Source organism: Reichenbachiella sp., assembly GCF_039941815.1.
Lineage (GTDB): Bacteria > Bacteroidota > Bacteroidia > Cytophagales > Cyclobacteriaceae > Reichenbachiella.
The window spans coordinates 57,672-115,342 of sequence record NZ_JBDVDW010000020.1; the positions used below are offsets into that span (position 1 = coordinate 57,672).

49 protein-coding genes (2 of these 49 cut by a window edge) are annotated in these 57,671 nt (G+C 41.7%); 31 read left to right on the forward strand and 18 right to left on the reverse strand.

The genetic code is table 11. The annotated features are described in order from the left end of the window. Positions 1-851: the 5' portion of a PAS domain S-box protein gene (locus ABJF11_RS03050; RefSeq protein ID WP_348117980.1), read on the reverse strand. Its footprint begins 763 nt before the window's first position; only the first 851 of its 1,614 coding nucleotides appear in the window; it begins with the start codon at positions 849-851; its stop codon lies beyond the left edge, outside the window. A 218-nt stretch (positions 852-1,069) separates the two neighbouring features. Between ABJF11_RS03050 and ABJF11_RS03055 the strand changes: the two genes are divergently transcribed. Next, the gene (locus tag ABJF11_RS03055; RefSeq protein ID WP_348117981.1) at positions 1,070-1,954 is read left to right on the forward strand and encodes a DMT family transporter; all 885 of its coding nucleotides are present in this window, start codon (positions 1,070-1,072) and stop codon (positions 1,952-1,954) included. A gap of 216 nt (positions 1,955-2,170) precedes the next feature. Then, positions 2,171-5,299, forward strand: coding sequence for a cytochrome c biogenesis protein CcsA (gene ccsA, locus ABJF11_RS03060; RefSeq protein WP_348117982.1), 3,129 nt, complete (start codon positions 2,171-2,173; stop codon positions 5,297-5,299). A gap of 149 nt (positions 5,300-5,448) precedes the next feature. Here the strand turns inward: ccsA and ABJF11_RS03065 are convergent, their stop codons facing one another. Then, positions 5,449-5,724, reverse strand: coding sequence for a hypothetical protein (locus ABJF11_RS03065; RefSeq protein ID WP_348117984.1), 276 nt, complete (start codon positions 5,722-5,724; stop codon positions 5,449-5,451). Between the two features lie 265 nt (positions 5,725-5,989). Between ABJF11_RS03065 and ABJF11_RS03070 the strand changes: the two genes are divergently transcribed. The 5 genes from ABJF11_RS03070 (at position 5,990) to ABJF11_RS03090 (ending at position 12,806) form a co-directional block, all read left to right on the forward strand. Next, positions 5,990-6,379, forward strand: coding sequence for a DoxX family protein (locus ABJF11_RS03070; protein ID WP_348117985.1), 390 nt, complete (start codon positions 5,990-5,992; stop codon positions 6,377-6,379). A gap of 85 nt (positions 6,380-6,464) precedes the next feature. Then, entirely contained in the window at positions 6,465-7,487 is a 1,023-nt protein-coding gene (gene holA, locus ABJF11_RS03075) for a DNA polymerase III subunit delta (RefSeq protein ID WP_348117986.1), read from the forward strand. An 81-nt stretch (positions 7,488-7,568) separates the two neighbouring features. Further along, positions 7,569-10,532, forward strand: coding sequence for a tetratricopeptide repeat protein (locus ABJF11_RS03080; protein WP_348117987.1), 2,964 nt, complete (start codon positions 7,569-7,571; stop codon positions 10,530-10,532). A gap of 7 nt (positions 10,533-10,539) precedes the next feature. Beyond that, positions 10,540-12,192 carry a hypothetical protein gene (locus tag ABJF11_RS03085; RefSeq protein ID WP_348117988.1) on the forward strand — a complete coding sequence of 551 codons (1,653 nt, stop codon included), beginning with the start codon at positions 10,540-10,542 and terminating at the stop codon, positions 12,190-12,192. A 71-nt stretch (positions 12,193-12,263) separates the two neighbouring features. Next, the gene (locus ABJF11_RS03090; protein ID WP_348117989.1) at positions 12,264-12,806 is read left to right on the forward strand and encodes a hypothetical protein; all 543 of its coding nucleotides are present in this window, start codon (positions 12,264-12,266) and stop codon (positions 12,804-12,806) included. A 1-nt stretch (position 12,807) separates the two neighbouring features. On the opposite strand, the gene ABJF11_RS03095 is transcribed toward ABJF11_RS03090, so the two are convergent. The 5 genes from ABJF11_RS03095 to ABJF11_RS03115 all read right to left on the reverse strand — a co-directional run bounded on the left by ABJF11_RS03095 (position 12,808) and on the right by ABJF11_RS03115 (position 18,055). Next, entirely contained in the window at positions 12,808-14,544 is a 1,737-nt protein-coding gene (locus ABJF11_RS03095; RefSeq protein WP_348117990.1) for an ABC transporter ATP-binding protein, read from the reverse strand. A gap of 124 nt (positions 14,545-14,668) precedes the next feature. After that, entirely contained in the window at positions 14,669-15,544 is an 876-nt protein-coding gene (locus ABJF11_RS03100; protein WP_348117992.1) for a hypothetical protein, read from the reverse strand. Positions 15,545-15,580: 36 nt separating this feature from the next. After that, entirely contained in the window at positions 15,581-16,489 is a 909-nt protein-coding gene (locus ABJF11_RS03105; protein ID WP_348117993.1) for a DMT family transporter, read from the reverse strand. 27 nt (positions 16,490-16,516) lie between these two features. Next, a complete protein-coding gene (locus ABJF11_RS03110; protein ID WP_348117995.1) occupies positions 16,517-17,467 on the reverse strand; it encodes a bifunctional helix-turn-helix transcriptional regulator/GNAT family N-acetyltransferase in 951 nt (316 codons plus the stop codon). Positions 17,468-17,545: 78 nt separating this feature from the next. Next, on the reverse strand, positions 17,546-18,055 hold the full coding sequence (locus ABJF11_RS03115; RefSeq protein ID WP_348117996.1) for a GNAT family N-acetyltransferase: 510 nt from the start codon (positions 18,053-18,055) through the stop codon (positions 17,546-17,548). 46 nt (positions 18,056-18,101) lie between these two features. Here ABJF11_RS03115 and ABJF11_RS03120 point away from each other — a divergent pair, with 46 nt between their 5' ends. Next, positions 18,102-18,497, forward strand: coding sequence for a rhodanese-like domain-containing protein (locus ABJF11_RS03120; protein ID WP_348117997.1), 396 nt, complete (start codon positions 18,102-18,104; stop codon positions 18,495-18,497). A gap of 10 nt (positions 18,498-18,507) precedes the next feature. On the opposite strand, the gene ABJF11_RS03125 is transcribed toward ABJF11_RS03120, so the two are convergent. Next, positions 18,508-19,683 carry a DUF1343 domain-containing protein gene (locus ABJF11_RS03125; protein ID WP_348117998.1) on the reverse strand — a complete coding sequence of 392 codons (1,176 nt, stop codon included), beginning with the start codon at positions 19,681-19,683 and terminating at the stop codon, positions 18,508-18,510. 63 nt (positions 19,684-19,746) lie between these two features. Here ABJF11_RS03125 and ABJF11_RS03130 point away from each other — a divergent pair, with 63 nt between their 5' ends. Further along, a complete protein-coding gene (locus tag ABJF11_RS03130) occupies positions 19,747-20,964 on the forward strand; it encodes an FtsX-like permease family protein (RefSeq protein WP_348117999.1) in 1,218 nt (405 codons plus the stop codon). A 15-nt stretch (positions 20,965-20,979) separates the two neighbouring features. Here ABJF11_RS03130 and ABJF11_RS03135 read toward each other — a convergent pair whose 3' ends face one another. Next, positions 20,980-21,936 carry a hypothetical protein gene (locus tag ABJF11_RS03135; RefSeq protein WP_348118000.1) on the reverse strand — a complete coding sequence of 319 codons (957 nt, stop codon included), beginning with the start codon at positions 21,934-21,936 and terminating at the stop codon, positions 20,980-20,982. A 347-nt stretch (positions 21,937-22,283) separates the two neighbouring features. Between ABJF11_RS03135 and ABJF11_RS03140 the strand changes: the two genes are divergently transcribed. The 4 genes from ABJF11_RS03140 to ABJF11_RS03155 all read left to right on the forward strand — a co-directional run bounded on the left by ABJF11_RS03140 (position 22,284) and on the right by ABJF11_RS03155 (position 26,164). Beyond that, positions 22,284-22,802 carry an NAD(P)H-dependent oxidoreductase gene (locus tag ABJF11_RS03140; RefSeq protein WP_348118001.1) on the forward strand — a complete coding sequence of 173 codons (519 nt, stop codon included), beginning with the start codon at positions 22,284-22,286 and terminating at the stop codon, positions 22,800-22,802. Positions 22,803-22,820: 18 nt separating this feature from the next. Beyond that, positions 22,821-23,735, forward strand: coding sequence for a glutaminase (locus ABJF11_RS03145; protein ID WP_348118002.1), 915 nt, complete (start codon positions 22,821-22,823; stop codon positions 23,733-23,735). A 561-nt stretch (positions 23,736-24,296) separates the two neighbouring features. Beyond that, positions 24,297-25,208 (forward strand): hypothetical protein, encoded by a 912-nt coding sequence (locus ABJF11_RS03150; protein ID WP_348118003.1) that lies wholly within the window; start codon positions 24,297-24,299, stop codon positions 25,206-25,208. 5 nt (positions 25,209-25,213) lie between these two features. Next, positions 25,214-26,164, forward strand: coding sequence for a hypothetical protein (locus ABJF11_RS03155; RefSeq protein WP_348118005.1), 951 nt, complete (start codon positions 25,214-25,216; stop codon positions 26,162-26,164). A gap of 8 nt (positions 26,165-26,172) precedes the next feature. Here ABJF11_RS03155 and ABJF11_RS03160 read toward each other — a convergent pair whose 3' ends face one another. From ABJF11_RS03160 to ABJF11_RS03185, 6 genes are all read right to left on the reverse strand, one after another. After that, positions 26,173-27,294 (reverse strand): C1 family peptidase, encoded by a 1,122-nt coding sequence (locus tag ABJF11_RS03160; RefSeq protein WP_348118006.1) that lies wholly within the window; start codon positions 27,292-27,294, stop codon positions 26,173-26,175. 81 nt (positions 27,295-27,375) lie between these two features. Then, positions 27,376-28,053, reverse strand: coding sequence for a uracil-DNA glycosylase family protein (locus ABJF11_RS03165; RefSeq protein ID WP_348118007.1), 678 nt, complete (start codon positions 28,051-28,053; stop codon positions 27,376-27,378). Between the two features lie 28 nt (positions 28,054-28,081). After that, complete coding sequence (locus tag ABJF11_RS03170) at positions 28,082-28,678, reverse strand: bifunctional nuclease family protein (protein ID WP_348118008.1); 597 nt, start codon at positions 28,676-28,678, stop codon at positions 28,082-28,084. Between the two features lie 6 nt (positions 28,679-28,684). After that, a complete protein-coding gene (locus ABJF11_RS03175) occupies positions 28,685-29,641 on the reverse strand; it encodes an electron transfer flavoprotein subunit alpha/FixB family protein (RefSeq protein ID WP_348118009.1) in 957 nt (318 codons plus the stop codon). 45 nt (positions 29,642-29,686) lie between these two features. Further along, positions 29,687-30,424 (reverse strand): electron transfer flavoprotein subunit beta/FixA family protein, encoded by a 738-nt coding sequence (locus ABJF11_RS03180; protein ID WP_348118011.1) that lies wholly within the window; start codon positions 30,422-30,424, stop codon positions 29,687-29,689. A gap of 271 nt (positions 30,425-30,695) precedes the next feature. Then, the gene (locus ABJF11_RS03185; protein WP_348118012.1) at positions 30,696-31,232 is read right to left on the reverse strand and encodes a DUF3347 domain-containing protein; all 537 of its coding nucleotides are present in this window, start codon (positions 31,230-31,232) and stop codon (positions 30,696-30,698) included. Positions 31,233-31,341: 109 nt separating this feature from the next. Between ABJF11_RS03185 and ABJF11_RS03190 the strand changes: the two genes are divergently transcribed. The 16 genes from ABJF11_RS03190 to ABJF11_RS03265 all read left to right on the forward strand — a co-directional run bounded on the left by ABJF11_RS03190 (position 31,342) and on the right by ABJF11_RS03265 (position 51,271). Beyond that, entirely contained in the window at positions 31,342-31,584 is a 243-nt protein-coding gene (locus ABJF11_RS03190; RefSeq protein ID WP_348118013.1) for a hypothetical protein, read from the forward strand. A 111-nt stretch (positions 31,585-31,695) separates the two neighbouring features. Beyond that, positions 31,696-32,433: a hypothetical protein gene (locus tag ABJF11_RS03195; RefSeq protein ID WP_348118014.1), complete on the forward strand. Its 738-nt coding sequence runs from the start codon at positions 31,696-31,698 to the stop codon at positions 32,431-32,433. A gap of 413 nt (positions 32,434-32,846) precedes the next feature. Then, positions 32,847-33,416, forward strand: coding sequence for a DUF4255 domain-containing protein (locus ABJF11_RS03200; RefSeq protein WP_348118015.1), 570 nt, complete (start codon positions 32,847-32,849; stop codon positions 33,414-33,416). A gap of 5 nt (positions 33,417-33,421) precedes the next feature. Beyond that, positions 33,422-34,345, forward strand: a complete 924-nt coding sequence (locus ABJF11_RS03205) for a hypothetical protein (protein WP_348118017.1) — start codon at positions 33,422-33,424, stop codon at positions 34,343-34,345. 18 nt (positions 34,346-34,363) lie between these two features. Further along, positions 34,364-36,004, forward strand: coding sequence for a phage tail sheath C-terminal domain-containing protein (locus tag ABJF11_RS03210; protein WP_348118018.1), 1,641 nt, complete (start codon positions 34,364-34,366; stop codon positions 36,002-36,004). 62 nt (positions 36,005-36,066) lie between these two features. Next, positions 36,067-36,552, forward strand: coding sequence for a phage tail protein (locus tag ABJF11_RS03215; protein ID WP_348118019.1), 486 nt, complete (start codon positions 36,067-36,069; stop codon positions 36,550-36,552). Positions 36,553-36,558: 6 nt separating this feature from the next. Further along, positions 36,559-37,056: a phage tail protein gene (locus tag ABJF11_RS03220; RefSeq protein WP_348118020.1), complete on the forward strand. Its 498-nt coding sequence runs from the start codon at positions 36,559-36,561 to the stop codon at positions 37,054-37,056. A 2-nt stretch (positions 37,057-37,058) separates the two neighbouring features. Continuing rightward, positions 37,059-37,214 (forward strand): DUF5908 family protein, encoded by a 156-nt coding sequence (locus ABJF11_RS03225; protein ID WP_348118021.1) that lies wholly within the window; start codon positions 37,059-37,061, stop codon positions 37,212-37,214. Beyond that, positions 37,214-37,888, forward strand: coding sequence for a LysM peptidoglycan-binding domain-containing protein (locus tag ABJF11_RS03230; RefSeq protein ID WP_348118022.1), 675 nt, complete (start codon positions 37,214-37,216; stop codon positions 37,886-37,888). Before ABJF11_RS03225 ends, ABJF11_RS03230 begins: the two co-directional genes overlap by 1 nt. A gap of 14 nt (positions 37,889-37,902) precedes the next feature. After that, the gene (vgrG, locus tag ABJF11_RS03235; RefSeq protein WP_348118023.1) at positions 37,903-39,672 is read left to right on the forward strand and encodes a type VI secretion system tip protein VgrG; all 1,770 of its coding nucleotides are present in this window, start codon (positions 37,903-37,905) and stop codon (positions 39,670-39,672) included. 6 nt (positions 39,673-39,678) lie between these two features. Beyond that, complete coding sequence (locus ABJF11_RS03240) at positions 39,679-39,978, forward strand: PAAR domain-containing protein (protein ID WP_348118025.1); 300 nt, start codon at positions 39,679-39,681, stop codon at positions 39,976-39,978. Between the two features lies 1 nt (position 39,979). Further along, positions 39,980-40,402, forward strand: coding sequence for a GPW/gp25 family protein (locus ABJF11_RS03245; RefSeq protein ID WP_348118026.1), 423 nt, complete (start codon positions 39,980-39,982; stop codon positions 40,400-40,402). After that, entirely contained in the window at positions 40,403-44,323 is a 3,921-nt protein-coding gene (locus ABJF11_RS03250; protein ID WP_348118027.1) for a baseplate J/gp47 family protein, read from the forward strand. Next, positions 44,323-45,120 (forward strand): hypothetical protein, encoded by a 798-nt coding sequence (locus ABJF11_RS03255; protein WP_348118028.1) that lies wholly within the window; start codon positions 44,323-44,325, stop codon positions 45,118-45,120. Before ABJF11_RS03250 ends, ABJF11_RS03255 begins: the two co-directional genes overlap by 1 nt. Positions 45,121-45,122: 2 nt before the next feature. Beyond that, positions 45,123-47,741: a hypothetical protein gene (locus tag ABJF11_RS03260; RefSeq protein WP_348118029.1), complete on the forward strand. Its 2,619-nt coding sequence runs from the start codon at positions 45,123-45,125 to the stop codon at positions 47,739-47,741. Continuing rightward, positions 47,738-51,271 (forward strand): contractile injection system tape measure protein, encoded by a 3,534-nt coding sequence (locus tag ABJF11_RS03265; RefSeq protein WP_348118030.1) that lies wholly within the window; start codon positions 47,738-47,740, stop codon positions 51,269-51,271. The genes ABJF11_RS03260 and ABJF11_RS03265 overlap by 4 nt, the downstream gene beginning before the upstream one ends. Before the next feature lie 14 nt (positions 51,272-51,285). Here the strand turns inward: ABJF11_RS03265 and ABJF11_RS03270 are convergent, their stop codons facing one another. Further along, positions 51,286-51,951 carry a hypothetical protein gene (locus ABJF11_RS03270; protein WP_348118031.1) on the reverse strand — a complete coding sequence of 222 codons (666 nt, stop codon included), beginning with the start codon at positions 51,949-51,951 and terminating at the stop codon, positions 51,286-51,288. A gap of 163 nt (positions 51,952-52,114) precedes the next feature. On the opposite strand from ABJF11_RS03270, the gene ABJF11_RS03275 reads away from it, so the two are divergent. Next, the gene (locus tag ABJF11_RS03275; protein WP_348118033.1) at positions 52,115-53,458 is read left to right on the forward strand and encodes an ATP-binding protein; all 1,344 of its coding nucleotides are present in this window, start codon (positions 52,115-52,117) and stop codon (positions 53,456-53,458) included. Between the two features lie 17 nt (positions 53,459-53,475). On the opposite strand, the gene ABJF11_RS03280 is transcribed toward ABJF11_RS03275, so the two are convergent. Next, positions 53,476-53,808 carry a hypothetical protein gene (locus tag ABJF11_RS03280; protein ID WP_348118035.1) on the reverse strand — a complete coding sequence of 111 codons (333 nt, stop codon included), beginning with the start codon at positions 53,806-53,808 and terminating at the stop codon, positions 53,476-53,478. Positions 53,809-53,830: 22 nt separating this feature from the next. Continuing rightward, positions 53,831-54,205: a hypothetical protein gene (locus ABJF11_RS03285; protein ID WP_348118036.1), complete on the reverse strand. Its 375-nt coding sequence runs from the start codon at positions 54,203-54,205 to the stop codon at positions 53,831-53,833. A 499-nt stretch (positions 54,206-54,704) separates the two neighbouring features. Between ABJF11_RS03285 and ABJF11_RS03290 the strand changes: the two genes are divergently transcribed. Then, positions 54,705-57,671: the 5' portion of an RHS repeat domain-containing protein gene (locus ABJF11_RS03290; protein WP_348118037.1), read on the forward strand. The gene runs 693 nt beyond the window's last position; 2,967 of the gene's 3,660 nt are visible here — the first part of the coding sequence; it begins with the start codon at positions 54,705-54,707; its stop codon lies off the right edge, out of view.

Consider the following 57,671-nt stretch of genomic DNA (forward strand, 5'->3'; position numbering starts at 1 on the left):
TCTATCAAAGAGTTTTGCTCTCCTATAAAAGTACTTCCATTTCTTCGCTGGAAGAAGGTCTGGTAATCTGTCAACTTCCCACTATCATCCAACTCATCCAACAGGTTTTCTCGATCCTTTGGATTAGCATATAGCGCGAAGCAGTTTTGCTGCAGCAGCTCTTCTTCCGACTCGAATCCAAACATGTCCACCATCGCTTGGTTTACAAACAATAGTTCTCCCTTTACATTGGATCGAAAGATGGCAACCGGTAGACTATCGGCGAGTAGATGATATTTTTTCTTTTCTTGAAATAGCGACTTAGATATCTCTTTTTGTGTGGTGATATCTTGTGCAGTTCCAAACAGGCTGAATGGTTTTTTGTTTTTATCGAAAATAGCTCGCCCAGTCGCAGCTATATATTTCATATTACCGGCTTGTGTTCGTATTCTATATTCCATTCTACGCTGCACTCTCCCGTTGAGGTGGTCACGCATAGATTGATCGAACATGGCACGATCCTCTTTCAATATCAATAGTCTAAGGCTATCTATATCTGGGCCATTTTCTGGAGGTAATTCGAATATGGTGTACATCTCATCCGACCAATAGATTTCATTAGTCCTGGTGTTCCATTCCCAACTTCCAATTTTTACTTCCTGCTGTGCTTGCCGAAGCATGAACTTCAGGTTTTTGTTTTCCTGAAGTAGTTTTTTGTTAGATGGTATTCGCTGCCTGATTCGGCGGTTCCACGCGCCTTGATAAATTGAGTATATACCGCTTCCGAGTATAAGCATACCCAATAGCGTACTCACAGTACTTTGTATTTCCATAAATGCTACTCTGCGAAACTGGTACAGGTGGATGTACATTTCGCATTTACTTTAATCCGATTTCTTTCTCAAGCCTAATCTATATCAAAAGCTTTTTACAGCCAAGTATTCGAAATAAAGATTAAAAGAAACTTGAATTAATTATTGTTAAGTACTTGATAATCAAATATTAATGAAATAAAATATTTTTCAATACTTGAATAGATACTTTAATTAATAAAAATCCTAGATTCGCCACCTGAAGAGATTCATTTCATATGAGTAAGAATCGAATGCTTGGAGTCGTGTTGGCTCTTTTAGGAGTAGTGCTATTCTCTGCAAAGGCAGTCATGGTCAAAATGGCTTATCGCCTTGAAATCGACGCGCTCTCATTGTTGCTACTTCGTATGCTATTTGCCTTGCCTGTATATCTTCTGATTGCTTTGATCAAAAAACCAAAGCAAGGTCAACCGATCAGCTTGAGAATATATCTTTGGATTATAGGACTTGGTATTGTGGGCTATTATTTGGCCAGCCTCTTCGACTTTTTAGGGCTGCAATATATCAAAGCCAGCCTGGAGAGAATTATTCTGTTCGTATATCCCACAATAGTAGTGTTGATCTTCTGGCTTTTATTTAAGCATAAGATTACCCGAAGGCAACTGCTAGCCATGTTGTTGACCTACTTTGGAATAGTACTGGCCTTTTCATTAGAATTGTCCCTACAAGGTGCTGATGCCCTCCTCGGTGCTGGTTTGGTTTTCTTGAGTGCTATTACCTATGCCTCATATATTGCTGGTAGCGGGTGGTTGATTCCAAAAATTGGCGCAAGTGTTTTTACGTCATATGCCATGATAATCTCCTGTCTATGCGTCATCCTGCATTACGCAATTGTTGGAAATTTCGACCTCATGAACTACTCTACAGAAGTCTACCTTCTGGGGTTGGCCATGGCGATATTGTCAACGGTGATTCCGTCCTATCTGGTGTCCTGGTCTATCAAGATAATAGGCGCGCCCAGCTTTGCTATAGTAGCCAGTTTTGGTCCTATATCTACAATTTTGATGGCTAGTTATTTTCTAGGTGAATCCATCCATGCATTACAATGGCTAGGTACTGTCTTGGTGCTAATTGGTGTATTTTTTGTATCTAGAAAAGATTAGTCAACAAAAAATGATTTCAATCATAAGCTACCTAAATATCTCTTAGTACGTTTGCACTTAATATTATTTAGGAACCAATGTTGAGATGAATTATGATTCGCAAATAGTGTTATCAGAATTCATTTTGATGAGGTATATGTAGACTAAGGCTTTTTTAAATGACAGCTGACGGTTTGACTAAAGAAACAACGTGGAGAGGAATCTTATAAAATGATAATGAAATTTTTAAAACCACTGTTTTCAAATAAACTGACAACAGTACTCTTGGTGTTATATGCCTTTACCATGGCATATGCTACTTTTCTGGAAAATGATTTTGGCACACAAGCTGTGCTCTCCATTATATACAAAGCTTGGTGGTTTGAAGCCATCATGATTCTATTGGCACTCAATTTTGCCGGCAATATCTGGCGGTATAAACTCTATCGAAAAGAGAAGCTTTCAGTGCTTACTTTTCATGTGGCCTTTATCATTATTCTGATTGGAGCCTTTGTGACACGATATGCCAGCTTTGAAGGGCTTATGCATATTAGAGAAGGGGACTCAGCCAACAAGATCGTATCTCAGGATAGATACCTCATGGTGGATGTTAAGAAAGGTGATGAAGTAGAGCATTTCGAGAAGAAGCTCAACCTTTCTGTTTTCAAGCAACCTGATTTGAGCATTGAAATGGGTCAAGCTGATGAAATTCTAATCGAACCAAAGGCCTTTGTGCCTCAGGCAGAACAGCAAGTTATTGAATCAGAGACGGGATCAACCGTATTGAAAATAGTAACGACTTCTCAGCAAGGAAGAGAAAATTTGTACCTGGCGTCCGGCGGAGCTATACTCATCAATAATTATCCTGTCACCTTTGATCGCCCGGTGGATGGAGCAATCAATATCTTTAGTAAAGGGGAGGAGTTGTATATTCAGTCCCCATTTGAGATGAATTTTATGGTCATGGCCACTCAGACTGGTGGGGAGCTTCCCGCTGATACACTCATGCCATTAAGGACTCGTGCACTATATCGAAGCGAGAATACACAATTTGTAGTACCAGAGGTATATCAAAAAAGCGCCATTGTATATCTACCTGCCAAGGATCAGGAGAAAGGAAAATTATTAGAGGATTTGTTGTTTGTGAAAATTGATTCTGATGAAAGACAACAAGAGATCCTGCTTAGCGCATTTGATGGCAATTTTAGCGAAAAGCAACACTTGGAAATAGGTGATTATCATGTAGATATTAGCTACGGGCCCAAACCGATTGAGCTTCCATTCTCGATTGAGTTAAGAGATTTTCAGTTGGATCGATATCCAGGATCCACAAGCCCTTCATCATTTGCTAGTGAGGTGACTGTCATAGATGAAGACAGTTCGTTTCCATATCGCATCTATATGAACAACGTGCTGGACCATAGAGGCTATCGCTTTTTTCAAGCCTCATATGACAGTGACGCATTAGGTACCATTCTTTCTGTGAATCAGGATTTCTGGGGTACGAACATTTCGTATCTGGGATATAGTCTTATGACTTTGGGAATGCTTCTGACACTATTCGGTAAATATTCCAGATTTCAGACGATCAATAGTAAACTCAACCAATTGAAAACAAAGAAACTGGCAACCCTTCTGCTGTTCTTGTTTAGCTGGGGATTTACTCAGGCACAGGAAAGTCAAAGTAAATTCAATTATGCACAGTCCTTATTGAGAAATGAGATAGACAAGGAGCATGCTGCCGAATTTGGTAAGCTACTTGTGCAGGATATGGACGGTAGAATCAAACCGATTAATACGCTAGCCTCTGAGTTTTTACGTAAGGTACATGGCCGATCGAGCTTTACTGTAAGTGCAGACGGGTATACCGCAAAGCTATCCAGTGATCAAGTGTTTCTAATGCTCCACGTCAATCCTTTGACCTGGCAGCAGGTGCCTATAATCAAAGTAGACCCAGATGGTGGCAAGGAAATCATGGAGGTGATTGGCAAGAATGAAGATAAGTATTACTCTTTTATTGATTTTTTAGATAGAGAGGGAAATTATTTATTAGCAGAGCAGGTAGAACAAGCCAGCCGAAAAAAACCCGCAGTACAAAACGCCTTTGATAAAGAGTTAATAAAAGTAGATGAGCGCTTCAATGTGTTCTTCCAAGGTCTGGTCGGATATTATCTCAAGGTCTTTCCCAAAGAAGGAGACCCAGCCAATACCTGGTATGATTCAAATTTTGAGGAGCCGGTATTTAGCGGACAGGATTCTATTTTCGTGAGAAAAATTCTGACGATGTATTATCAGAGCATCATGCATTCGATTCGCGAAAACGATTGGAACCAAGCCGACTCTACTTTGGGATTTGTAAAACTATATCAGGTGAAAAGGGGGAGTGCAGTTCGACCTGATGAAAATATCATTCAAGCTGAATTGCTCTATAACAAACTCAAACTATTTAATCACCTATTTTCCTTTTTATGGATGACAGGTTTGTCCTTGCTGGTGGTGGCCATATTGAAAATATTTAAATCCGAGTCAACGATTATTCAAGTGACCAACAAAATATTAACGGCTTTAGTTTTTATAGGATTCCTTGCGCTGACATTCAATTTGGGGCTGAGATGGTACGCCTCCGGTCATGCCCCCTGGAGTAATGGATATGAGATGATCATCCTTGTAGGCTGGGGATTACTCTTCTTCGCTTTCATTTTTTATAAAAAATCAGATTTTGTTGTTCCGTTAGGAGCACTGTTCGCAGGCACACTTCTGTTTGTTGCATTTCTGGATTGGCTCAATCCTGAGATCACAAATCTGGTACCCGTCCTCAAATCGTATTGGCTAAAAATCCATGTAGCGATCATAGTGAGTAGTTACGCCCCTTTAGGCCTCTCGGCTCTACTTGGCTTGTTGACCCTGATATTCATGATTTTTGATAGAAGCAAAAATCCAAAAATCGATATCAGTATCAAGGAGATGACTTATATCAATGAGATGTCCATGACCATTGGACTGTTTTTGTTGACCATTGGTACATTCCTTGGAGGAGTTTGGGCGAATGAATCATGGGGACGCTATTGGGGCTGGGACCCGAAGGAGACCTGGGCTCTGATTTCTGTAATAGTATATGCAGTTGTATTGCATTTGAGATTGGTACCCAAGATGAACGATCGATATATCTTCAATGTAGCCAGCGTGATCGCCTTCTTCTCGATAATCATGACATCATTTGGAGTGAACTACTATCTGTCAGGTTTGCATTCCTATGCAAAAGGAGACCCGCTACCTATTCCGACGTTTGTCTATTGGACAGTAGCAGTCATATTGGCAATTTGCACATCGGCCTATTTTGCCCAGCGAAGGTATAAAGTGTCTTAAGACAATTTTATGATCCTCCAAAAGCTGTCGGATTAACTACAAGTGAATTTTGGGGGAGGACAAGTGCTTTAAGATTGCTATTTCAACAACAAAATAATTGGTCACTGCAGATTTTGACTTGGATAAACGAATCTAAGTCAATTCGAACTTCAATTGTTCCTGACCAAATAATCCAGCGCTTCACTCTTGGAATCAGACATTTGGATCCCTTCACCCTTAATCAGTACATTATATCCCTTTAGCAAAATCTTTTTTATTCCTGTTATGCTTAAGGTAGCTCCTTTTGCAGTTTTGGTTTTGTCTAATTTTTCTCTTTCTTCTTTTGCGAACTTCATGAAGTCAGAACTCAGGTAGGCATCAGTGTAGTCAAACAGTATTAACAAGTGCGGTTCTGCTTTGGCAAGCGAGTCATCCGAAACCGCCATCAACAAATCTCTAATTCGGGTGATGAATGACGCAATTTGCACCAATTAATGGCTATCTATTTACATAGACCGTTGCAAGGAAGCCCCTTGATTTCCCAAATTATTCTTCCTGCAAATTGAACTATCTGTTATCCATTTTTTGTTTAACTAATTGATAAAAATCAATCAGATGAAATACGCGTGGTTACCTGGTCATATCAATCTTAATTATTGAATTGACCACGCAATATCTAAAGTTGAATCTGTCAACTTCAAATTACTACAAATGAAAAGAAATATAATAGCTTGGGTTTTTCAAATTTTGATGGGTGCACTCTATGTGATTGAGAGCACGGGTAAAGTAACCTCACAACCAGAAGTAATAGCCATGTTTGATCATTGGGGATACCCTTATGGTTTTTATTTGATTATAGGTGGGTTGGAATTGCTTGGAGGCATTTTATTGTTTTATCCAAAAACCTCTGGTTATGCGTCGATTATTTTGATCGCCGTGATGATAGGTGCGACCATTACCCATATTGTTCATGATGAAGGTCTCATTGTATTGCGCCCTTTAGCTTATATGGCTGGTCTTATTATTGTTTTTTATATTAGGTTTATTCAAGATATGAAAAACGATGATACGGAATATTTCCCATTGAACGAAGGCGCCTGATTTTTGTAAAGTGTTCGCTCATTTAACCCATTTTCTCTGATTAATTTCATTTATTTGCCATCTCAGACTTTTACAAAAAACAAGAGTGGCCGTTACTTACCAAGATGTAATAAGTGATCTTAAAAACAATAAATATGCACCCGTGTATTTTCTTCAGGGTGAGGAGTCTTTTTTTATTGATGAGGTCACTCAATATATAGAGAAAAACGCGATGGATGAAGGCATGAGAAGCTTCAATCAGGTCGTGTTGTATGGGAAGGATGCAGACATTCCTTCTATTCTCAATCATGCCAAGGGGTTCCCTATGATGGCCGAGCGCAAAGTCGTCATCGTCAAAGAAGCGCAAGAAATCGCTGGTTTTTTAAAAGAGGAGAATGAGAAGATGCTGATCCACTACCTCGAAAATCCACAGCCATCAACCGTTCTTGTTTTTGGGTACAAATATAAGACCCTGGACAAGCGTAAAAAATTAGGAAAGATCATCGATCAAAAGGCCGTCATGATCACAGCGGCCAAGTTCTACGACAATCAGATCCCAGCGTGGCTAGAGTCTTTTGTGAAATCACGCAGTAAGACCATTGATCAAAAAGCTTTGCAATTGATCGTCGAGAACATAGGTAACAACCTCACTAGAATTGCCAATGAGGTAGACAAAATGCTAATTAATATAGGCGAAGAGTCAAAGATCACTAGCGATCACGTCTATAAATACATTGGAATTAGTAAAGAGTACAATGTCTTCGAATTGCAAAAAGCACTCTCGTTTAAGAATGTAATGAAGGCCAACGAGATCATTACTTATTTCAAATCTGATCCTAAGTCTAACCCGATCATTCCGATTATTGCCAACCTGTTTTCTTTCTATAACAAGCTCCTGCTGCTGCATCACTCAAAAGACAAGTCCGATAAGCATTTGGCATCTTTATTGGGAGTGCATCCATTTTTCGTCAAAGAATATATTATGGCAGCTAAAAACTATCCTATAGGAAAAGTAGTAACTAATATTAGACACATAAAGATCGCCGATATGAAATCAAAAGGTATTGACTACCCTAGTCAGCCCGAAGGAGAGATATTGAAAGAGCTGATCTTCAATTTGATTCATTAATTTTTCTTTGAATAATTTAATAGTCCTTCAAAACCTTCGTTATAGCATAATCGATTGCGAAAAGAACAAAATCTATCGGCCTTGAAAATCATCAAATCATCCTCGACATTTATTCTATTATTTTTAATGATTTTGATCAGTCGTGGTGGTTATACACAGCCTACTGTCGATTTGTCGGATCGATTTGACTATGCAAAAACTTTGTATGATGGAGGTGTTTTTGATGGTGCCAGAGTAGCGTTTTCTCAAATTAATCAAGAGCCGTTTAGGGCAGCTTCGGTCTATTATATGGCAGTGAGTGCTATCAAGGCAGGACATTCGGATGGTGAAAGTCTGATGCAGGCATTTATAAAAAAATATCCTTATCACCTTTATTCACAAGAAGCTTATCTCGTAATAGCGGAGTTCTATTTCATTAAAGGCCGGTACACTGAAGCCCTCGAAAACTATAATCGATCTGTTGGAGACCTTACGCATCAGCAATTGTTTAATAAAGGATTCTGTGAATTCATGTCCAATCTCAACGAGGAAGCACTTGTTACCTTCAATAAACTTGAGGGGACCTTTTCGACATACGAATATGATGCAGCATACTTTCAAGGAGTGATATATTATAAAGGAGGTGCCATGGAAGATGCCTACGCAGCGTTGAGTACTGCACTCCAATCAGAGAAGTATCGAAGTCCCGCAAGTGAGCTCTATGTTGGTGCTCTATTTCAGGGTAAACGCTATCAAGAACTTATTGGGTTCGTGGAAAAAGAACTCTCCCCAACAGAAAACGGACTCGTGCTCAATCGGCTGGCAGACACTCAATTTGCTCTTGAGAAATACCGATCAGCAGCGATCAGCTATGCTGAGCTGCTAGACAATCAAAATGGGCACCGAACTGTGGACAACTACTTTAGAGCCGGTTTTAGCCAGCTAAAAATAGAAAACCAAGAGAAGGCCGAGGCTTATTTGAAAAAATCAGCCGTATCAGATGATACCGTGGGAGCTTACGCGTCTTACTATCTGGGTATAATTTATGAGAATCAGAAAAATCTCCAATTTGCGATCAGCTCCTTCGAAAATACGGCTAAGTCCAGCACTGGTTTGTCCGAAGATGCACTTTACCATCAGTCTAGATGTCTCATGGAAGTGCCTAACTATCAGGAAGCCATCAATAGTCTAAATGACTACAAGGCCAGATTTCCAGAAGGTAGATATGAGGGTACTGTTGATGAAATGCTGGGTACGGCATACGCCAATACGAATAATTATGATCAGGCCATAGCTTATATTGAGAGACTGGAACGCCTCTCTCCGCAACTCAAGCGTACGTACCAGCGAGTATCATTTTTGAAAGGGGTGACGCTATTCAACGACAAAAAATTTGAGGAGGCAAAAGAGGTTTTTCAAGGCGCCTTACTTCATGACGAGAATAATGCGATTACGCAGCAAAGCTATTTCTGGATGGGTGAGACTCTTTCTCTATTAAATGAGCTTGATGACGCAATATTTTATTATAGAAGTGTACAACATGCGCCGGATCAGTTGGTCTACCTCAAGGCTCAGTATAGTAAAGCATATGTGTATTTCAACGAAAAAGATTACGCCAGTGCTTTTGACACCTTTTCGAAATTTATTTCTGAGGAGAATAAAGCCTTGGATCAAAGATATCGAACGGATGCCTTACTCAGAATGGGGGACTGTCAGTATGCGATGAAAGGGTACACAAGAGCAATTGATTTTTACAAGAAGGCACAACAAACTGGTAATAAAAATCTAGATCATATCTACTTTCAAATTGGTCTCTTGAATAGGTATTTGGAAAACCATAGGGCAGCTAAACAATATTTTAGCCTGTTGATCAAAGAGTTGCCTAATTCCCCAAAGGTGGACCACGCCTACTTTCAGATAGCACAGATTGAATTTGAAAAGGGCAGTCAGAAAGAAGCTATTAGAGGCTTTGACACTTTTCTTGCTCGCCATCCGTCTAGCGAATTCGTGCCATTTGCCTTATTGAATCAGGCGGTCGCTTATGATAATGAAGCTCAGTACGATAGGAGTATTTCTAACTACAAGGAAATTCTCGATCGATTTCCTAAGCACAAGACAGCCAACAGCGCACTACTAGGATTACAGAGTCATAATGCAGCAAGTAGATTTGATGAATTTGATACCTATCTAAAACTATTCAAAGAAGCAAACCCAACCAGTGGAGCACTTGAGAACGTTGAATTTGAGTCGTCTAGAGCCAACTATTACAATCAACAGTATGCAGCTGCTATAAAAGGCCTGCGTTCATTTGTCTCAGCGTACCCGAATAGTTCATTTGTACTGGAAGCGAAGTACTTGATTGGAGATGCGTATTATAGATCTGAGCAGTTAAATGAAGCACTGGTATCCTTCAAGCAATTGGAAAACACGCACGATTATGCCAAATACTCAAAGGTGCTCAACCGTATTGCCACTATTTATAAAAATACTGGTGAAGCTAAGACGAGCAACGAATACTATTATAAAATGGGAAGCCTTTCGCTTTCGGCCAAAGATGTTATTCATGTAAATAACGGTCTAATGGAAAATTACTTTGCATTAGGCATTTATGATTCAGCCAAATACTATGGCAATCAATTGCTGGTCAACCCAAGAGTAAGTGCAATGGACGGCGCGCAGGCCGGTCTAATCATTGGCAAGTCAGAATATTTTAGTGGCAATTTGGAACTGGCACTCCAGAGTTTTTTACCGCTTGTGGCTAATGCCCCTGATGAGAGAGGAGCGGAAGCATATTACTATATCAGCAAAATTTATTTTGATCAGGCCAAATATGATCTTGCGCTAGAGAGCTTGTTTATTCTCACCAATAATTTTCAGGCCTATGAGCGATGGCTTGGTGAAGCCTACCTACTGATGGCCACGATATACATTGAGACCAATGAACTTTTTCAAGCCAAAGCAACGCTCAATTCCCTCATAACACATGTTGCACTTAAGGATATCAAGCTTAGAGCGCAGGAGAAACTGGAAGACATTGAAGATTCGATCGATTCAAATGAAGAATAAAGAAATCATGAATAAAGTAATCAAACACTTATTCTTACAAAGCATTTTCACTTTTCCTATGTTGGTGGCGTCAGCACAAACAGAGAGCGAAGTGTCGGGGGAAGTTCAGGATGCAGAGGTGGTCATCGAAAAGGAAAGAAAGATCGAATTGCCGCAAGAAACAAAAGTCTACGAATTTATCAAATGGAGCCCTGAAGTTGAGCAAGCAGAAGGTATACCAGCAGAGTACAGGTGGTTTGACTATCCTATGAGAACTGTTCTGGTTGATTCTATCTCAGCTAATGTCGTATCAGAGGAGAGCCTGATAGATTATCAGAATTTTGGTAGGGCAGGTATAGGTAATTATGGTTCGCCCTTGTTCGACTTGAGCTTGACTAATGCTTTTGACGCAAATACGATTGTAGGTGCCAATGTCAAGCACAAATCATTTTCAAAGGGCGAAGTGGATGAAGAAAACAGTGCAAGTGCGTCTTCAGAAGTTAGTATTTGGGGCGCGCTCATGAACGATCAGTTCAGCATTAACTCTGCCTTGGGGTATCAGTCAGAAAGGAGTTATTACTATGGCTATCCAGAAGGTACCATAGTTAGTAATTCAGAGATTAAGCATAGCTCTAATTTCGTAAATTTTGATATTCAACTGGATGACAGTTTCCTGAAAGATGATTGGGGATATTATGCCAATACTGGGTTCAGGCATTATTCTGATAATTTTGAGGCCAGTGAAAATACCCTGCTTATTCAGGGAGGGCTGGACTATTTAGAAAAATTCTTTCTTGACACTGATATGGCCTTCTCGAGTTACAGTGATATAGGGATAGACGTGACACGCTCCTTCGTCCGACTCAATCCATACTACAGAATAGTGCTTTCGGATTTGACATTGGATGTTGGACTTTCAGCCAGTCTTCAGAATGATGATGTTCCGGATTTAGCGGGAAGTAGATTTTTACCGTATTTAAATGCAAAATATCAGCTTAATGACAGCTACTATGCCTTTGCCAAATTGGATGGAGGGTTTACATTCAACTCCTTATATGAGACTGCAAAGGATATCAACATGCTCAATCAATCTACAGTCATTGTCAATTCAGATCGTTTGATAGATCTGTCCGCTGGTATTGCAGGAAGGCCGATAGATCAACTTAGTTTCAAATTGACCACCGGATACAAGGTCGTGAATTATTTACCTGTATTGATCAATAATGTTACAGATCAGTCTAGGATTGATGTTTTTTATGCGTCAGAGAACACCGATATTTTATGGGCAGAAGGGGAAGCACTGTACAAAATCAATGAAGCGCACGAATTTGCCGTTAGGCTTGGCGCTTACAATTATTCGTCCAGCAGCTTCGATCAAATATATCACCGTCCAACTACCTCGATATCGTTGTCCGGTAGTCATGATGTATTTCCCAAATTCAATGCCAGTTGGTACTTTTCCTATCTTGGTGGCCTCAAGGCCGATGGAAGGTTAACTACCGATGCTGACATCAGCTTAGATCCAATTACTCAATTGGAATTGAGATTACACTATCAGCTAAAGGAGCAGTGGGGTGCATTTTTATCTGGCGAGAACCTCTTTGGACAGCAATTCGAACGGTACTTGTATTACACCCAGCGAGGAGTTCAAATCAAGGGTGGAATTACCTTTAAATTTTGATTTTGAGGTATTGGCTTGACTTTTTCTCTAAATTTTGCTTTATTGTACCATCAGCATCATTAGGGAAAGTTATGAAAAAGGGCTTATTCATTATATTGAATTGTCTACTTGGATTTACACTTTTTGCCCAAGACATTACTGACAATGGACCAGCGAATCTCCAATCTCTTTGCACTGCAGAGTCTTGTGTCTACATTACCTTCTCTTCCACCATCTATTTCCCATTTCCTGAGGATAAAGAGTGGGAGATTAGAAATATGGAGATAGCCACCAAGAACAGCGGTGATTTCTTGGCAACAGGAGATCTGTATGTTCACGGCATTGACACGGCAGCAATATTAAATTTAGAACTTGTTTTTATTTCAAGTGAAGACAAGGAGCTATTTCGGTATACAATTCCAGAATTTGAGTTTTACAATGAACCCACAACGGCAGAGCCCATTGTGATTTCGGGAAAGATGGATGCCGGATTGGCTTTGGCCGTGAGCTATGTAGACGTCGACATCAACAATAGCCGTAGATTGCCATACTATGAGATCTCGTCCGACTGCTATCTTGCTTGCAAGGAGCATAAGCTCAAAGAAGCCATGAAGGCTTTTAAGAAGGCGAAGTAAGCTATATTCTGGCTTGATAGGTATACAAATCATAGTATCGCCCCTCTTTGGCGATCAACTCATCGTGTGTGCCAGATTCAGCCACTTTTCCTTGTTCTATGACCAAAATCTGATCTGCCTGCTTGATTGTGCTCAGTCTATGCGCAATTACGAAGGTTGTCCTTCCTTGCATGAGTGTTTTTAGACTTTCCTGAATGAACGATTCACTTTCCGTATCTAGGTTTGATGTTGCCTCATCCAGTATCAAGATCCTTGGATCTGCTAATACAGCTCTTGCGATAGCTATTCTTTGTCGTTGGCCACCGGATAGTTTTACACCACGTTCGCCAATCACCGTGTCTAGTCCATCTTCGAATCGATCGGTAAATTCTTGAACATGCGCTGCTTTCACAGCTTCCAATAGCTGTTCTTCTGTAGCATCAGGACGAGGAAAAAGAATATTTTCTCTAATCGTACCTTCAAAGAGGAAGTCATCCTGCAGTACCACACCCAATTGTTTTCTATAGCTATTCAGAGTGACTGTTGATAAATCCGTGCCATCAAGAAAAATTTGACCCTCTTGCGGGCTGATAAACGAAGCCACCAAACCTGCTATAGTCGATTTCCCAGAACCCGAGGTGCCGACCAAGGCCGTAACAGAGCCTGGTTTGGCACAAAAACTGACCTTATTGATCACATGCTTTTCTTCTTCGTAGGCAAAACTTACATCCTCAAACCTGACCTCACCATTTACACGACCTAAGTCTACAGTCCGTGCTGGATTTTCATCTTCAGTAGCCATAGACATGATTTCCTCTGTCCGGTCCAGACCTGCAAAAGCCTCAGTGATTTGGCTGCCGATGTTGCTCATCTGCACAATAGGAGCAATCATAAATCCTAAGTATAGTGTAAAGGAGATGAACTCTCCGTAGGTCAGATCATCATTGATAATCATATACCCACCGATACCCATAATACCAGCGGTAGCCAGCCCAAGCAGGAAAGTAGCAGAGCTAGTGACCAATGCGGTAGAGGTGAGGCTCTTTTTTACATTTTCATACAACCTCAGTGCACCAGTTTCAAAGGTCTTAATTTCTTGTTCCTCTGCGTTAAATCCTTTTATTACCCGGATGCCATTGAGCGTTTCAGTTAGTCGCCCTGTCACTTCGGCATTGATTTTTCCTCGATTTCTAAAAATGGGACGAATGTAGCTGAATGCTTTCAGAGAAATGACGCCAAAAATGACAACCGGTACCAGTACATATACAGTCATCATTGGGCTGATTCGAATCAATAAAATAAGCGACAGGATAGCCGCCAGCGAACCCCCAAAAAGTTGTACCAGGCCAGTGCCAACCAGATTTCGGACGCCTTCGACATCACTCATGATTCGAGAGACCAGAGCGCCACTCTTATTTTCATCAAAAAAGTTGATAGGAAGCTGTACAATTTGCTTTTGTACTTTCACCCGTAGCTGAGCGATTAGATGTTGTGCCTCGACACTCAAGAGCCGTGTCAATGCAAAACTGGTTGCCGACTGGACAACGATAGCTCCAACTACAATGACAAGCAGAGTCTTAAGCATGTCATAGTCCTTATTGCTAATGACGTTGTCTATCAAGTACTGACTAGCACCTGGTAAAACTAGTCCTGCGACCCGACTGATGATAATCAGCACTAGTCCAAGGAGTAGTAAATTTTTTCTGGGTAATACAATGGTTTTGAAGACATGTCCGAGGGACGCTTTCTGATTGCTCATACGAATGGTTAAAAATTCTTTGTTCTATTACGACAAATAGAACTAATAGATTAGAATATCGAGCCTATTCATTAAAAAAGTATGGGAATTAAATATAGCCTAAGAGGTAATTTGAGGATTCAGACTATTCTTCATCTATGACCACAGCCATCCATTTCCGATCAGGGCTTACGGCGAGGCGAGAGGCCACCGATAGTTGGAAAGTGTCCATATTGGCAATCAGTACCCAAGATTGATCAGTTTCTGGATTGAATTTGTATATTTTCTTATTGTTACTCAAGAATGCCGTGCCATCAGAGGCCCAAACCATATCTTCTGCACCTTTAATACACTCGGTGATATAAGTGACCTTATCGGTAAATGGATCATAGCTATTGAGATACCAGATATCATCCGATTCCTTGTGAATAAAGCTAACAGCCTTCTGATTTGGGATTCTACTCAACGATCTGCCAGGATTCATCATGATGATCTTAAACTGCGAACTCTTAGTATTCCATTCTTGCAGTGATGGGGGAGATCCCAAAACGAATGAAAAGACAGTTTTGCGATCAAACCAGCAGTAGTATCCAATTTTTTGTTCAGAAGGAATGATTTTTGGCTCACCGCCCTTCAAGGGATATTTGGCAAGTACCTGAGTGCCATCTTTGGATAGTATTATAGAGGAGATGTATTTCCCATCAGGTGTAGGTTTAGGAGAATATTCACTACCAGGTGTATTTGTTAGTCTGGTTTTCTCTTTGGTATTGAAATTCAGTTTTACAATATCAGTTTGATCATCGAAGGTAGCGGCGTACACTATTTCCTCATTATTCAAAAACATGGGCTGATTGTCGTAGCCAGCATTATTGGTGAGGTTGGTTGGCTTGGCAAGCCGATAAGTTCCTTCGGTTTCGGTTAGCTCAAATAAGAATACTTCAGTGGATGGTTGCGATTCTCCCACTGAAAATTTGGCCAAAAGTACTAATGCAATCAGTACGGTGGTAATAATTCGACTCATAGAATAAAAGTACAAATATTATTTTGTTTTCAAAGGCTATTTAGACTTAACTGCCAGAATTGCTCCGCCTATGACAGCTAAAGCACTAACAAATCCCATTGCTGAGAGTTCGTCTGAGGCAATCCAGCTTACTTCCAAATAGGACAATGCGGTCATTACAAAAATCGTAATAAGTGGGTTCAACGTAATGATAATTCCCACTTTGTTGGCATCGGCATACTTAAAGGCTTCACCTAAAAAGCTATACGCTAACAGCGTATTCAGTCCTAAAAACAACATCAGAAACCACATCCCTATACTCATTTGAAAAATACTTTGATAATCGACGAGAGGAGCCAAAGCCACCGTGGAGAATATGAAAAGAATAGAATTAATAATTCTGACTGGATATGTGCGTACAAGTATCTTCTGACAAACAGCATATATGACCCAACATAGCGCAGCCAGTAATACGTAGAGCGACCCACTGTTGTAGACCGACCGTTCAGCTTCATGGGTGTTGTCGAGTTGGGTGAGATAGAAAAAGTAGAATCCTGCTGCTGCTATTACGATCCCTGTCAGCTGACGTCGAGAAATCTGCTCCTTGAAAAAGACGATTCCAATGACGCCAAGCACCAGCGGAGCAGATTGAATGATGATTTGAGCATTGTTAGGCGAGGTGAGCTGGATGCCAGAGATATAGCCTACATAGTTGAGACATAGCCCTGCTGCAGCTACTAGCGCTAGCCACGGAAATTTCTTTAACGCCGCAAATTCTCCTGGTTTCTTTACTTGAATAAAGACCAGGATGAGCACGGAGGCAATCGAGAAGCGAAACCAAGAGACCGTTATTGGGTCAAGGACTGCTACTGAGACTTTTAGTGCAATGGCAAGAAATCCCCACAGGAGTGCGGTTAATAAGGCGAATATCAAACCTCTTCGCTGCTGATTAGAATGATCGGTCATATTGTAAATTATGCTGCGAAGATACGCTTATATCAGTATTTCCATTTCGATATCACATCTTTCATATACTGATTTATCGCCAAAGTGCTGTCCGGACTTAAAGCCTAATGATTTGTATAGGTTAATAGCGGGAGTGAGTTTTTTATTTGATTCTAAAATGACCTTCTCGGCGTGGAGTGATTTAGCCTTTTCCAGTACAGACAAGCCTAGTTTCTTGCCGATTTGTAGACCCTGGCACTTCTCTGTGACAGCCATTTTAGCCAATTCAAAAACCTGATCGCTGAGTTTGATTAGTGCACAAGTACCAACTATCTCGTCCTTATATCTGGCGAGTTTGATAGCTCCTCCAGGCTCAATGATGTACTTATCAGGATCCTCAAGTGTTTTTTTGTCTTCATCTTCCAGTTTGAAGTATTTTTCTATCCACTCCACATTCAATCTCATGAAGTCCTTTGCAAATTGCGGTTGATAGTCTATGATTTCAATCTGACCCATCAATCGGGCCTTACGATGGCTTTGCACTCTTTCGTACATAGGTGTTTGCTCAAAGTCGTCTTCACACTGCTCTATCGCACATAAAATGTTGTGGGTATGTTTACTGATCATCTCGTTGAGTGCATTGGATATGTCCGACCAAATAGACTCAATACCGGGTAGGAGATCTCGGCCTTTTTTTGAGAGTACGAGATTTCTTTTCCGCGCATCCGTGCTGCTCAATGTGCTTTCGATCAAGCCATTCTTCTCTAGCTCCTTTACCAGTTGACTCACAGATGGATGTTTGAAGCCTACAGCTTCGGCAATTTCTGTTACTGTCATTTGTTTGGATTGTGAGATCGCATGATAGACTGGAAACCATTTGGGTTCGAAATCAATTTTATTATCAGTGTAGATCTTTTTTCCGTCCTTCATGATCTCTTCACTCAATCGCTTGAGCCTGCTTCCAAGAGCTAGTTCGCCTAATTGCTTTACAGTATCCATATATAAAAGTAAATAAAAACGTAGTTAACTACGTAAATATGTTTATTAAAATTGAAAATCAATAAGAAATAGTAGAAATTATTGTTTTAATTCAAAAAAGGCGACCTCTGTATTATAACAGAATGAGTCGGCTACATATTCAAACCCGCATTTTCGAAGTACGTTTTTGGAAGCTTCATTTTCGAGTGCAGTGATAGCCACCAGCTCGTTGATTCCAAGTTGGTGCCTGGCATATTCGATGACGGCCAAAGTAATTTCTGTGGCTAGACCTTGCCCCCAAAAGTCCTTGTGAAGTCTATAGCCGACTTCAATTTTCGGCGTATTCTCCAGATGCTTAATTCCAGCCCATCCGATGAATTCATTGTTGCAATTGAGGTAGGCGGGCATAAGTCCGTACCCATTTTTCTGATATTCCCTCAGCTTGGTTTCCAACCATTGTTTGGATTGATCCCCGGTTTTGGGTTTCCCATCAGTAATGAATCGCATGATATCGGGATCAATATCCAGCATCCTGACTTGCTCTATTGTCAGCTTATCCGGCGATTGTAAATAAGTTCTATCAGTAGTGATCAGAGGTGTAGCAGTCATGCTTCAGATTGATTATCTTAGTATTCAAAATTAAACATATTCGAAAATGAAAAACTCCATTTTTGCTTCAATTTTAGTTCTGGTTGGGTTTTGTATGATGTTGTCTAGCTGTACGGCTCAAATCAACGAAAGACTTTCGGCTGAAGAATTCAAGGAGATGATAGAAAATGAATCGGATGACTTTGTGATCATGGATGTGCGAACTGATGAGGAAATTGCGCTCGGCAAGTTGATTGGTGCTCAGCAAGTGAACTTTCGTGATGAAGACTTCGAAGAACAGCTAAAACAGCTGGACAAAGAGTTGACCTATTATGTATACTGTGCGGCTGGCGGACGAAGTGGAAAAGCAGCTGCTAAAATGAGTGAATTAGGTTTTGCCAAGGTCTATGACCTGAAAGGTGGAATCAATGCCTGGAGAGAACAGGGCTATGATCTGCAATAAATAAGCAGGTCTAATATAATAGGTACTTTAGTCTCAATTCTTTGTAAGCAGTTAGATCATCTTGCCAGCTCGCCTTGATTTCGTCTTCTGTCAGGCCATCTTCGATCTGGCGTCTTAGCCTTTTTGTACCCGCCAGATTCGTGAAGAATGAATTGAAAAACTCTTCCTTAGCACTGGACTTTTGATAAAACGTCAGCAGATAATTCAAGTCAATTCCGGATGAAGCCTTAATGGCTCTAAGATCTTGTCCAAAGCAGACCCTGTCTTCATGCTTAGGGTACTTCGAGGCCTCGGGAATACTCCTAGGTATAAATTCGAAATTTCCAAAAGTAGAGTCAGGAAAACCTATTACTTGAAATGGAAATGGAGTTCCTCTACCCATGCTCACATTTGTACCCTCAAACAGGCCCAAGGTTGGATAGAGTGCAATAGACTGCTCATTGGGTAAATTTGGAGAAGGCTTAATGGGAAGCGAATAGGGTGTCTGGTGTGTCCAGTTTTTTAGCGGTATGATTTTCAATTTCAGCTGATCGGCAGTATCGATCCAGCCTTCACCTTTTATCATCCTTGCCAGCTCCGCCAACGTAGTACCGTACACAATCGGGATGGGATGAAGTCCTACAAAAGATGTATACTGCGGTTCCATCACTGGCCCATCGATATAGTGGGCGTTTGGATTGGGTCGATCCAAAATCATAAATTCGATGTTCTGTTCGGCGCATGCCTCCATCATGTAGTGCATAGAGCTGATATAGGTATAAAATCGCACGCCTGCATCCTGAATATCAAATACTACAATGTCGATTCCTTCCAATTGTTTTGCAGTGGGCTTTACTTTTTTACCATATAGAGAGACTATAGGTAGTCCTGTCACCTGATCCGTCTCATCGAAGACCTTTTCTCCATTAGCCAAATCTCCTCTAAAACCGTGTTCAGGAGCAAAGACAGTTTTGATAGAAACATTATGAGAAAGGAGTGTGTCCAATAGGTGAGTTTGCCCAATCATAGAGGTATGATTCACCAGGAGAGCAACAGATTTACCATTCAGCACAGGTAAGATTTGATCCAATTGTTCAGCACCAGTGATGATCTTCGGTTGATCACTAGACTGAGCCAGGCAACCAAACTGAATCAGAAAGACCAAGGCGACAATTATGCGATTAAAGTATTTGATTATCCTCAACAATTTTGACCCGATTTATTTATTTTACAGCTTTTACTGACTACTCAACGAATGTAATTGTAAAAATTGAATTTTCCCTATTTCATATCCAAACGTATTACATCAGAGGCCAATTCTTCGTTTGCTTCGATCATCTCTAAACTTGCGGTCATTAGCATTAGCGTTGGACTTGCGGCTATGATTTTGGCCTTTTTTATACTCGGCGGCTTTCAGCAAACCATTAAGGATAAGATCTATAATTTCAAGGGGCATCTGGAGATTACCAAGTACAATATGGGTAACTCGCTGGATGAAAAGTCTATCAGCTTCAAATCGGACTTTTATGTAGAAAAGGATCAATTCGAATTCATCGACCATGTACAGGCCTTTGCCTTCAAAGCTGGACTCATTAAAACAAAAGAGGAAGTTGAGGGAGTGATTTTCAAAGGAGTAGATCGTCAATTTGATACCCTCAGGTTTAGCACCAACATGAGATCTGGCAGATTTATCAAACATACCGAATCCGGATATTCAACGGAAGTGGTACTCAGTACTCATATCGCTAACAAGCTTAGGTTGCGAATCGGAGATCAGTTTATGATCCATTTTGTACAAAACCCGCCGAGGTTCAGGAGGTTGAAGCTGGTTGGGCTTTATGAAACCGGATTAGAAGAGTTTGACAAAAGCATCATTCTCGGAGATTTGGGAATGATCCAGCGACTCAACGAATGGAATGAAGATCAGGTGGGCGGGTTTGAGATTTTTGTAAAAGATAAAAAGCAGATCGACAAGGCCGAAAATGTACTTTTCAACGCCATAGATGCTGACCTATATGTTGATAAAGTCAGCGATAAGTACAATCAAATCTTTGATTGGTTGGGACTACTCAATCAGAACGTCACAGTCTTTCTTGGGTTGATATTGATAGTTGCGTGTTTTAATATGATCTCAATATTGCTGATTCTGATCTTGGAGCGTACTTATATGATAGGAGTATTGCAGGCCTTGGGTGCGAGCAAGAGACAAGTCAAGCGAATCTTTTTACTCAAAGGGATGCTGCTGGTATCAAAGGGATTACTCTATGGAAATCTGGCCGGGTTGCTTATAGCATTGATACAGGATCAGTTTCAGATCGTACCTTTGGACGCAGCCAATTACTATATGTACTATGTGCCAATTGCCTGGGATTATGAATCTTTGATAGCCCTCAACGCACTTACCTTTCTGGTAGTGTCTCTGGCACTTGGTATCCCAATGGCCGTGGTATCAAGGGTGAAACCGATCACCGCCATACGGTTTAATTGACCCATATTCTGCCACCTAATGCTTGTCGCTTGTATGCTTTCTGAAAAAAGCAAGGATTTCGTTTTGTATGCCATCAGAAAGTTCATGGCCCTTGCTAGGGTAAGTCAAAATATCAGCATTTATTTTCTGACCGTCATATATGAGCTTACATTTGGTCCATCGATCCGGCAGCATTTTTTTACCCAGTAGTCGATAGATGAGCTCCCTTTCCTGGTCGTCATAAGCATCACTATAGGATGCGGCGTCATTATCGTCTTCTGCACCCATGTACAGCATCTGGGGCGTTTCCCTGAACCCTATTGAGTCAAAGGTCTTACCTGTAAGCTCTTTGATGTCAGCAGTGCCAAGTGGATAGTTGAGCGGTGTATCTTCCAGAGAGTCAGTCGGTAGCATTAGGATTCCATTGATTCCACCTGCCGCTACTGCTCTTACTTTGTCAGCGTGCAGCGCTGTGAATCGATTTGCGAAGGTGCCCGAAGCAGAAAAACCGGTCATAAGAATGTTGGGGCGTATAATGATATCGGAGCCCCTCAACAATGAGTCTCGTGCCTCCTCTATCATGGCTAGCAACTGCAAATCTAAGCGACGCAGCGTGCCTTCCTTTTCCAACATTACATCTCTGTCTAACGCATGCGTATAAGTCCGCCAGTTGGTCTCAGATCGTGGAAAAACCGGAACTAATAGCGGAGTACGTAATTTCCTGGCCAGCATGTTTCCAAGATTGCCACTGTTGTTGATTAGATTTTCAGCACCTTCACGATGGTCTTCAAAGTCATTACTTACATAACCTGTGTTGTTTGGTTCGACTAAAATGTAAGTGGTCGTGTCCTGTAAGCCATCAGGTACAAAAAGAAAGTAGGGATGTTCGAAACCACTATCCCTATTGGCTGGATGATAGGTGACGGTTCCAGAAGGAGTAGAGCACCCTATAGAGGTCAAGGCGAGAATGATGAGTACGAGTTTATTTAACATGAGTTTTTGACTTTAACCTGAAATATGCATTAGATAATCTATTCCAATCATAAAACACTTTGAAATAGACACTTACACATATATTTATTGAATCACCATAGCGGTGCTATGCCTCTTCAATATAAGTGCTTCTTTCTTTGCGCTTTATAGCTTTCATCACGATTCCTAATGCATAATCCAGGTTTAACTTCAATTTAGCAACAGATAACGAATCAACAAACACATGACTGACAGTTTGATAATTGCTGGCCTCTATTGGGCCATTGATTCTAATGATCAAATCTTTGATCAAATTACCGAGTTGGACCCGTTACTTGCTACAACTTAAAACTCAAAATAAGTATAATATGAAACAACAGAACTCTTCGATAATGACGGTCATGGGAAGTGCCAGAAGTGACGGAAACACCCGACTGGTAGCCAATCGATTTTCAAAAATCAGTGGTAGTTTTATGGTAGATCTTAATCAAAAAGAAATCAGCTACTATGACTATGAGCACCTAAATAAAGATGACGATTTCTTAACGCTAATTCGCAACTTCGTTGCCGACTATGACACTCTTGTACTGATCACGCCTATTTATTGGTACACCATGAGCGCTCAACTCAAAAATTTTCTGGATCGCACCTCTGATCTGCTAACGATCGAAAAGGATCTTGGTAGACAACTCAGAGGCAAATCGCTGGCACTGATTAGCCAGACTGAAGGGGATCATTTTGAGCCTTGGTTTGCCGAGCCTATTAGAATGACGGCCGAGTATCTTGGGATGAATTATTTAGGACATAAACATGTCTCCATCGAAAACAACAAGATCTCACCTGAGATGGAGAAAAGATTAGCCGAACTATTTCATACTATCGAATAATCCATTCATTTTTGATGAATGAATTATCAGCAAATACTTCAGGAAATTTCAAATGAGGTGTCCACGTTTCCAAATACAGGAGAAGTGGCTAATTATATTCCTGAATTGGCCAAAGTAGATCCGAAGAAATTTGGAATTCACCTGACTACGGTCAATAATGAGCATTTTGCCATCGGAGACTCTGAGGATAGATTTTCTATACAGAGTATATCCAAAGTGTTTACAGTGGCTATGGCCTTTTCACTACTTGGTGATCAATTATGGAAGCGGGTAGGAGTAGAACCATCCGGTAACCCTTTTAACTCTATAGTGCAGCTGGAATATGAAAATGGAATCCCCAGAAATCCATTTGTGAATGCAGGAGCTTTGGTGGTAGTGGATGTACTATTGTCAGAACTGAAAGATGCTGAACGTGATTTGTTTGCTTTCGTGCAATCGCTCACCGGAGTCTCTGATATTACCTACAATCCTATAGTTGCACAATCAGAAAAGGAAACAGGCTATCTCAACGTGGCATTTGTGAATATGATGAAAGCCAAGGGTAATATTGAGAATGATGCCGACGAAATTCTAGATTTTTACTACAAACAGTGTTCTATAGAAATGAATTGTCGTGAACTGGCCTGTGCATTTTTGCACTTCGGAGAAAACGGGAAGGCATACGATCATGCGGGATTTAGACTCACAAAAAGCCAAGTCAAGAGAATCAATGCTTTGATGTTATCGTGTGGGTTTTACGATGAGTCTGGTCATTTTGCATTTAAGGTTGGGTTGGCAGGTAAGAGTGGAGTAGGGGGAGGTATTGCTGCTCTATATCCCGAAGAATTTGCTGTGGCAGTTTGGAGCCCTAAACTAAACAAAAAGGGCAATTCTGTGCGAGGTTTTAATAGCCTTGAATTGCTAACCACCAAAACCGGGGCGTCACTTTTCTGATTTCTACTTTCTATAGCTAATTAAGAAAAGATCTGTGACTGGCGACGCCAGTTTTTCGGGTTTAAACAAATATAAGATACAAGGCCAAAGGAATCGCTTTCATCAATACTGTAAGAATGATAATTGATTTTCTGACTAGATTCATGATTGTTTGTTTTAGAGTTCTTTTACAAATATGCAGTTTTGATTGTATAATAGTAATCCGTAGATACACCTAAAAAAATTATTAGGTAATTTTCCTAAATTGTATAATTCTTATAAAATATAGAATATAAGTAAATTAGATTGAATTAATCCAATATTGCGCCTATTGAATTTAGCTTTATTATTTGCATAATTTCCAGGGTATGTTTGTACTATTTCGCGTTTGGGTATAATGCTAATAAGTAATTGTACTATTTCTCTAAATAGGTTATGTTCATAGATTGGAGCTAGATTACCATTACCCATTTGACCGTTAATACCTCTGGTTTGTATATAGCAAGTGGTTGATTATCAAAAAGGACTGAATAGGTAAATTGAATTTTCGTAATTATTTAAAACTCAAATTATAAAGGCCCTATGACTAAAGTATTAGCCATTCTATTGCTCTTCTTTTCAAATCTATCATATGCTCAGTTGACCGTGCTCAAACATCCAAATACTATTTATGGCCTGTCTGTCTCTCGTGATGGGACCAGAATTGTTGCGGCTGGCAAAGATTCGGCTGTCTATGTATATACGACCAAGGGATCGCAGTTGGGTAAGTTCGAAGGCTTTCGACACTCTATCGCTGATGTTGCCTTCGGTCTGGACAGCTTGGAGGTGGTCGCAGTAGATTATTCCGGGTTTGGTTATAGGATAAATTTAGAAAGTCGAATCATCGATGAAAAAAAGGTCCACACCGCCTCAGCGCTTAGTGTCAACGTGCTATACGATCAGAATCTTACGATTACTACAGGTAGGGACCAAATCGTGGTGGTCTGGAAAGATGGTTGGAATCAGAACGTCAAACTGTTTGGTCACGAAGGCCATACACGACAAACAATGTACCATGATAGTCTGGGTTTGATCTCAATTGCAGATGACAAAAAGATCAAAATTTGGGATTTAGCCGGAGCAGAAAAACAGTCAATAGACACGGAACATCCTGAGCCGATTTGGCAAATAGCCATGAATGACAAGAACCAATTCATTACCGGCGACCGTGGAGGGAATATTTTCCTTTGGACGGATGATTGGGTGCTGAAATCCCAATGGAAAGGACACGAAGGCCCGATCTCAGGAATCGTAGCAATGGATGATTACATCATTACCTCTGGTTTTGATAGTAAAATCAAAATTTGGAAAGGTGATAAAGTGATCAAAATATTCAAAGCCCATGATAAATATTGCTCTGGGATTGCACTTGCCGAAAACAACACACTGCTCATCAGCTCAGGTGGGGATGGCAAAGTCATTATCTGGAGTATCCATAACCTAATGAATGATTGAAAAAAATGAAACATTTTGTATTTGCTTTTTGCTTCAACTTATGCGCTGGAAACATGTTTCTTTTTGCGCAAAACCCAAAGTATCCTTGCCAGTATGAAGGAAATCAAATCTTAGAGGAGCTTTTAGGATCATGGAAAGTAGAAACTAAGGACCGAGTTTCTCCGGGTCAGTACGAGATCAATGTTGGTATCTCTACTATTACCACTGGTATTCAAGGATGTAGTATCAAGGAGAATTATAAAGGAATTTACAAAAGCAAGGTCTACGCTGTCGAGTCTACACTGCTGATGGTTGATTCAATGAAACTTCAACGCGTCTATTTTGATTCAGAACATGCAAGCACCATGGTTTTTAATGGAGAAACAGATGGCAACGATATCAAAATGCTTTGGCTGCGCAATAATGAAAAGAAAAGGATGCGAGTCAAGTTTGAATTGACTCGTCATAGCGCGGACGCTTTCGAATGGTCTACTCACCTTTCTACAGACTATGGAGAATCGTGGCAATTGACGCATTTATGGAAATACAATCGTGTGACAGGCATGGATGTCAAGGACATCGAGCACAAGGAGATTAAACAGGCCATAGACTCATATCATCTTGGATTGTCTTCTGGTCAAGTCAAACTTGTGACAGACGCAATTTCAGATCAGTTTATAATGTTCAACGGCAACTATTCTGGTGAGCCATTGAACTGGCAGGCGCACATGTTTCTATCCGGCAAAGACCTAAATAATTGGCCCAGTCAGTTCATTGCAGAGGCCGGTCCCTATCAAAATCAGTACGAAATCATTTCTATACACATTCGCGCCAACGCCGCTGTGGTCATTACCAGAGATACTGGTAGCAATAAGTTTAGAGCATGGAAAAACGAACGAACGACCTGGTTGTTGGGTAAAAAAGATCAAAAATGGCAAATCACGGGCTACTACCTACGCGACATGGTCAATCCGTAGTTTTATATCTATTGCAGCCCGAGCTTCTTACGAATTGTATCAGGAATAGCATCTTTGTGGACAGTGATGCTTATCGTTTTCAGTCGCATATATGATTCACTCATATGGAGAAACCCATCCTGGGCAATTTCATTGGAAAGATTACCCCAGCTGTTTTTGATCAGATAATATTTGGTGTCGTTTTGATCTTTTAGCAGGCCTGTGATGTGCATCAAATGATCATCAGTAGTCGTATAGTTTTCAAATTCCTCCTGTCGATATTGCTGACTAATTTTTAGCTCAGGATATACGGAAGTCAAGGCCGCCATATTATTTGCAGCATCTTCTGGAATTACAGCCAGGCCGTGACGGGCAGAAAATGTCGGCTCGCTCATATCACAATCAAACTCTACGGTATAGCCATTAGCCAGAGAATGATCCAGTGTGGCAATGAATTCATCTAACGGTAGGTTATAAAAACTGCCATTACTGAAGTTGTCCGGTATGTTGAGAACAAAGGGTTTGTAAAACTCGGAATGGCTAAACGATGTCAACGACACATAGTGGTCTGGATCTATGCCAGTCATCTCCAGAAAGGTTTGAGGGTTGTAGGTTTTCCCTTCATAGGCAAACTCCTCTGGAACTGCTCCTAAATATACGTCCAGTACTGCGTTGATAGCAGGCTTCCATTTCTTGCTCAGTTTCTTGCCGGGATTCTCAATATAAGTATCCAACATGGCTTCGAGAACTGCGGACATTTCAGCATGAGTGTGATAGTTTTTGTCCGGGTCTAAGCCGTCGTAGATCTCCTGCGGTACCAGTCCATTAGCCTTGATAGATTTCAGGACATCGTGGGCCAGTCCGCCTTCGCTAAACTGTGCTTTTCCTTGCCTCATCACATAGTTTTCAGCCTTAGCCATGTAGGTCTGACGTACCGTGTACATTTCTGAGATGTCGATTGCCTTGCCAGATTGTCGTAAGATTTCTGATTCTACGAATGATGAAGCAGAGAAACTCCAGCAAGTGCCTGTATTGCCCTGGCTGATCACGGGAGTGGTTTCAAGATCGATGACACGCTTAAACTTATATGGAGTCTGTGCGAGAAGCATCATCGGAACGACGAGTAGTATAATTGTAAAAATGTTGCGCATATGTGGTGATTTAATCATCGAAGATATTAAATATCGTTTTATCTACCGACTTTCAAGGGTCCAGTTTGATGAGCGGCCGGCTTAGCCCAGTTTTTCAAGATATTCAGCGATAAATTCTGCTTTGCGTTTGAGCCTGTATTGCATGACCCATCTAGGATGGGGCAGTGGAACGATTTCGTCGAAAAACCCATGTTCGTCATTGAGGCGATTCAAAAATTTTAGATTTTGACCTTGTCCGATGCTATAGGCCACCGAGGTGTCAATGTTAAATTTGAGTTGAGCCTTAACCCATGCTGTCATGTCCTTCTCAAATATTTTCTGCCAGTCAGCAAGATCATAGTAGTTGAGGTTTTTACCATCTTGTACAAAGCCTAATGGAGACATTCCGGTAATATAGAACTTGTTATAAAATTCTTCTGGCCCGCCATAGCTGGCAATCATCTCGTAAATAAACCTTGAGCTCAGCTCAGCTCTTTTATTGAAGGAGTTTTCGATATCACATACCGTTTCCAGTAGCAGAGGGTCGGTGAACGGTACGCCGGTAATACCACCACCAAATCGACCTGGATTGATGCCAAACAACATCCTTCTCGAACGCTTATCTGTATAGTATTTGTGATAAAATCGGGAGGTAGTATCCCACCCCTCGTCGGTTTGATAAGGATTCAGGGTTTCTACGGACTTTGGCAATTTGGCAGGAGCGGATAAAGTCTGATAAAATTCTAAGATTCTTGTTGAAATGTTTTCAGGCTCTGCCATCTAATCTTAAAATCAGAATATCAATAAATCAGTTGCGCTTATTCAGTTCATCTCGGAGCTGAGCAGCCTTCTCATAGTCCTCTTCGGCCAGGGCTTTTTCAAGTAGTCTGTTGAGCTCTTCCACAGAATGTTTCTTGATCCCTTTACCTTTTTCTTCCTCTTTTGAATCTTCTTCGGCGTTAGTGAGTGTGTCCAACTCTTCCTCAAACTCATCTGTCACTACTATGCCTGCTTCCTCCATCACAGCGGGGTTAGTATAAATAGCTGCATCGAATCTGATGCCAATAGCAATGGCGTCTGACGGGCGGGCATCGATTTCTACCTGCTTACCTTGAGCATCAACACAGACAATTTTAGCAAAAAACACACCTTCCTTTAGATCAGAGATGATAATTTCCTGAATCGAAATATCAAAGTGTCCTGCAAAGGATTTAAATAGATCATGAGTCATGGGCCGGTTAGGCGTAATCTTCTCAATTTCAATGGCAATGGCCTGAGCCTCGAACATACCAATAATGATGGGCAGTCTACGACCACCTTCCGATTCGCCTAACACAAGCGCAAATGAGCCCGATTGTGCATGACTGGAGGATAATCCTATGATATCTAGTTTTATTTTCTCCAATGCTTACTAATTAATTACTGCCTTGATGGCTTCTGTTAATTTCGGTACCACGTCAAAAGCGTCACCTACGATTCCGTAGTCTGCGGCTTTAAAAAATGGTGCTTCAGGGTCTTTGTTTATAACTACGATAAACTTGGATGAGTTGACACCAGCAAGGTGCTGAATAGCTCCAGAGATGCCTACAGCTATATACAGCGTAGGAGCCACCTTGATCCCTGTCTGACCCACGTGCTCGTGGTGAGGTCTCCAATCCATATCCGACACAGGCTTGCTACAACCTGTAGCTGCTCCTAACGTCTTCGCCAGATCTTCGATCATTCCCCAATTTTCCGGGCCTTTTAGGCCTCTTCCACCAGAAACCACTAAGTCCGCTTCGGGCAACAATATCTCACCTGTTGCTTTTTCTTGTGAAGTTACTTTCACTTTGAAATCGGCATCATCAGGATTGACAGCGAAAGCTTCGACTGCAGCGTCAGAACCGTCCTCCTTGATCATGGCGGCATTCTTTTTGATACCAATGATGCGTTTACCTTCAGTTAGGTTTACATGAGCAAATGCTTTGCCTGTGTAGATACTTCTTTTCACGGTGAAGCCCTTAGAAGTATCTGGCAATTCGGTGACGTTTGTCGCAAGCGATGCGCCGATTTTGATAGCTAGTCTGGCTGCTACCGGATCGCCTAGAGAAGATTTTGCTAAGACTATTGTCTCAGCACCGGTGCTTTCCACAGCCGCAGCGATGGCCGACGAGTAGGCAAGAATATTGCCTTGCTTATATTGATCGTCTGCTACGTGTAATACCTTGGAGGCTCCTGCTTTACCTGCTTTTGCTAGCGCAGCAGCATCTGCTTCACCGATAGCGATAGCAGTTACGTCACCACCTATTCCTGCGGCATAACTTACCGCTTCCAAAGAAGATTTTTTAATCTCGCCTTCTGAAATTTCTATAAATACTAATATTGACATGTTATATTTTTTTGGGTCGGAACCAATGTTTCGATCAGTGGGTAATTAGATTACTTTGGCTTCGTTTTTTAATAAATCTACCAATTCAGATACATTTTCTGCATCGATCATTTTGACAGCTCCTTTTGCAGGAGGCATTTCATAAGTACTGAGCTGAGTTCGAACAGAATCATCAGCAGGTTCTACTACATTTAAAGGTTTTGTACGGGCAGTCATGATTCCTCTCATGTTTGGAATTTTCCATTCTGCGATAGGTTCCTGACATCCAAGTACCAATGGGAGTTCTGCTTCAAGATGTTCTTTGCCACCCTCTATCTCGCGAGTCATTTTGGCTGTGGTACCTTCAATATCCAAAGTCATTATAGGGGAGAGAGAAGGTATACCCAATAGCTCTCCAACCATGCTGTGCACCACACCACTATTGAAGTCGATAGACTCTCTGCCCATTAGTATCAGATCATATCCACCATCTTTGGCAGCGTTGGCAATCTGATTAGCCACAAAAAATGAGTCTTTTGGAAAAGAATTGATGCGGATGGCATCATCGGCACCAATAGCAAGCGCCTTTCTTAGCGTGGGTTCAGTTTCGGCCTCACCAACATTCAACACCGTGATGCTTCCACCTGTTTGCTCTTTGAGTTCTACTGCTCTAGCCAGAGCATAGTCGTCATACGGGCCAATGATATATTGTACACCAGTTTGGTCAAACTTTGTATTGCCATCCGTGAAGGCAATTTTGGAAGTCGTGTCTGGAACATGTGTAATACAAACAAGAATCTTCATGTGCTTATTTATTAATTAATGTTGCTATATAATCTATTAAATTTCGAGGCCAAACGCGAATTATTAGCGGACTAAAACCACGGGCTCTAATGAGCCACGAATATAGCAAAATCGCAGTCAACTTCATGGGAGCGGCTTAATATTAATTCAGGAAATAATGTTAAGCCAAACAATACACGCTTACATTAGGAGATTTATCTTGTCCTCAGTGCTTCGGACCATTGCTAATGAAACCGAACTGTCGGCTAGAAGCTGCAACCAGTTCGCTGTCCTATTTTATTGTTTTCTTGATGGTGCCACATTTCAACATTTTGTCTCCGAAGTATGGGTTTTTAATTTCCTTGGAGGTACTAAACCATGAGGCGCCAGTATTGTCGAGTGCCATCGGACAGTAGCATTTATTGATTTCACCTGATTCCAACGATCCTTCAAAAATGCTCTCCATTGAATCGTTTAAGGCCGAAAAGGCAACTCGTGCAGCTTCTATTTCTCCGGCACTGATGATACCTTCGACCATGCTGGCCTGTTGCATGTTTTCTTCATCCTTTTTTAAAGCTTCACTCAGGTCTGTAGCAAATTTTTTGGCTGTCTCATAATCTGTCGCAACCAATGCATCTCGCAGTTTTTCGTACGCATTATAGATAGTCTGAATGCCCTTGCTTTTGAATTTTAGTGCCTCGTTGGGTGTGCTATCTGAGACTTGTTTGGTTTGATCAGTTTTGGTCTCTGCTTCTTGTTTTTGCGCAGACGGGAGATTATTACATGATCCTAAAATAAGAATCAAAGCCAGCAGTTGGAAGTATTTCATTTTTCTCGTGTTTTAAAGCCTTTATTTTTAACGCTAAAATTAGATAATATACATTCATTTTTGTGGAAGAATTAAATAATTTGCACGCCACAAGAAAGGATTTGCATTGATGTTTGGACTATTCAAAAGAAAGAAAAAGGAGAAGAAAGCACCACAATTACTCGATATAGATGGGCAGCTTCTCGTAGAGGGAGACAGAGTAGAGGTGCTAAGATATGAGCTTGGCGAATGCACCCTGACTTTAGATGGATTTCATTTTTACTATGAATCCATTGCTACAGGAGAAAAAATCAGTTATGCCAAAATGATCGATGCATCCACCGAGCAGCAGAAGGTAAAGAAACTGAGCTAGCTTGCAACACGGTATATATATTCTGATATTAATCATAATTTGACCTAATCTTGGTCAACGTTTTATTTCTTATTGATCGGTTACTTTATAAAGACACCAAACACTACGATCATGAAGAACAAATATTCAGAATTTATTATTCAATGGCAGGAGGGAGCCGAAGTATGGGCCTTGCTCTTCTTATTTATTTCTTTTTCCATCTTTCTCTTTTATGTCATTGGACTGCTGATCGGCCGAAACCGTACCAAAGTATACGAGTATGTAAGTACTCATGAAATCCCCGCTTTTCTGAATGTGATGATTTTTGCTTCAATTAGCTTGGCACTCTATCTCAATAGTATTTTAATTGGTCAATACAAAACAGTAAACAATTTTGAACTCGTGGTGCAGTCTGCCGGCTCGCTCATTGTAGGCGTCATGTTTTGGTACATTACCAGAGTCATTATTCGAATCTACTACCCTTATATATTGGCCAAGCACCTGGCGAAAATTAGATTCAAAAAAATGTATGCCCCATGGAATGGCAATAAAATGAAACTTCTAAATGAAGACGAAGAGGATTTGCACCTTACGGAGGAACAAATAGCACATGAGGAAATTTTTGCATACGACTACGATGTATGGATTGATGAAGAGACAGGTAAAAAGAAGATTGAAAAATATGATATCCATCATACCAGTTTAATGTGTGATGAATGTAGATTCAGAACCTTACATGAGATAAAAGAAGAGGTGATTAAAAAACCTACAAGGACCAACACTGGTCAATTGCTTAAGCATTATCGTTGTGATAATTGCGGAAACAAAGAGAGTATAGAAAAGCAAATTGCTCCACTTAGCGAAGAATGATTTCTACATTCTCCATACTATCTGCTTAGGCAATTCTGCATCACGCCGTTAGCCGAAATGAATATAATTAATTCAAGTGTAAAAATAAGATGGTGAGCATATTTGAGCTTGTCAATGCTCGAAGAAGCACGTAACTAACTCAAAGTGAGCAGGTACGTGCTTCTTTTCGTTTCCCTCCCTTTTTATAACAATTTTTTACAGTTGATAACCAGAAGGTCATATAGGCAAAATTCTTATAAGTGATTTAGGTGATTTGCCTATTGCGCATAGAAAACTCTCGTATTAGCTTACATAATAAGCTGATTAATTGATTTTTGGATGGGAATCACTACTTAACAATGTAAGTAATCTTCTTATTCTCTTATCTACTGATTGTCTTATTAATTGACCATACTAACCTAATTTTTGAATAGTTGATATTATTTCAGACTTTCGACTTTTTACGAAGTCAACTCAATTCACATTTCAGAACCACACAACGATGGGGAGAAGATAAGGCTGTCTTGTCCGCCGTCAACAATGACGATAGCTCAGCTGCTGCTGATGCATCAGACAAGTTGGTATTGTCTCTCGCTCAGTTGGCGCAAGAGGCCACACTCAAAAATCACGTACCCAAAATCAACGGTAAAAACTCAGAATTTGGGAGAGCCAATTCACCACTTTCTTTTAATATAGATTTACTGGTTTCTGCTCGCTGTAGCAAATATGAAGAGTCGCTCAAGCTGATCTCAGATGCAGTCCTGTATTTTCAGGCCAACAACTATTTTGATCATTCGACTCACCCGTCATTGGCCGCAGAAGTTCAAAAAATCAGCCTATCCATTATTGACTTGCCCTACCAGGATTTGAGCCACATGTGGGGTATGTTAGGAGGAAAATATGTACCGAGCATTTTTTATCGTGTACGAACGGTCATCTTTGATTCTAGTCAGGTTAAAGCCTATGTGCCAAGAGTTTCTTCTCATGAATCTAACAATAGCTAGCTGAGATGGAAGAATTTAAAATCATAAGCCAATTGGATATTACACACGAGTACTGGAATATTTCCAGTCCTGAGCTATTCGATATTCAATTCACCTCAGATACCAATGATCTTCTGAAAAAACTCAAGATTCAATACCGTCAAATTGGTAATACTATTCACTTTCTTGGGCATAAAAACGCTTTGGCTTTTCTTTCTGAAAATAGAGAGGAATTGTCATTTGGCATCCAACTATTGCTTAGAGATTCAAGCCTGGTCAACTATACGGATATTCAGCAATCAGATGACCGGCAGGTGCTATGTTTTAAAAGCAGCCCGGATCAAAAGGACTTAATGGATTCCATTGAACTTTTGCCTATCAGAAGATCACTTGCGCAGCTCTATGTTGAATATCCAGACCACCAGTTAGTCGATGGCAATGGGAAAGATGTGCTGACTGACTTCCTAATCCAGCCAGACGAGCCAGGATTTGGCCGATCATTGGATGCAATGAGCGAAGGTGTTTATACGTCTTCCGATTCTTCCGTTGGAACCTTTTATTTTCAGCCCAAACTTGTAAAGGGCCTGTTTGCTGTAGTCGAACTAAAGCTCGATCATTCAGATTGGCCACAGGAACATCAATTGAATTTTAAAAGCAGATCTGTGATGCTTTCCTATCGTGTCAAATCAGATCAACACGATCTTAACAAGCTTCGGGTAATCGATGCAGATGACAACATAAGTTTTGAAGGAAAACCTATTGATGACGAAATGATATTTACGTCTGATCAATCTGTGAAACTAACAGAAAAACCAGCCTTCAATTTCCAGCTACTCAACGGTACCAAAAAGCCAATACGTCAGTATATGTCGCTGGGTACCACCAACAATTTCAAGATTTTCAACCAGGATGGAAGCCAATATTTAAACGAAATTTTAATCAATATCTAAACTTATAAATTTTACACTATGGCTGTATCTTACAAGACGCCCGGCGTCTATATTGAAGAAAAAAACGCCTTTCCAAACTCCGTCGTTGCAGTAGCGACTGCAGTTCCTGCTTTTATTGGATATACCAAAAAAGCCGAACGACAAGGAAAGTCTGTTTTTGGGAAACCTATACGAATCACCTCATTGGTCGAATTTGAGCAAATTTTTGGCGGAGCGCCCAACTACAAGTTCACCATTGATACGCTTGACGCTGAGGCCGCAAAGAAAGAAAGGGAAACCTTTCCTTTGGGTTTAGGAGCCGATCGTAAAGAATACAAAATCACCTGGAGTGAAGGTATTTTCAGACTATATAATTCGGTCAGAATATTCTATCAAAATGGTGGAGGCAATTGCTGGATCGTCTCACTTGGCAGTACTGATACTGCAGAGTTGGTCAAAGACGATATTGTAGCTGCGATTGATCTGCTCAAAGACGAACCAGAACCAACCATGGTACTGGTACCAGACGCCCCATCATTTGCTGATGCAAGCGACTGCTTTTCAGTCTATACTGCATGTCTGGATCACTGTCAGGCAGAGCAAAACAGAGTAACACTGATGGATGTCCCGGGAGCCAACTCAGATCAGGTATTTGTTGATAGAGATTTGATTAAGGCTTTTAGAGGCGGAGTGGGTTCAAACTACCTACAGTGGGGAGCTTCTTACTTTCCATGGTTAGACACCAATGTAGTTTCTGATCGAGAAATCACCTTCCTGAATTTTGACATAGATACACTCAAACCTTTGCTTCTGGTGGCGGAGCCAACACCTGATCCGGATGCTAATGACAAGCAGAAAGCTAAGGAAGCTAAAATTCTAGAAGAAGTTCAAAGCCATAATGCGGCCATTGAACGCATTCTAAAAACTGTACCTACCCCTGATAAGGAAGGTTACTATACAATCATACCTGAGAACCCAGATGGGACCGATGGCGATGCCAAAAACGTTGAAGAGTCCTTGTTTCTGGCCGTAGAAGCTAATCTAAGAGGGATGAGCTCTGTGTACAAGAGTATAGTTGTGAAAGAAGCTGTGAAAAAACTCAATTTGCTACCTGCATCTGCAGCAATGGCAGGTGTGTATACAGCTGTTGATAATAGCCGTGGAGTTTGGAAAGCTCCTGCTAATGTTAGTTTGAATTCAGTAATTGCACCAAACTATACGATCAGCAATGATCTAAATGACGAACTCAATATGCCACTAAATGGCAAGGCGGTAAACGCCATTCGTTCGTTTCCCGGACAAGGAGTAATCGTGTGGGGTGCACGTACCCTCGATGGCAATAGCCAGGACTGGAGATATGTCAACGTACGACGTACCATGATATTTCTGGAGCAGTCTATCAAAGCTGCGGCAAGAGCCTATGTTTTTGAGCCCAATGATGCTAACACCTGGGTGCTGGTACAAGGGATGATATCCAACTTCCTAAACAATGTATGGAAGGCAGGAGGACTCTTTGGTTCGACACCAGGAGATGCCTACGATGTTCAGGTTGGCTTGGGTACTACCATGACTGCCAATGATATTCTTGATGGTTATATGAGGATTACAGTAAGAGTCGCTGTCGTGAGACCAGCTGAGTTTATTGTGATTACGTTCCAGCAAAAAATGCCGGAATCTTAATCCTCGCAATTCAAATTTCATTTTTCAAAATAAGTATTTAACGAATTTAAATTAATATAACTATGGCAGGAGAAGCTCAAAGCCCTAGAGAAAATATGTGGCCCATACCGAAGTTTTACTTCAGTGTAGACATGGGCTCAGACAGTGGTATAGGCGAAGTCCCATTTCAGGAAGTATCCGGAATGGACCTCGAATCACAGATTATTGAATATCGAGCCGGCAACGATCCTCGGTTTTCTACCGCCAAGATGCCGGGCATGGTGAAGTCCAGCAACGTCACCATGAAAAAGGGTATGTTCAAAGACGACAATGCTTTTTGGGAGTGGTATGGCAAGATCAAGATGAATACCATTGTTCGTACGACGATTACGATCAAGCTACTCGATGAAGCCGGTGCTCCATTGATGACTTGGGTACTGGCCAACGCATGGCCGACCAAAATCACGGTCACCGATATGAAAGGTGATGCCAATGAGGTAGCCATCGAAACCATCGAAATCGTACATGAAGGCATCACACAAAATGACAAGGGTAGTTTGAAACCTTAATTTTGTATGAAAAGTATTCTTGGACAACGCTACTATCCCCCGGTAGGATTTTACTTCCGGGTGGATTTGGCTGATGCAGCAAGCATGGCACTCTCACTTTTGAGCAGTGTAGACAATAGCTTTCAGGAGGTTTCAGGACTATCCGTCGAAATGGAAACTGAGTCGGTAACCGAGGGCGGGGAGAATAGATTCACTCATTCGCTACCCACAAGAACAAAGTACCAAAACCTCGTTCTAAAGCGAGGTTTGGTTACTTCTGCTTCAGGCTTCACAGCTTGGTGTATGAAAACCATGGGTTCAAATCTAAGCACAGCTATAGAGCCGAAGAACATCTCGATTTCTTTGCTCAATGAAAAAGGAATACCATCGATGGTATGGCTGTTCATCAACGCATACCCAGTGAAAGTTCAGGTTTCGGATCTGCAGGCGATGGAAAACAAAATAGCGGTAGAGACGATGGAATTCACTTATCAATATTATCAACCCGCACCAACCGGATTATAGTAATGGCATTAGAAATCAGAGAATTGGTAGTAAAAGTTTCGGTAACCGAAGAGCACCGCGCAGAAAAAGGAAAGATGTCTGAGCGAGACAAATCCAAACTAGTAAACGAGTGCGTGAAAAAGGTGATTAAGCAACTAAAACAGAAAAACAAACGCTAATGGGCAAGCTGGAAAAAATGACCATACAGGCTTATGAGGATCCTAAGTTCTCTCAGAAATTTGGAGAGCCCTTTAAAGTCATGATCAATCCGGAAAAATACTCCCGAACGTTTGCTATTGAGTACAACGAGCAGCAAGCCATGGGTACCAGTGGAGGAGGAGCAGCCTATAGCAAATCACTTCCTGAATCCATCAAGCTGGAATTTATCTTCGATGGTACCGGTGCTATACCAGACCCGATGGGCGGCGATGTCAAAACGGTAGATCAGTGGCTCAAAGATTTCAAAGAAGTCGCCTTTGATTACAATGGTGAGATTCACAGCTCAAATTATCTGATGATCAGCTGGGGAAGCCTGATATTCAAATGCAGGCTACAACAATTTACGGTAGACTATACTCTATTCAAGGAAGATGGCACACCATTAAGAGCCAAAGTCAGCGGAGATTTTAAAGAATTTACTGACCCTGAGACTGTCTGCAAGGAAAGCTCAAATTCGTCACCCGACCTTTCTCATGTTCACACCTTTATCGCCGGGGATAGCCTTGTCATGATGTGTCACAAAATCTACAAAGACCCTCAGATGTATCTGGAAGTGGCCCGTCAAAACAAGATTATGAATTTTAGAAATATCGAGCCGGGGACCAAGGTCTTCTTTCCCCCAATTAAGAAATAAATATGTCATGCCCTGTGGACTCAAATACTGATTTAACCACCTTCACCATATTACTTGAAGGAACCAAAATAGACGAGAGCTATGAAGTGATGTCTATTAAGACTGAGAAAACAGTCAACAAAATCTCTACGGCCTATATTACCCTACTAGATGGTAGTGCAGCCGAAAGCGATTTTGCAGTCAGCAACAAGGCAGATTTTCTGCCTGGCGCCGAAATCGAAATAAAAGCAGGCTATCATTCTGTCGAAGAAACGATCTACAAAGGCATCATTGTGAAACATGGGATTTCAGCGAGCGACTCGGCTTCTGAACTGCAACTCGAATGTCGTGATAAAGCAGTAAAGCTCACGGTAGGCCGAAAGAATCTATATTTTCTTGACAAAAAAGATAGTGACATCATCTCCGCAATCATTAGCGGTGCAGGCCTGACAGCCGATGTCGATGCCACCACCTATCAACACGCTTCTATGATCCAATATGATTCGACAGATTGGGACTTCTTGATGACTCGTGCCGATAGTAATGGCCTTATTGTCTTGGTAGACGATGGCAAGGTGTCTGTCAAAGTCCCGGATACTTCACCAGAAGTGGTCCTTTCTGTAGGTTATGGGGGCAGTATATTGGAGTTCAGCGCAGAGATAGATGCCGTGAGCCAAATCAAAAGCGCCAAAGGATATGCATGGGATAGTGCCACTCAAAAGGTGGTGAATGGCACAGGAAAGTCTGCAGTAAAAAACACTGGTAATCTAACTGCAGACAAACTATCTGATGTCGTAGGACTCAAAGAATATGCTGTCCAGTCTTCAGGTATCATGGATGCCAATGATCTCAAAAGCTGGGCCGTAGCCATGGATACCAGATCCAAATTGGCTACTACTCAGGGTAGTGTCAAATTTCAAGGCAACTCCAAAGTAAAACCCGGCGTGATGTTGGGACTGGAGGGCGTTGGAGAGCGATTCAATGGAAACGTATTTGTTTCCTCGGTCACACATACGGTCGAAGACGGCCAATGGAATACCGAAGCAGACTTTGGACTCTCACCTGCCTGGCATCATGAAGAGAATACAGATGTGTCTCAGCCGAAAGCGGGAGGTCTGTTGCCAGGTGTTTCCGGATTGCAGATTGGTACGGTTAAGCAAATTCAGGAAGATCCAAAGGGAGGATTTAGAGTACTCACCAAAATACCTATACTACAGCAAGACAAAGATGCGGTATGGGCCAGGCTCACTACATTCTATGCGTCTAATGGATGCGGAAGCTTTTTCTTCCCCGAAGTCAATGACGAAGTGATTCTGGGATTTTTGAATGACGACCCCAGGTATCCGGTGATACTTGGCTCAGTATATAGCAAGAAAAACAAGTCTCCGGAGACTCCGGAAGAAAAGAATGATAAGAAAGCGATCATTACCAAAAGTAAAATGGAGCTTTCGTTTGCCGAAGAGGACAAGATCATACTGATCAAGACCCCTGGGGGGAATCAAATTACGATCAGCGACAAGGACAAAGGGGTCATTATTGAAGATCAAAATAGTAACAAGTTGTCGCTTGATGACTCTGGAATCACTCTAGATAGTGCCTCCAATATGTCTATAAAAGCAAAAGGAAACATAGAGCTGGACGCAGGCGGAAATCTAACGCTAAATGCCAAAGCCAATGTAACGGTGGGAGGAGCGCAGATTGAAAATACTGCCAAGACTTCTTTCACAGCAAAAGGAAATGCAACCGCTGAAGTATCGGCTTCAGGACAGGTGACAGTAAAAGGTGGAATTGTAATGATAAACTAAGAAAATATGCCTCCAGCAGCGAGAATAACAGATAATCATGTGTGTCCCATGCAAACACCGGCCGTTCCGCCCATCCCGCATGTGGGTGGGCCGATTATAGGTCCAGGAGTGCCGACAGTGCTCATTGGAGGAATGCCTGCCGCCAAATTCGGTGATAGTTGTACCTGTGTAGGGCCACCGGATAGTATCATCAAAGGCTCAGCTACCGTCATGATCGGAGGTACGCCAGCCATTCGATTGGGAGATACCACCGCACACGGAGGCACAGTAGTATTGGGTCAGCCAACAGTCATGATAGGAGGATAACATGAGCAATGAAGAAAAATCATTTTTAGGTAGAGGATGGAGCTTTCCTCCAGCATTCGATAGCGGTACAAAAACAGCCAGTATGGTAAGTGATGAAGAAGACATCCGACAAAGTCTATTCATCATACTGTCTACAAGAAAAGGAGAAAGGGTCATTAATCCGGATTTTGGATGCGGGATCAACGAACTCGTGTTTGAGGAGATAGATACTTCCATCAGGCAGCAGGTTATCGACCTGGTGAGTATGGCAATACTCTATTATGAACCAAGAATAAATCTCATCGAGATCAAAGTGGATTTGGATCAGCAGCTCGATGGTAGACTGAATATCAAGATAGACTACAACATTAAAAATGTAAACAAGAGAAGCAACATGGTTTATCCTTTCTACTTCCTGGAAGGAACAGACCTGCGATTCGGATAAATGAGCAACGGGCACTACATATGGAACGAGGGGACGACCCAAAACACAAGGCGAAAACAGCCTTTGACAGAAAAGAACTTTGATGTCGATGAACGTCATTTTGAAGTACTGGTCAAGTATGTCTCCGAATATGCCGCTCAAATTTCCTATTTCAACCAAGAGAACCAAACAGAACAAACCTGGAAATCGCTCATCGATATAGATGAAATTGTTGTGCTTGCCAAGCTTCGATTATTAGATATTGGTGGTATTGAGAATCAATATTATCAATATTTGGCTGATGCGTCCAATAAACAAAATACGGCTGATATTCGTCAAGAAGCTGCTGCAGATTCACTGAAGGTAACCAAAGAACTATTTTCAATCCTTAGTAATTGGTACAGCGTACTAAAAAAAATACCATCAGAAGCAGTTCATTACCCCATACTCAAAGAGTGGAATGCAGCTTTGAAAGAATTGAAAAAAACGCAGGAGCAACAGTCGTTTAATCTTTCCAGTTTCTTGGAAGAATACAATGGATTGCCTGAGGATAAGAAATCAGGAGCATTAAAAAAACTGGATTACTTTTTTAAACAGTTGATCAAAACGGCCTTTTTTCTTAATTCCAAGTATGAGAAATTTCTTAGCCTATCGAAGCGGCATCAATCTCATCTACCACATCACGGATTGATTTTCGCGTTCCTCGAACTTTTGGAGTACGCTCAAAAAAGTATCAATACCTTCCACCAGCGCCATTTGGACTACTACTATGGCGAACAGCTCCACCTTCGGCCCAGGCTGGCGAAGCCAGATCTGGTCACCCTGCAGTTTGAGCTGGAAGATGGCTTCAAAGATTGCTACATCCCGGAGCGCACGGCATTTCTGGCCGGTCAGGATGAAAACGGGAATGACCTCGTTTATAAAACCACAGAGCCACTGCTGGTAGAGAAGAGTAAGATTGCATCATTAAAAGGTATATTTCTTTCCATCATATTGACACTGAACAATCGCTCTCATGTCAACTATATTCGAGTAGCAGACTACAAAAAAAAGGATGATGACAGCCCGTGGTCAATATTGAATATCAAAAAACAGAGTTATGGATCTCATCAATATCATCCAAAGATCGGTTTTGCGATAAGCTCACCAGAGCTTATGTTGAGAGAGGGAGATAGAACCATTACAATCCAGTTTGAAAGTCTAACCAGAACGTCCCTCAAAACGCTCAAACCAAAATATACCATTGGTGAGCAGAGCCCTGGTGATATGAAACTGGCAGACCTGCTTGAGAAAATGGAAAACAAAAACCCTACAGTAAAGGAGTTTTTTGATCAAGCATGGCAGGTCTCCAATGGCCACTCAACACATTCAGTGAGTGAAGAATTTATTTCAAAAATTCTTAGCCCAGAGCAGGAAGATATTGCTGATAGACCCATGCAACGGTATCTGGAAACTGAGCAAGAAGAAGAGGGCTCATCACTTACAGTGCATGAGTGGGTCAAAGGGCTGAGCGAAAAATACAGTATACCATCAAAATTAAGCTTTAAGCAAATAGTCAATAGAATAATTGACGAGGAGGACCCAGAACTCAGAAAAAGAAAATATAGAAAAGCCCTTAAGAATGTACTGCGTATAGACTACACATCCACAGAAGGATGGATTGATGTAGAGCCAGTAGATGTCAGCCATTCTAATAATACGCTAAAAATTATTTTGGTGCTAAAACAGTCTTTTCCAGCAATGGAAACTATGCCTGATTCAAGATATTCAGATCCGGCATTGAGATTCACTTTAAATGCGGATGCCACCCTATACGGTTACGACTTCATCAAGCTGCTCCAAATCAATAGAATGCATTGTGCGATCAAAGTAAAAAACGTTAGGGACCTCGTACTGTACAATCAGATCGGCCCAGTCAATGCTGATGGGCCGTTTCTACCATTTGGCCCTACACCTAATAATTATTCTTACTTACTCATTGGAAACAAAGAAATTTTCAGAAAACAATTCTCAAAGCTGGCGCTCAATATTGAATGGATGGATCTTCCGACTGAAGTAGGAGGCTTTGAATCTCACTATCAATTGTATGATCAAAAGGTAAACAATCAGTCATTCAAAGCTAAGGTTTCAAACCTTGACAACGGACAATGGAGTCCAAAGGAAAATCGAAGGGAGGAGATAAGGCTTTTTGGCGATCAGGACCGATTGACAAGCAATGTTCGATTCGATCTGGATATTTCCAGGCTGTCGCCGTCATTCAAATATAGTTGGCACCCGGAGGAGCTGGAGTATACTGGCGTGTCGCAGCGGGGATTTCTCAAGGTGCAACTGTCAGCGCCAGTCCATTCATTTGGACACCAGCAGTATCCCAATCTGCTCTCCAAAATGGCCATGGAAAATGCTAGATCCGCAACAGGAATAATTTCTAATCTTTTGAAGAAAAAGATAGAAATGCAGATGCCTAATCAGCCCTATACTCCCAAAATGGATAAGATTTCAGTTGAATATGATACTGAATTTGAAATGAATTTTGACACCAATTCCGGGCTCAAAAAAAATAAGAACCATTCCTTTTTTCACCTATTGCCATTTGATGGAATTGTAGCAGATCCTGCTGGGGCAGACGGCATTCGACTGATCCCCACATTCGATTGTGAAGGAGCTTTGCTCATCGGTATTAAGGATTTTTCTGCGCCAGGTTCTTTGACGTTGTTTTTCAATCTCAAAGAAACAGACTCGGTACAAGACCCTGATCCAGAAGGCAAGGGCGTTTTAGATTGGCGTGTATTGCATGGCAACAATTGGCTCGCACTTCGACCGGAAAATGTATCTCTCGATACCACAGATAATTTCCTTCACGCTGGGATTGTCAAGCTGGATGTTGGAAAGCTGGGACCAGCAAAACCAAGTGCGATTCTTGATCCTGAGCTGTTTTGGATTATGGTCAGCTCAAGAAATAATACAGGCATCATGGGAGAAGTAATCGATATTTCGACGCATGCCGTAGTGGCCAAATATTCCGCAAGTGAGGAGGCCAATGTAGTTAATTACAAAATTTCTCCAGACACGATCTCCTCAGCAGTCAAGGATTTGCCAGCTATCAAATCAATTAATCAGCCAAGAGCTTCATACGGTGGCCGATCGGAGGAGGAAAGAAGCCATTTTTACCTACGGGTGAGCGAACGGCTAAGGCACAAAAATCGATGTGTGAACCCATATGACTACGAAAGAATAATTCTGGAAGCATTTCCTGATATCAGCAAAGTGCTCTGCATAGACTCTTACGATTGGCAAACTAATGCTCCGGCTACAGGCAAAGTCTTAATCGTGCTGGTACCCGTCATATCAGATTATATGTCTGCTAATCTTATTACACCATCTACAAGTGTCAAAACCCTGCGCAAAGTTCGCCAGTTGATCAATTCCAGGACTTCACCCTTTGTACATGTAGATGTGATCAATCCGGAATATGAGCACATGAGAGTGTTTGCTGATGTAAAGTTCCTTTCGGGTAAATCTGCTGGCTACTACCTGAAAAAATTGAACGATGAGTTGAAGGCATATATAGCCCCATGGACAATTGATGAAAAGGCAGAACCACTTTTTCAACGCAGCTTTCCTATCGCTGACATCCAGTCCTTTATTCAATCCAGACCCTATGTAGATTTTGTAACGAAGGTGTCATCCGTCAAGGTAGATTATGCCCATGTACAGAAAAAGAAAAAAAAGGAACAGGGCCCTTATGCACTACGAGATACAGGAATAAACCTGGAAAAAGACAATGAAACCAGAGGTAGATATCCCTGGTCTATCATCACGACTGCCCGCCTACATCAGCTCAACAACCTGGATATAATAAAAGAAACTCCGCCTGACCATGCCGGATATGAAGACCTTTATCTGAATGAGGATTTTGTAATTAGAGATGAAAAGAATAAATAATGGAACGCAAAGGAAGACAGGACCTAAAGAATAATTTTACCAACGGATCACTGCCCACAGCTGCGCACTTCAAGCAACTAATAGATTCCGTTCTCAATCTTCAGGATGACGATTTTCAATCTTTGCTTTTGCAAATGGGAGGCCCGCTGAGGCTCTATCTCAATGAACAAGAGAAAGAGGAAAAAGAAGTGCTCATAGAGTTTTTCAAAAGTGTGGGAGATACTCGTGGTGATAGTGTTTGGCGTTTTGTACTATCCAAAGAGAAAGGCGGTACGCATGATATCCTCATCCTTCAAAATGAAAAGAGAGAGTCCATTCTTGAGATCTCTCAAAAAGGAGAGGTGAAGATCAATTCGACTCTGTTGCACCTGGGAGGACGGGTGTTTATACCAGAATCTATCGGCAGCTATCCGAGTATCAATCAGGGTGATCATGTTCCAGCTGACGGCAAATGGCACCCAATCCTTACCAAACTCAAGGGCTGTCAGATGTATGACATAGTGGCTAGAGCTGGAGGAGACAGTGCACGAAGCAAAAACTATTCGATGATCAAATCCACTGCCACACTCATTCCAATCAATAGGGGTCTGTTGAGTTTTCTATTTCCAGATAGAAGTACGATTCAGACGCTACATTCGTATGCAGGCTCTAGCCGCAATAAAATAGATCTCAAATGGGATAGAGATGATACGCATGCTCAGCTAATGATTCGCTCACGAAGTGATTTCAAAGGAGGAATCCGAATCCACTACCGCATCAAAAGGACCTGGACAGATGAAATCATTTCTAACGCTTGACTATGAGTGAACCAAAATTTATAGATAAGGATAATATTTCCCCATTTCACCTGAACATCAGACAACTGTATCAGGAGGGAATCACTAAAATACAGGGCTACTCCGCAGATCACTGGACAGACTACAATGAGCACGATCCGGGAGTTACTATTTTGGAGCAGCTGGTATTTGCGATTACCGATCTATGCTACAAGATGGGATTCGATACGGTAGATTACCTGGTGGGGCCAAACGGCAAGTTGGAGACAGAAAAGCTGGCACTCTATGAAGCCGACGAAATACTGACAACACACCCGGTAACCATAGACGACTTCAGAAAGGTCATCTTTGACCGAGTCCCTGATGTTAGCAATGTTTGGATTGAAACCCTTCCGGAAAATGAAAATCAACGCATCCCGGGACTATACAAAATCTATCTCTACCTCAATCCAGCCAAATACTACGCCTTTCAGGCCTCAGGGGCCACCAAACTTGAGGAATATCAGCAAGAACAGTTGGATCTGGTAGAAAGCATCTGGCCATCTATACGAAATATCGGTGAAGATTTTAGTAAAGAAAATCTGGTGGTGCTGGGCAAATTGAATGTATTTCTATGTGCTGAGTTGGTGGTTAAAAATGCAAGCAACCTTGAAGATATTCTGGCAGAAATCATTTTTCAGATAGACCAGTATTTCAATCCCATTCTGACGATGAGTTCCTTGGAAGACCTTTTAGAAGAGGGGTATACTTATGATCAGATTTTTGAAGGGCCAAAATTAGCTCATGGATTTATTAAACCTGAAGTGCTAAATGAAAAAAAACCGATCAGGATTACTAAAGCCAAAATCGTCTCAATCATTTCCAAAATAGAAGGAGTCAGACAAATCGAAAGACTCAACATTAAATACAAAATAGGAGATGGAAACGAAATAGATGCAGGAGAAGTGCTGGAGGTGGCACAGATCGACAGCACGGCTCTGCCAAGATTCAAGTTTCTCAAAGAAGTCAATGAATCCTCTGATACCAACCCTCAACTCATAAGGATGTCTTCTGATGAAGAGTACAAGATTCTTACGGTGAAGCTGAGAAAAAACAACAGTAAGAAATACCTGAACATTGAATATGATAGTATGATCAAGACGCTTCGTCGAAGACAGGCCCTGCATACGCGAGTATATTCTTCAGCTTCCACCTCTCATCATACGGCACTATTACCGAAAGGTGAATACCGGGATTGGTCCAATTATTACTCCATTCAGAACCAATTTCCGGCCATTTACGCCATCAACCAATATGGACTGTCCAATCATGATTCCAATAAAAGGCAAGCCGTGGCCATGCAACTCAAAGGGTACCTGATACTCTTCGAACAACTTATTGCTGATTTCCAAAATCAGATGGCACATCTGAAAGACCTGTATTCGATAGATCGAAAACACCTGCACACCAGCTATTATCCCGGGGATCTACTACAGTCCGAAATTAAAAATATTGAAGACCTGTTTCAATACGAACAGGAGGAGGGGTTGGACAAGAAAGAGCAACTTGGCGCCGTCATGGACAACATGCTTCAGAAGATCAATACGATCCATCCACATATTGAGAGGAAAGGTCGACTGCTTGATTATATGCTCAGCTTGTACGGAGAAAAATTTTCTCAACACACCCTCGGTCGAGTAGGTCGTAGAGTGGGTAAAACGGAAAAAGAGCATATCGGACTTGAAAATAAGGTGCGTATGTTGGAAACACTTCGTTACTTCAATGCCAATTCGGCAAAAGCTCCTACCATGAGCACCAGTAGTAAACTCGAAGACGTTAGTGGTTTTGAATTGAAGCTCGCCGTACTCCTAGGTCTGGAGTTTAACACGGTACTAAAAAGTGACGGACAATCGATCTTTTCTATCCATCAGGACGAACACCGCAGAATCAGTCTGGTACCCGACCACAAGTGGGACAAAGTAGCACCGGGTAAAGTCAAAAATATTCAGAAATTACTTGAAGAGGGACGGCTGCAGCCCGTAGAAGGACTAGAGTCCAGTACGACAAAGCAGCCATCGGAAGGCTTGGTGAAAAACTATCTGATAGGAGAAAAAATCGTGCGGAGTAAAGTCGGTACTAACATCCAGAATTACTTTATCTATCAATCCAATCAGTACCAGCAGAATTATTTGCTCATCAAAACACAGTCTGGCGGTCAGACCGAATGGCATATCATTGGAGTGTGCAACGATTCGGAAGAAGCCTTGATTGTATCCACAAAGCTGACTCAGATATGTAGCGAATACCAGAAACAAAGATTCATTTTTCTTGACCATATCAAGTTGAGGCCCACAGCAGCCAGCAAGCAGGAGCCCATAGCTGATGAGGATCAGCGTGATTTTTATGGTTTTCGTGCTACGCTGGTATTTCCCAGCTGGGGAAAGAAATTTGAGGATTCTGGATATCGACACCTTGCTGAGGACACAGTCAAAAAAATAGCTCCGGCGCATGTGGCTGTCAATGTGCTATGGCTGGATCTGATTAAGTTTAGAGAGTTCGAGAAAGTGTATAGCGTTTGGGCCGGCATGCCGGATGATGAATACCACCGGGAAAGTATGGTGCATTTTATCAAAAACAATAGTTTTTCACAGGCTCCCTCATGAGTAGTCATTTGATCGATAGAGTCAAATTTGATATTCAGGCCGAAAACACCTTCGATGCCAAGGAAATCCAAGATAAAATATTCTCCATCTGTCGTCATCAACTCAGCCCGGCACTAGACGCCTCTCTGGCTGAAGATGCCGAGCATCTTGCCATCAGAAAGGAGCAGCTGGTATTGGATCTTGGTCATATTCCTAAGTATGCACTAGATGCACACCTCATACCAAGAATTCTGGAAGCCTTTTCCGATGCCATGGTAGAGCTATTGCCTGCCAGCAGCCCGGATCACCATTGGCAAAACGATCTGAATGCCCTGATTCTATTTCTGGAGCGAGGCACAAGACATTGGGCGAAAGGAGAGGACTACGACCCGCAAGCGGATCTGGTAGAAATGCTAAAAAATAAGTGGCCTGCTTTGCTGAAATTTTTGAAACGAACCCAATTGCAGCGGCAGGTAAGCATCAGAATGGTTTCGCTGGCTTCGCAGCAGAACTACAAGGAATTGATTCTGAAGCTGCGACCATCGGACAGCGATTTCATCCTTAGTTTTACCAAAGCAGCAGTTCAAATCACAGAACACACACAGCTTGTGAAAGTAGCCAGGTCGGAATGGGAGATCAGTCTGAAAGTACTGATACTGCATGACCTGATTCGCAACCACGACTCCTTGTTTAACAGGAAGATGTTTATTCGCCGTCAGCTGATGGGCATTGCAGCCGAGCATCGAATCAGCTACTTGCAACTCTTAAAGCTTTTTGATGAATTGCTTTCAACACAAGAAGCCTCCTACAGATATCACGACACCCTACCCGTATTGCTCAAAGATCTGACTCAAGAAGCCCACCATTCACCAGATGAATCTGCTGATCAGCGACCCGTCGTCACCTGGGAGATTTTGTTTGATAAATCCACCTGGCATACGGCAAAAAATGATAGACTCCAATCTGCATGGAAAGAATGGATTACCCAATATACGGGTGAGATGAAACAGTCTTTCGAATCGCAGGTACGAACAACTGATCAGGTGGAATTTATCGTGGATGTCCTGCAAGATGAACGCGTCGACGAGCTTATCACGGTATTGATTCCACACTTGTCTCGCTACGTGATCAGATATAAAAAAGCAGTTGTCAAAGGCAATCGGAGTACCAGTCGCCTTACTACCGCGGAGGACAACTTGAAAAGAACGTTAAATTTCTTGATTGTCAGCTATTTGACTATAGATATGGGCACCGCCTTCAATAAGCGGGAGTTTTTTACCCAGCAAATTGTTCGGTTGAGCAGACACTACAATTTGGCCTACACTGAAGTGCTCAATTTTCTAATTTACACGCTTGAATCTTCCAAAGAACCCATACTCTTTGGTATGATGGAATTGATTCGTCAGATCAAAGAAGGCTTGATTCCAGAACCAAAGCAGGAGGAAGGGGCGGTATTCGAAGAGCAGGATGAACTCGTGCTATTGTTTTATTATCTGACACACGGGCAGCTACATCCGGACATGAGTAGGTCAGACGGACTCAGACCTTTCGACTTGCTGGTCAATGTACTTTTAGATTCACCCGATAAGGATCAGGTTCTAAATTTTATTCAAGCGCACAAGAACGAAATTGCACTTCAGATTCAGGTGTATGACAACCAAGTGTTTCTACAGCTCATCAAACTTTTGTTAGCAGAAAAAGTGGGGTTAAGCAATCCGGAAGTCAAAATTATCAGTGCCCAGGTCAAAAAACACAGTAGGCAGTCTGTCAAGCCCGGAGCCTTCCGTGTGTATGTCTTTGAGTTCCTATCCGGACTCAAGAGCAAGCTACAATCAAACGAAGTCAGAAAATATGATTTGGACGGCTTGTCTGATCCGTACTCACTCTTCTGTAGATATCTGATAATAAAGCTTTCGCTCGAGGCATATTACAGTGAAGCGTCGTCCACAGAAGAACCAGGATTGTCAAGAAAACCTAAAGCACTCACCTACGGGCAGGCTCGGTCGCAGCTATTGGCTGCTCTTGATCACATGACCAGCAGCGGAGAAGTTCGTGATTACCACAAAACTCAAGCGCAGTTTTCCTTACGGAAAATTCTGGAAAGCCAACAAGAAAGCACCTCATTGATCCATACTCTCAGTAGTAGTCAGTTGCGAATTTTGCTCAGGTATAGCAACAAAATTGTGCGTTTCAAGATTTTGAAGCTGCTGACCAAATCATCCGTACTCATCCGTGTGCTCATGGAGGAACTCGATGTCTCCACAGTCAGTGATGACCAAGCCAAAGGTTGGGAGCAAGTTTTGGTGATGGATGCAGAGTCGCACAGCCTCGACCAAAAGACGCCTCTTATAGAAGCGCTACAGCTACTTGATGTAGATGAGGATCGGCGGGCGGCAATATTCAGTCGATGGGAGGAGATATTGACCTCTCGTAAGGGCCAAAGATCGGATGAATTAACATCACTTGTTAAGTATTTTGAGTCTGGAAAAATACCTAAGGGCTGGGCTCAGTCACGATTGGAGTCTCTTTTTTTAAAGCACTACGAAGCCAATTACAGGCAAATTCACCAGGCGCTTACACCCATTATTTATCAGCAAGCCCAGGTACTATTTTTGCAGCAGTCATTGTCAAAAAATATCATTAATCGCTGGATGCAGCTTATTATGGGTAGTCAGTATCAGCAATTTGAACGCGAAACAAGTGAGTTTGAAAAGATACTTCTCCTAACCGATGCGAGAAACGAATGGCAATTCAAAAATAAGAACACATTTGATCAAATCCGAGTCCTGATCGTCTATGAGTACCAATTCAGAAATATTGATTTGGCGCTGATCGTCAGGTACTACATCGATTTTTTCGCTCGACAGCAATCGACTACATTCACAGAACTAAGTCGGTTCTTATATCAAGAGATCAAGACTGTCACGGATCAGATGGAGCATGAACCTACAAGGAGAAAGGCCGAAGAAGTTAAAAAGATTCTTTCCGTCGATCAGCACATTTCAGAGGAGGCCCCTCAGCCAGCCGATCAAACCAACCCAGTAGATCCAAATTACAAAATTGAAAATGCAGGGTTGATACTGGCCTGGCCGTTTTTCAAACCCCTGTTTGGTCAGTTGGAATACCTTGACGAATCTGGGGCATTCAAAAACGAATACGAACAATCCAAAGCAGTACGCCTACTTCAATACGTGGCCAGTGGAGAATCTACTCAGCCAGAATACAACATGACACTCAATAAGTTGCTCTGTGGTTATCCTTTGGTCGAACCACTCAAGCGGAATGCCGAGCACACGGAGAGTGAGCGCAATCTGGCTGATAGCATGCTTGATGGTATGATCGCCAACTGGTCCAAATTGGGGAATACCTCTGCCGAAGGGTTGCGCAATACTTTTCTGATGCGAAAGGGGGCGCTTACTCATACAGATGGCAATTGGACCCTGAGGGTAGAGAAAAAAGGAATGGATATATTGCTTGATTTTATTCCCTGGACGATCTCAGGTATAAAGCTTCCCTGGTTTGAAGGCATGCTTTTCGTAGAGTGGAGATAATCACCCTGCCTTCCTCAATTTTCTGATTCATTCGCCGGACTGCCCTTGTCCTCCAGCAACTGCACACGCAGGGTATCGGAAACCACCCATGTATCAATTTTCATGGTGTACAATGAATCCTTGTACAGTAGGAGGCTATCTGATAGTAATTGATTTTGTTCATTCACAGAAGCGAGCAGAAAATTGAGCGTATCAAAATTCAGCGTATGCTTAGTGGTTCGTATCAGTGTGTCATCTTTTGCATCCCAGTAGACAGTGTCCTTCCTGATGAAAGAGGCAATCGTATCACCTTTAATGCCGTTGATGATAATTGGTATAGAATCTGTATTACGCGGGTTACCGATCAGAGAGACAGGCCATGTTTTTCTCTGCTCCAGATAAAGCGAAAGTGCTCGTGCCTGCGAAGTATCTGGCGTGTTGACTTCTGGCCAGTCCAGCATAAGAGTCCGTACCTCGTAGTCATTGATGTAGGCCAGATTGTACCAGATGCGCTCAGTATATCGTACACCGATGATAAGCAATAGCACCAGTGTCACCACCAGTCCTGGTTTGATCAGGTGCTCCCACTCGAGGTATACATCTTTGGTCTTGAGAATTTGTATGCCCCGAAAAAGAGCAAAAATGATAAGGACAACTACAATCGAAATGATCACATCCCAGGCGGTTAGGAAATCCAGCATGTTGATTTTCTTTTTTGTTAAAAATAAGTATTAAATTCATGATTAACTAGATGAATTCGACTTGTATTTCGAATATTTATTATTGCGTGTACCAAAAGTTTGGACCCATCTAATTAGTCGGTAGCACTTTTGCCTAACCCATTATAAAACGACCGAAATAAAATTGAGTAATAACAGCAACCATGCACAAGCCCTGACCCTTGAGCTGGAGTGGATATCCCATCTGATCAATCAGCGCATTTCAAGCTATTTTCAGCCGGAAAAAGGAATATTCAAGCTTGAAAGCGTCTCCCCACCAGTCTTGCCTTCAGCAAGCAATCTTGCAAAATTGCACGAAGAGAATAACCTTTCTATACCTGAGCGAATCATACTTGCGTTAGCCATCATTCCCAATTTGAAACCCCAGCTTCTGGATAATTTTTGTATCAAAAACAAAGCATTGGATAGAGGGTTTTCCGAATTTGGTGGCATTTTCGGTGATCAGCACGGAGGCTTTCTTCCAACAGCAGAAACTGCCCTTTTTTTGCTCTCAGGAGGAGACCTGAATCAGCGCATCGGATACATGGAATCCCTGGCCTATCACGGTGCACTTCGAAAATCTGGCATCCTGAAAATGGGAAAGTCACCAACCGGAGAACCGGTTCTCTCAGCACCGATATTTATTGACGATCATGTCATGGAATATTTGCAAACCGGCCAGGAATATACCCCAGAGATGAGCGCTGAGTTTCCTGCTAAGATCATCGACACTTCGCTGGAATGGGACGACCTGGTACTCGACGAAGAGGTGCTCAATCGCATCGAAGAAGTGAAATCCTGGGTCGTACATGAAAAATTTCTCCTTGAAGAGTGGGGGCTCAGCCGAAAACTAAAAAAAGGATTTAGATGTCTGTTTTACGGACCTCCGGGTACAGGCAAGACACTTACTGCTTCCTTGCTTGGAAAGGCAACAGGCATGCCGGTATATCGCGTAGACCTCAGCCTGGTGGTTTCAAAATATATCGGCGAAACTGAAAAAAATCTCTCCAGGATTTTTGATATGGCGGAACACAAAAAGTGGATTCTCTTCTTTGATGAGGCCGACGCACTCTTCGGAAAAAGGGTACAGACCTCATCTTCCAATGATCGCTTTGCAAATCAGGAAATAGCCTTTTTGCTTCAGCGTATAGAGGATTTTGATGGATTGATCATTCTGGCCTCCAATATTAAAGGCAATATTGACGAGGCCTTTGCCAGAAGATTTCAATCGATGATCTACTTTCCATTACCGGAAAAAGAGGAGCGACTGCTGCTTTGGAAGTCCTACTTTAATGGAAACCTGCCAATTGACCCTGATATCGACTTCAAACCACTCGCGGATGAGTACGAGCTTTCGGGTGGCAACATCGTCAATATTTTGAGGTTTAGTTGCATCAAAGCCGTAGAGCGTGAACACCAACAAGTGCAAGAGGAAGATATTGTCGAGGGACTAAGGCGCGAGTTTCGCCAGCTTGGTCGTACGGTATAGTGCCGCAATTGGCAAGTCTATTTTGAGAGCAGTTTGATTTCAGCTGTCTTTTTTAGCATCAGAGAATCCAGGGTGGCCCTGGAGCTATCGTATTCCTGGTTTATTCTTTCTATACTTTCCCAAAGTACCACTTGTAAGTCTTTGATTTTGTTGTATTCAGGGAGGACTATACTGGCGGAGTCCAACTGATCATCTCGTTTTTGTTGAAGTTTTGTGGTTTCATTTTGGTACCAGATATGAACAAGGCTTTCAGCCTTGTCTACATACTCGGTTTGTTTAGCCTTTATTTTTTTCAGAAAGCACGACGATAGTGTTAGTGCACATACAATTAAAATCAGGAAGTTTCTCATGGTTGGTTTCTCAGGTTCAGGTTTATTTGGCCGGTGCTTTCAGGGCCAGTTCCTCTTTTCGTCGATCATCCAGCATCTGATACACCTGATTGACGATGGTCGTATCCTCTGGTAAAGGGGGAGGCACAGCTTCTATTTTCTCCCGAAGACTACTGATCACAATTTTCATACTGTCTAATTTTTTTTCTTGCAGTGAGTTCCAGTAGTAGATTAGAGACATGGCATCGCCTTCTGATTCGAGGGTTTCGTTCATCAAAAGTTTCATGGACTCTAGCTGCACATCTTTATCCGGGTTATTTTCTGGCGCTGGACTTTGCTGGGCATACAGCGTAGACAACCCCATCATTGAGCATAGAGAGAGGTGTAGGAGATAGCGTGCAAATCGGTCAGGTGTCATGAAGATCGGTCGGTTTTGAATGAATTTTGAGCCCCTTTCAATTGGCACCCAAAGACACTTTCAAATTAAACACTAATGCCCGTTATTCCAAAGTTATAATGAGCAATAATTGCTTAACCGTATGCATATTCTATGACCAAACCCGGGCCTATCGGATTCTGCTCATGCATTATCAATTTCACGAATTATAACGTCAGAATTTATGAATGTCAAACAAAAGACATGGATGATCAAAGATGTGGATAAGTTCTAATTCTAAAATTTGGAGTTGTAATATTCAATTGCTAATATAGCGCCAGCAATTATTTTTTGAGAAGAATAAGTCTTTTTTTATAGTAGAATACGTTCGCAATTTGTTATGGCGTATTGATGGTTCTGTTTCGAAAGAATAATATTTTCGAATCTATTCGGATCAATTTCCTTCTATAGGAGTCGGCTAGTGTACCAACCTAACTTGTGTTTATTAACATTTTGATTTACATCAATTCTAACAATTGTTATGAGAAAACAACTTGGGTCTGGGCAGCTTACGTCCACTTTGTCAAAAAGTACAATCGCATACCTTGTACTTACATTATTTTTTCAATCTTCCATTCAACTTTGGGCGCAAGGCGGTGAAAGTTCCGCAGATTTCAACCCCGGAGAGATCAATATTCTGCCGCCATCTCCTACAGCAGGTGCACTGGGTCAATACGGGCTATCGCCTGTTTCGCTATCAACTGGTACACCGAACATCAGTGTACCCATCCATCAGATCAGTTATCGAGGTATCAGTGTACCGATTTCGTTATCCTATAGCTCCAGCGGGCTCAAGGTAGACGAAGTCGCTTCCTGGGTCGGACAGGGCTGGTCACTCAATGCCGGCGGAGTCATCACCCGGGTGATCAAAGACGAAGCTGATGAGGAGCGCGGAGGAAGAGCCATTCCTGAAAATCTCAATGTTGGAGAGGTCGAGACCTTAGTTTTTATTGAAGCAGCACAAGGAGATGGGATTGATACTGAGCCTGATCTGTACATGTTCAATTTTAATGGATACAATGGAAAGTTCGTAATCAGTGATGATCGATCTGTTAATATGATGCCCGCACAAAAATTGAATGTTGGGTATTCAGAAAACGGAACTTTAGGATACGCTGATTTTTATATTCAAACACCTGATGGCATCCAATATGTGTTTAGCGATTATGAAACTTCCAGAACCTATAACTTAGGTTGTGGTAAGGATTTTAATCTATTTAGCACTAGTGCCTGGTATTTAACTAAAATAACTCACCCGAATGGAGCTGAGGTTTTATTCAATTATGAATCCAGCATCACAGAACACTATTCTGGTGTAGATCAGACTTTCCAAGAGCGAGTATTACAAAGTTTCAGAGATTGTCAATCCGGCTATGTTGCATGCGGCGCTCAGAGCTCCGAGCGAACTTGCGTGAGGAAGTCTTGGGTAAACAGCGTTAAGCTAGAATCGATTATTTATGGAACAGATAGTACGGTATTTACGACCTCTGATCGCACAGATGTCATCAAAGGAAAAAAATTAGATGAAATTAAGACATACGTCAATGGCAACTTGATCAAAAAATGGACCTTAGATCATGAGACTGTCGCATCCAATACATTACCCAGTGGACATGGGGGTACCGAGGTATCAAAAAGGCTGTTTCTTAACGGATTCAAAGAATGGGATCAGAACAGTACGGAGAGCAAAGATTATGTATTTGAGTACATAGATAAAACTAACTTGCCAGCAAGACTGTCCTTTGCCCAGGACCATTGGGGTTATTTCAATGGAAAGAACAATACTCATTTTGTGCCTGATGTACTAGGTGCCCGTTTTGCAGGCATCGGAGGCAGTAGAGACGCTGATAGTAATTACGCAAAAAAAGGCATGTTACACAAAATCACTTATCCAACAGGTGGTTATAGCCAGTTTGATTTTGAGGCCAACGCCTATTACGATGATTCTTACACAGAAGATATTATAGACTTATATTCTCTGGATCACTTTTCAGATGATGAAGTAGTTACCAGTTTTCAACGTGATACTCTGGTGGTAAACCATAATTATGAGCCCAGTTCTATCATCTTCAGAGCAGCCGTTCGCCCAAGCCATCAAGGATTTGAATTTGTGAATTGCACAGCCAACATTCGAATTTACCGATTGGACGAACCAAATAATGAATCGACTTCAAGAGAATACCAATTTTCCTTTGACAGTTTGGATGGATATGAATTCAAAATCTTTAATCAGAACACAGATGAGCCTTTTATGTTTTCCCCTGGGGTATATGCGATAGAAATATCGGCCAGAGAATTTATAGAAGCTTCATTAGATTTTGATTATAAGTCAGGCGAGGTTATTACGCCAAAGGATGTTGAGGTTGGAGGTATGCGGATCAAAAAAGAAACGATATATGACGGAATTAATACACCACAGGTCAAATCATATTACTATGCTCCATTTGAGAATTTGAATAGCACTTCGATTTCAAAGCCTCAAACACCAGTCTATATGAAATACATATCGACAGAAATGGGGATGGTGTGTGAAGGCCAGAGTGGAGGAGGAGAAATATTGAAGGGCACATGTACGAATGTCTACCTCTACTCCAGCAGTCAATCCAATTTGTTTCCAATTAGTGGCAGTCATATTTATTATGATAAAGTATTAGTGGCTGATGGGGAAAATTTTGCTAACGGCTTTACCGAACATGATTTTCTTATCACAAGAGATAACAATCCCAAGATTGTTTTGGGCGAGGATATCACCTCTGCCACTTATTCTAATATCGGATGGGATAATGGTCTTGAATCGAAAGTGACACATAAAGATTCTCAAGGTCAGATAGTTTATCAAAAAGAAAATGAATGGCTAATCGATTCTGCTTCGACAAAGAGCTTGCAAGGAGTAGTTATTCATCAGAAAAATGCTGACTGGCTGGGAGAAGAAGTCTATTATGCGTGCAATGAAAGTAATACTGGGCTGGACAAACAGGACGTATTATGTTGGTCTCAATACAAATGCATTACTGATCACGAGCATGATTATAGCATTCTTAAAGTTATTGATTCAGATAAATGTCGGGCGGATGGCAGGAATATGCAGAGAATTTATTTGAATTGTAATCCCTGCATGACTAAAAACCCAGGAGATACGGTGATTTGGATACAAGCATTGAGTCATCTCAATGTGGTAGAATACCAAAATTACTCTTTTAGACACTTTCTAGGATCGACCTTAGAAACGACTTTCAACCCTGATGGAACGCAGCTACAAAAGCGTAGCACATATAAGTATGATAATCCAGATCATATGCAGCTCACTGCCATGGAGACGTTGACTTCCAGAGCTGATACGCTGAAAACTTTTTACTATTACCCTGCAGATTACACCAAACCAGAATTATTGGACCTTGCAGACGATAAATTCCTGCACGCCTTACCCGTGAGAGTCGATATGTACAGA

What these genes read in the sequence shown, in the direction of transcription:
- ABJF11_RS03055 (WP_348117981.1), top strand. Translation starts at nt 1,070, where the DNA reads ATGAGTAAGAATCGAATGCTTGGAGTCGTGTTGGCTCTTTTAGGAGTA.
- ccsA (WP_348117982.1), top strand. Translation starts at nt 2,171, where the DNA reads ATGAAATTTTTAAAACCACTGTTTTCAAATAAACTGACAACAGTACTC.
- ABJF11_RS03065 (WP_348117984.1), bottom strand. Translation starts at nt 5,724, where the DNA reads ATGGCGGTTTCGGATGACTCGCTTGCCAAAGCAGAACCGCACTTGTTA.
- ABJF11_RS03070 (WP_348117985.1), top strand. Translation starts at nt 5,990, where the DNA reads ATGAAAAGAAATATAATAGCTTGGGTTTTTCAAATTTTGATGGGTGCA.
- ABJF11_RS03085 (WP_348117988.1), top strand. Translation starts at nt 10,540, where the DNA reads ATGAATAAAGTAATCAAACACTTATTCTTACAAAGCATTTTCACTTTT.
- ABJF11_RS03090 (WP_348117989.1), top strand. Translation starts at nt 12,264, where the DNA reads ATGAAAAAGGGCTTATTCATTATATTGAATTGTCTACTTGGATTTACA.
- ABJF11_RS03095 (WP_348117990.1), bottom strand. Translation starts at nt 14,544, where the DNA reads ATGAGCAATCAGAAAGCGTCCCTCGGACATGTCTTCAAAACCATTGTA.
- ABJF11_RS03100 (WP_348117992.1), bottom strand. Translation starts at nt 15,544, where the DNA reads ATGAGTCGAATTATTACCACCGTACTGATTGCATTAGTACTTTTGGCC.
- ABJF11_RS03105 (WP_348117993.1), bottom strand. Translation starts at nt 16,489, where the DNA reads ATGACCGATCATTCTAATCAGCAGCGAAGAGGTTTGATATTCGCCTTA.
- ABJF11_RS03110 (WP_348117995.1), bottom strand. Translation starts at nt 17,467, where the DNA reads ATGGATACTGTAAAGCAATTAGGCGAACTAGCTCTTGGAAGCAGGCTC.
- ABJF11_RS03115 (WP_348117996.1), bottom strand. Translation starts at nt 18,055, where the DNA reads ATGACTGCTACACCTCTGATCACTACTGATAGAACTTATTTACAATCG.
- ABJF11_RS03120 (WP_348117997.1), top strand. Translation starts at nt 18,102, where the DNA reads ATGAAAAACTCCATTTTTGCTTCAATTTTAGTTCTGGTTGGGTTTTGT.
- ABJF11_RS03135 (WP_348118000.1), bottom strand. Translation starts at nt 21,936, where the DNA reads ATGTTAAATAAACTCGTACTCATCATTCTCGCCTTGACCTCTATAGGG.
- ABJF11_RS03140 (WP_348118001.1), top strand. Translation starts at nt 22,284, where the DNA reads ATGAAACAACAGAACTCTTCGATAATGACGGTCATGGGAAGTGCCAGA.
- ABJF11_RS03145 (WP_348118002.1), top strand. Translation starts at nt 22,821, where the DNA reads ATGAATTATCAGCAAATACTTCAGGAAATTTCAAATGAGGTGTCCACG.
- ABJF11_RS03150 (WP_348118003.1), top strand. Translation starts at nt 24,297, where the DNA reads ATGACTAAAGTATTAGCCATTCTATTGCTCTTCTTTTCAAATCTATCA.
- ABJF11_RS03155 (WP_348118005.1), top strand. Translation starts at nt 25,214, where the DNA reads ATGAAACATTTTGTATTTGCTTTTTGCTTCAACTTATGCGCTGGAAAC.
- ABJF11_RS03160 (WP_348118006.1), bottom strand. Translation starts at nt 27,294, where the DNA reads ATGCGCAACATTTTTACAATTATACTACTCGTCGTTCCGATGATGCTT.
- ABJF11_RS03165 (WP_348118007.1), bottom strand. Translation starts at nt 28,053, where the DNA reads ATGGCAGAGCCTGAAAACATTTCAACAAGAATCTTAGAATTTTATCAG.
- ABJF11_RS03175 (WP_348118009.1), bottom strand. Translation starts at nt 29,641, where the DNA reads ATGTCAATATTAGTATTTATAGAAATTTCAGAAGGCGAGATTAAAAAA.
- ABJF11_RS03180 (WP_348118011.1), bottom strand. Translation starts at nt 30,424, where the DNA reads ATGAAGATTCTTGTTTGTATTACACATGTTCCAGACACGACTTCCAAA.
- ABJF11_RS03185 (WP_348118012.1), bottom strand. Translation starts at nt 31,232, where the DNA reads ATGAAATACTTCCAACTGCTGGCTTTGATTCTTATTTTAGGATCATGT.
- ABJF11_RS03190 (WP_348118013.1), top strand. Translation starts at nt 31,342, where the DNA reads ATGTTTGGACTATTCAAAAGAAAGAAAAAGGAGAAGAAAGCACCACAA.
- ABJF11_RS03195 (WP_348118014.1), top strand. Translation starts at nt 31,696, where the DNA reads ATGAAGAACAAATATTCAGAATTTATTATTCAATGGCAGGAGGGAGCC.
- ABJF11_RS03205 (WP_348118017.1), top strand. Translation starts at nt 33,422, where the DNA reads ATGGAAGAATTTAAAATCATAAGCCAATTGGATATTACACACGAGTAC.
- ABJF11_RS03210 (WP_348118018.1), top strand. Translation starts at nt 34,364, where the DNA reads ATGGCTGTATCTTACAAGACGCCCGGCGTCTATATTGAAGAAAAAAAC.
- ABJF11_RS03215 (WP_348118019.1), top strand. Translation starts at nt 36,067, where the DNA reads ATGGCAGGAGAAGCTCAAAGCCCTAGAGAAAATATGTGGCCCATACCG.
- ABJF11_RS03220 (WP_348118020.1), top strand. Translation starts at nt 36,559, where the DNA reads ATGAAAAGTATTCTTGGACAACGCTACTATCCCCCGGTAGGATTTTAC.
- ABJF11_RS03225 (WP_348118021.1), top strand. Translation starts at nt 37,059, where the DNA reads ATGGCATTAGAAATCAGAGAATTGGTAGTAAAAGTTTCGGTAACCGAA.
- ABJF11_RS03230 (WP_348118022.1), top strand. Translation starts at nt 37,214, where the DNA reads ATGGGCAAGCTGGAAAAAATGACCATACAGGCTTATGAGGATCCTAAG.
- ABJF11_RS03240 (WP_348118025.1), top strand. Translation starts at nt 39,679, where the DNA reads ATGCCTCCAGCAGCGAGAATAACAGATAATCATGTGTGTCCCATGCAA.
- ABJF11_RS03245 (WP_348118026.1), top strand. Translation starts at nt 39,980, where the DNA reads ATGAGCAATGAAGAAAAATCATTTTTAGGTAGAGGATGGAGCTTTCCT.
- ABJF11_RS03250 (WP_348118027.1), top strand. Translation starts at nt 40,403, where the DNA reads ATGAGCAACGGGCACTACATATGGAACGAGGGGACGACCCAAAACACA.
- ABJF11_RS03255 (WP_348118028.1), top strand. Translation starts at nt 44,323, where the DNA reads ATGGAACGCAAAGGAAGACAGGACCTAAAGAATAATTTTACCAACGGA.
- ABJF11_RS03260 (WP_348118029.1), top strand. Translation starts at nt 45,123, where the DNA reads ATGAGTGAACCAAAATTTATAGATAAGGATAATATTTCCCCATTTCAC.
- ABJF11_RS03265 (WP_348118030.1), top strand. Translation starts at nt 47,738, where the DNA reads ATGAGTAGTCATTTGATCGATAGAGTCAAATTTGATATTCAGGCCGAA.
- ABJF11_RS03270 (WP_348118031.1), bottom strand. Translation starts at nt 51,951, where the DNA reads ATGCTGGATTTCCTAACCGCCTGGGATGTGATCATTTCGATTGTAGTT.
- ABJF11_RS03280 (WP_348118035.1), bottom strand. Translation starts at nt 53,808, where the DNA reads ATGAGAAACTTCCTGATTTTAATTGTATGTGCACTAACACTATCGTCG.
- ABJF11_RS03285 (WP_348118036.1), bottom strand. Translation starts at nt 54,205, where the DNA reads ATGACACCTGACCGATTTGCACGCTATCTCCTACACCTCTCTCTATGC.